The organism is Devosia sp. BK (assembly GCF_032907385.1).
Lineage (GTDB): Bacteria > Pseudomonadota > Alphaproteobacteria > Rhizobiales > Devosiaceae > Devosia.
In genome coordinates this window covers 1,311,137-1,365,987 of sequence record NZ_JAIMBX010000001.1, presented here as the reverse complement: position 1 = coordinate 1,365,987, position 54,851 = coordinate 1,311,137, and the positions used below count along the sequence as shown (strand labels likewise).

The 54,851-nt window shown below is 59.5% G+C and carries 63 protein-coding genes and 3 tRNA genes (2 of these 66 running past the window's edge); 53 read left to right on the top strand and 13 right to left on the bottom strand.

What is annotated here, in order from left to right:
* Positions 1-777 carry the 5' portion of a MurR/RpiR family transcriptional regulator gene (locus DevBK_RS06745; RefSeq protein ID WP_317184879.1) on the bottom strand. The gene continues 75 nt to the left of window position 1, outside the view, so the window shows 777 of its 852 coding nt (coding positions 1-777); its start codon is at positions 775-777; its stop codon lies beyond the left edge, outside the window.
* 204 nt (positions 778-981) lie between these two features.
* Here DevBK_RS06745 and murQ point away from each other — a divergent pair, with 204 nt between their 5' ends.
* From murQ to DevBK_RS06700, 9 genes are all read left to right on the top strand, one after another.
* Positions 982-1,917 (top strand): N-acetylmuramic acid 6-phosphate etherase, encoded by a 936-nt coding sequence (gene murQ, locus DevBK_RS06740; protein ID WP_317184878.1) that lies wholly within the window; start codon positions 982-984, stop codon positions 1,915-1,917.
* A gap of 11 nt (positions 1,918-1,928) precedes the next feature.
* Complete coding sequence (locus DevBK_RS06735; RefSeq protein ID WP_317184877.1) at positions 1,929-2,948, top strand: glycoside hydrolase family 3 N-terminal domain-containing protein; 1,020 nt, start codon at positions 1,929-1,931, stop codon at positions 2,946-2,948.
* Positions 2,949-2,978: 30 nt separating this feature from the next.
* Entirely contained in the window at positions 2,979-4,646 is a 1,668-nt protein-coding gene (locus DevBK_RS06730; protein WP_317184876.1) for an ABC transporter substrate-binding protein, read from the top strand.
* Between the two features lie 147 nt (positions 4,647-4,793).
* The gene (locus DevBK_RS06725; protein WP_062631229.1) at positions 4,794-5,771 is read left to right on the top strand and encodes an ABC transporter permease; all 978 of its coding nucleotides are present in this window, start codon (positions 4,794-4,796) and stop codon (positions 5,769-5,771) included.
* A 13-nt stretch (positions 5,772-5,784) separates the two neighbouring features.
* Entirely contained in the window at positions 5,785-6,663 is an 879-nt protein-coding gene (locus tag DevBK_RS06720) for an ABC transporter permease (protein ID WP_317185599.1), read from the top strand.
* Positions 6,660-7,478 (top strand): ABC transporter ATP-binding protein, encoded by an 819-nt coding sequence (locus tag DevBK_RS06715; protein ID WP_317184875.1) that lies wholly within the window; start codon positions 6,660-6,662, stop codon positions 7,476-7,478. The genes DevBK_RS06720 and DevBK_RS06715 overlap by 4 nt, the downstream gene beginning before the upstream one ends.
* Positions 7,475-8,383, top strand: coding sequence for an ABC transporter ATP-binding protein (locus tag DevBK_RS06710; protein WP_317184874.1), 909 nt, complete (start codon positions 7,475-7,477; stop codon positions 8,381-8,383). The genes DevBK_RS06715 and DevBK_RS06710 overlap by 4 nt, the downstream gene beginning before the upstream one ends.
* Before the next feature lie 9 nt (positions 8,384-8,392).
* The gene (locus DevBK_RS06705; protein WP_317184873.1) at positions 8,393-9,385 is read left to right on the top strand and encodes a serine hydrolase domain-containing protein; all 993 of its coding nucleotides are present in this window, start codon (positions 8,393-8,395) and stop codon (positions 9,383-9,385) included.
* Between the two features lie 10 nt (positions 9,386-9,395).
* Positions 9,396-10,529 carry an anhydro-N-acetylmuramic acid kinase gene (locus DevBK_RS06700; RefSeq protein ID WP_317184872.1) on the top strand — a complete coding sequence of 378 codons (1,134 nt, stop codon included), beginning with the start codon at positions 9,396-9,398 and terminating at the stop codon, positions 10,527-10,529.
* 31 nt (positions 10,530-10,560) lie between these two features.
* On the opposite strand, the gene DevBK_RS06695 is transcribed toward DevBK_RS06700, so the two are convergent.
* The 3 genes from DevBK_RS06695 to DevBK_RS06685 all read right to left on the bottom strand — a co-directional run bounded on the left by DevBK_RS06695 (position 10,561) and on the right by DevBK_RS06685 (position 14,248).
* Positions 10,561-11,961 carry an FAD-containing oxidoreductase gene (locus tag DevBK_RS06695; RefSeq protein ID WP_317184871.1) on the bottom strand — a complete coding sequence of 467 codons (1,401 nt, stop codon included), beginning with the start codon at positions 11,959-11,961 and terminating at the stop codon, positions 10,561-10,563.
* A gap of 174 nt (positions 11,962-12,135) precedes the next feature.
* A complete protein-coding gene (locus DevBK_RS06690) occupies positions 12,136-13,365 on the bottom strand; it encodes a PQQ-dependent sugar dehydrogenase (protein WP_410494044.1) in 1,230 nt (409 codons plus the stop codon).
* Between the two features lie 187 nt (positions 13,366-13,552).
* Complete coding sequence (locus DevBK_RS06685; protein WP_317184870.1) at positions 13,553-14,248, bottom strand: superoxide dismutase; 696 nt, start codon at positions 14,246-14,248, stop codon at positions 13,553-13,555.
* A gap of 357 nt (positions 14,249-14,605) precedes the next feature.
* Here DevBK_RS06685 and DevBK_RS06680 point away from each other — a divergent pair, with 357 nt between their 5' ends.
* The 3 genes from DevBK_RS06680 (at position 14,606) to DevBK_RS06670 (ending at position 17,163) form a co-directional block, all read left to right on the top strand.
* Positions 14,606-15,109, top strand: coding sequence for a TerB family tellurite resistance protein (locus DevBK_RS06680; protein WP_317184869.1), 504 nt, complete (start codon positions 14,606-14,608; stop codon positions 15,107-15,109).
* 2 nt (positions 15,110-15,111) lie between these two features.
* Positions 15,112-16,080 (top strand): TerC family protein, encoded by a 969-nt coding sequence (locus DevBK_RS06675; protein ID WP_317184868.1) that lies wholly within the window; start codon positions 15,112-15,114, stop codon positions 16,078-16,080.
* 108 nt (positions 16,081-16,188) lie between these two features.
* Positions 16,189-17,163 carry a hypothetical protein gene (locus DevBK_RS06670; RefSeq protein ID WP_317184867.1) on the top strand — a complete coding sequence of 325 codons (975 nt, stop codon included), beginning with the start codon at positions 16,189-16,191 and terminating at the stop codon, positions 17,161-17,163.
* 182 nt (positions 17,164-17,345) lie between these two features.
* On the opposite strand, the gene DevBK_RS06665 is transcribed toward DevBK_RS06670, so the two are convergent.
* The 3 genes from DevBK_RS06665 to DevBK_RS06655 all read right to left on the bottom strand — a co-directional run bounded on the left by DevBK_RS06665 (position 17,346) and on the right by DevBK_RS06655 (position 18,699).
* Positions 17,346-17,735, bottom strand: coding sequence for a hypothetical protein (locus DevBK_RS06665; protein ID WP_317184866.1), 390 nt, complete (start codon positions 17,733-17,735; stop codon positions 17,346-17,348).
* Positions 17,732-18,487 carry a 23S rRNA (guanosine(2251)-2'-O)-methyltransferase RlmB gene (rlmB, locus tag DevBK_RS06660; RefSeq protein ID WP_061906856.1) on the bottom strand — a complete coding sequence of 252 codons (756 nt, stop codon included), beginning with the start codon at positions 18,485-18,487 and terminating at the stop codon, positions 17,732-17,734. Before rlmB ends, DevBK_RS06665 begins: the two co-directional genes overlap by 4 nt.
* A 138-nt stretch (positions 18,488-18,625) precedes the next feature.
* A tRNA-Gly gene (locus DevBK_RS06655) sits at positions 18,626-18,699 on the bottom strand.
* 198 nt (positions 18,700-18,897) lie between these two features.
* Between DevBK_RS06655 and DevBK_RS06650 the strand changes: the two genes are divergently transcribed.
* A tRNA-Tyr gene (locus tag DevBK_RS06650) sits at positions 18,898-18,982 on the top strand.
* Between the two features lie 67 nt (positions 18,983-19,049).
* Here the strand turns inward: DevBK_RS06650 and DevBK_RS06645 are convergent.
* The 4 genes from DevBK_RS06645 to DevBK_RS06630 all read right to left on the bottom strand — a co-directional run bounded on the left by DevBK_RS06645 (position 19,050) and on the right by DevBK_RS06630 (position 20,554).
* Positions 19,050-19,253 carry a hypothetical protein gene (locus tag DevBK_RS06645; protein ID WP_062631239.1) on the bottom strand — a complete coding sequence of 68 codons (204 nt, stop codon included), beginning with the start codon at positions 19,251-19,253 and terminating at the stop codon, positions 19,050-19,052.
* A gap of 120 nt (positions 19,254-19,373) precedes the next feature.
* Entirely contained in the window at positions 19,374-20,009 is a 636-nt protein-coding gene (locus tag DevBK_RS06640; RefSeq protein WP_317184865.1) for a hypothetical protein, read from the bottom strand.
* Positions 20,010-20,131: 122 nt separating this feature from the next.
* Positions 20,132-20,207 (bottom strand) — tRNA-Trp (locus DevBK_RS06635).
* Between the two features lie 80 nt (positions 20,208-20,287).
* Entirely contained in the window at positions 20,288-20,554 is a 267-nt protein-coding gene (locus DevBK_RS06630; RefSeq protein WP_317184864.1) for a hypothetical protein, read from the bottom strand.
* A gap of 259 nt (positions 20,555-20,813) precedes the next feature.
* Here DevBK_RS06630 and secE point away from each other — a divergent pair, with 259 nt between their 5' ends.
* The 9 genes from secE (at position 20,814) to DevBK_RS06585 (ending at position 33,984) form a co-directional block, all read left to right on the top strand.
* Positions 20,814-21,008, top strand: coding sequence for a preprotein translocase subunit SecE (gene secE / locus DevBK_RS06625; protein WP_061906852.1), 195 nt, complete (start codon positions 20,814-20,816; stop codon positions 21,006-21,008).
* 36 nt (positions 21,009-21,044) lie between these two features.
* The gene (nusG, locus tag DevBK_RS06620) at positions 21,045-21,575 is read left to right on the top strand and encodes a transcription termination/antitermination protein NusG (protein WP_035080778.1); all 531 of its coding nucleotides are present in this window, start codon (positions 21,045-21,047) and stop codon (positions 21,573-21,575) included.
* 236 nt (positions 21,576-21,811) lie between these two features.
* Positions 21,812-22,240: a 50S ribosomal protein L11 gene (gene rplK, locus DevBK_RS06615; RefSeq protein WP_061906851.1), complete on the top strand. Its 429-nt coding sequence runs from the start codon at positions 21,812-21,814 to the stop codon at positions 22,238-22,240.
* A 5-nt stretch (positions 22,241-22,245) separates the two neighbouring features.
* Complete coding sequence (gene rplA / locus DevBK_RS06610; RefSeq protein ID WP_061906850.1) at positions 22,246-22,938, top strand: 50S ribosomal protein L1; 693 nt, start codon at positions 22,246-22,248, stop codon at positions 22,936-22,938.
* Between the two features lie 308 nt (positions 22,939-23,246).
* Positions 23,247-23,765 carry a 50S ribosomal protein L10 gene (gene rplJ, locus DevBK_RS06605; protein WP_061906849.1) on the top strand — a complete coding sequence of 173 codons (519 nt, stop codon included), beginning with the start codon at positions 23,247-23,249 and terminating at the stop codon, positions 23,763-23,765.
* A gap of 57 nt (positions 23,766-23,822) precedes the next feature.
* Positions 23,823-24,197, top strand: coding sequence for a 50S ribosomal protein L7/L12 (rplL, locus tag DevBK_RS06600; protein WP_061906848.1), 375 nt, complete (start codon positions 23,823-23,825; stop codon positions 24,195-24,197).
* Positions 24,198-24,652: 455 nt separating this feature from the next.
* Complete coding sequence (gene rpoB / locus DevBK_RS06595; protein ID WP_317184863.1) at positions 24,653-28,786, top strand: DNA-directed RNA polymerase subunit beta; 4,134 nt, start codon at positions 24,653-24,655, stop codon at positions 28,784-28,786.
* A gap of 79 nt (positions 28,787-28,865) precedes the next feature.
* On the top strand, positions 28,866-33,050 hold the full coding sequence (gene rpoC / locus DevBK_RS06590) for a DNA-directed RNA polymerase subunit beta' (RefSeq protein ID WP_061906846.1): 4,185 nt from the start codon (positions 28,866-28,868) through the stop codon (positions 33,048-33,050).
* Positions 33,051-33,177: 127 nt separating this feature from the next.
* The gene (locus DevBK_RS06585; RefSeq protein ID WP_317184862.1) at positions 33,178-33,984 is read left to right on the top strand and encodes a GGDEF domain-containing protein; all 807 of its coding nucleotides are present in this window, start codon (positions 33,178-33,180) and stop codon (positions 33,982-33,984) included.
* 8 nt (positions 33,985-33,992) lie between these two features.
* Here the strand turns inward: DevBK_RS06585 and DevBK_RS06580 are convergent, their stop codons facing one another.
* Together DevBK_RS06580 and DevBK_RS06575 are read right to left on the bottom strand one after the other, a co-directional pair.
* A complete protein-coding gene (locus tag DevBK_RS06580) occupies positions 33,993-34,835 on the bottom strand; it encodes an aldo/keto reductase (RefSeq protein ID WP_317184861.1) in 843 nt (280 codons plus the stop codon).
* Between the two features lie 65 nt (positions 34,836-34,900).
* A complete protein-coding gene (locus DevBK_RS06575; RefSeq protein ID WP_317184860.1) occupies positions 34,901-35,995 on the bottom strand; it encodes an NAD(P)-binding domain-containing protein in 1,095 nt (364 codons plus the stop codon).
* A gap of 473 nt (positions 35,996-36,468) precedes the next feature.
* On the opposite strand from DevBK_RS06575, the gene rpsL reads away from it, so the two are divergent.
* The 31 genes from rpsL to rplQ form a co-directional block, all read left to right on the top strand.
* Positions 36,469-36,840, top strand: a complete 372-nt coding sequence (gene rpsL / locus DevBK_RS06570; protein ID WP_035080811.1) for a 30S ribosomal protein S12 — start codon at positions 36,469-36,471, stop codon at positions 36,838-36,840.
* 12 nt (positions 36,841-36,852) lie between these two features.
* Complete coding sequence (rpsG, locus tag DevBK_RS06565) at positions 36,853-37,323, top strand: 30S ribosomal protein S7 (protein WP_061906842.1); 471 nt, start codon at positions 36,853-36,855, stop codon at positions 37,321-37,323.
* A 12-nt stretch (positions 37,324-37,335) separates the two neighbouring features.
* Positions 37,336-39,426 carry an elongation factor G gene (gene fusA, locus DevBK_RS06560; RefSeq protein WP_061906841.1) on the top strand — a complete coding sequence of 697 codons (2,091 nt, stop codon included), beginning with the start codon at positions 37,336-37,338 and terminating at the stop codon, positions 39,424-39,426.
* 70 nt (positions 39,427-39,496) lie between these two features.
* The gene (gene tuf, locus DevBK_RS06555) at positions 39,497-40,687 is read left to right on the top strand and encodes an elongation factor Tu (RefSeq protein ID WP_061906840.1); all 1,191 of its coding nucleotides are present in this window, start codon (positions 39,497-39,499) and stop codon (positions 40,685-40,687) included.
* A 68-nt stretch (positions 40,688-40,755) separates the two neighbouring features.
* Complete coding sequence (gene rpsJ / locus DevBK_RS06550; RefSeq protein WP_035080820.1) at positions 40,756-41,064, top strand: 30S ribosomal protein S10; 309 nt, start codon at positions 40,756-40,758, stop codon at positions 41,062-41,064.
* A gap of 87 nt (positions 41,065-41,151) precedes the next feature.
* Entirely contained in the window at positions 41,152-41,847 is a 696-nt protein-coding gene (rplC, locus tag DevBK_RS06545) for a 50S ribosomal protein L3 (RefSeq protein ID WP_061906839.1), read from the top strand.
* Positions 41,848-42,468, top strand: coding sequence for a 50S ribosomal protein L4 (rplD, locus tag DevBK_RS06540; RefSeq protein ID WP_061906838.1), 621 nt, complete (start codon positions 41,848-41,850; stop codon positions 42,466-42,468).
* Positions 42,465-42,758 (top strand): 50S ribosomal protein L23, encoded by a 294-nt coding sequence (locus DevBK_RS06535; RefSeq protein ID WP_061906837.1) that lies wholly within the window; start codon positions 42,465-42,467, stop codon positions 42,756-42,758. The genes rplD and DevBK_RS06535 overlap by 4 nt, the downstream gene beginning before the upstream one ends.
* An 18-nt stretch (positions 42,759-42,776) precedes the next feature.
* A complete protein-coding gene (rplB, locus tag DevBK_RS06530; RefSeq protein WP_061906836.1) occupies positions 42,777-43,616 on the top strand; it encodes a 50S ribosomal protein L2 in 840 nt (279 codons plus the stop codon).
* A 3-nt stretch (positions 43,617-43,619) separates the two neighbouring features.
* On the top strand, positions 43,620-43,898 hold the full coding sequence (rpsS, locus tag DevBK_RS06525; RefSeq protein WP_061906835.1) for a 30S ribosomal protein S19: 279 nt from the start codon (positions 43,620-43,622) through the stop codon (positions 43,896-43,898).
* Between the two features lies 1 nt (position 43,899).
* Positions 43,900-44,280 (top strand): 50S ribosomal protein L22, encoded by a 381-nt coding sequence (rplV, locus tag DevBK_RS06520; protein WP_056308259.1) that lies wholly within the window; start codon positions 43,900-43,902, stop codon positions 44,278-44,280.
* Positions 44,280-45,017, top strand: a complete 738-nt coding sequence (gene rpsC, locus DevBK_RS06515; RefSeq protein WP_061906834.1) for a 30S ribosomal protein S3 — start codon at positions 44,280-44,282, stop codon at positions 45,015-45,017. The genes rplV and rpsC overlap by 1 nt, the downstream gene beginning before the upstream one ends.
* Before the next feature lie 15 nt (positions 45,018-45,032).
* Positions 45,033-45,446, top strand: a complete 414-nt coding sequence (rplP, locus tag DevBK_RS06510) for a 50S ribosomal protein L16 (protein ID WP_061906833.1) — start codon at positions 45,033-45,035, stop codon at positions 45,444-45,446.
* Positions 45,447-45,456: 10 nt separating this feature from the next.
* The gene (rpmC, locus tag DevBK_RS06505) at positions 45,457-45,651 is read left to right on the top strand and encodes a 50S ribosomal protein L29 (RefSeq protein WP_061906832.1); all 195 of its coding nucleotides are present in this window, start codon (positions 45,457-45,459) and stop codon (positions 45,649-45,651) included.
* A 12-nt stretch (positions 45,652-45,663) separates the two neighbouring features.
* Complete coding sequence (gene rpsQ / locus DevBK_RS06500; RefSeq protein ID WP_061906831.1) at positions 45,664-45,897, top strand: 30S ribosomal protein S17; 234 nt, start codon at positions 45,664-45,666, stop codon at positions 45,895-45,897.
* 66 nt (positions 45,898-45,963) lie between these two features.
* Positions 45,964-46,332: a 50S ribosomal protein L14 gene (rplN, locus tag DevBK_RS06495; protein WP_035080843.1), complete on the top strand. Its 369-nt coding sequence runs from the start codon at positions 45,964-45,966 to the stop codon at positions 46,330-46,332.
* Positions 46,332-46,643, top strand: coding sequence for a 50S ribosomal protein L24 (rplX, locus tag DevBK_RS06490; protein WP_317184859.1), 312 nt, complete (start codon positions 46,332-46,334; stop codon positions 46,641-46,643). The genes rplN and rplX overlap by 1 nt, the downstream gene beginning before the upstream one ends.
* On the top strand, positions 46,636-47,193 hold the full coding sequence (rplE, locus tag DevBK_RS06485) for a 50S ribosomal protein L5 (protein ID WP_061906829.1): 558 nt from the start codon (positions 46,636-46,638) through the stop codon (positions 47,191-47,193). Before rplX ends, rplE begins: the two co-directional genes overlap by 8 nt.
* Before the next feature lie 30 nt (positions 47,194-47,223).
* Complete coding sequence (gene rpsN / locus DevBK_RS06480; protein WP_061906828.1) at positions 47,224-47,529, top strand: 30S ribosomal protein S14; 306 nt, start codon at positions 47,224-47,226, stop codon at positions 47,527-47,529.
* 12 nt (positions 47,530-47,541) lie between these two features.
* The gene (gene rpsH / locus DevBK_RS06475; protein WP_061906827.1) at positions 47,542-47,940 is read left to right on the top strand and encodes a 30S ribosomal protein S8; all 399 of its coding nucleotides are present in this window, start codon (positions 47,542-47,544) and stop codon (positions 47,938-47,940) included.
* Between the two features lie 184 nt (positions 47,941-48,124).
* Positions 48,125-48,658, top strand: coding sequence for a 50S ribosomal protein L6 (rplF, locus tag DevBK_RS06470; protein ID WP_061906826.1), 534 nt, complete (start codon positions 48,125-48,127; stop codon positions 48,656-48,658).
* Positions 48,659-48,670: 12 nt separating this feature from the next.
* Positions 48,671-49,033 (top strand): 50S ribosomal protein L18, encoded by a 363-nt coding sequence (rplR, locus tag DevBK_RS06465; RefSeq protein ID WP_061906825.1) that lies wholly within the window; start codon positions 48,671-48,673, stop codon positions 49,031-49,033.
* Between the two features lie 20 nt (positions 49,034-49,053).
* Positions 49,054-49,587 carry a 30S ribosomal protein S5 gene (gene rpsE / locus DevBK_RS06460; protein ID WP_035080856.1) on the top strand — a complete coding sequence of 178 codons (534 nt, stop codon included), beginning with the start codon at positions 49,054-49,056 and terminating at the stop codon, positions 49,585-49,587.
* 24 nt (positions 49,588-49,611) lie between these two features.
* Positions 49,612-49,800, top strand: coding sequence for a 50S ribosomal protein L30 (gene rpmD, locus DevBK_RS06455; RefSeq protein WP_061906824.1), 189 nt, complete (start codon positions 49,612-49,614; stop codon positions 49,798-49,800).
* A 17-nt stretch (positions 49,801-49,817) separates the two neighbouring features.
* Entirely contained in the window at positions 49,818-50,321 is a 504-nt protein-coding gene (gene rplO / locus DevBK_RS06450) for a 50S ribosomal protein L15 (protein ID WP_062631247.1), read from the top strand.
* 228 nt (positions 50,322-50,549) lie between these two features.
* A complete protein-coding gene (gene secY / locus DevBK_RS06445; RefSeq protein WP_061906822.1) occupies positions 50,550-51,887 on the top strand; it encodes a preprotein translocase subunit SecY in 1,338 nt (445 codons plus the stop codon).
* The gene (locus tag DevBK_RS06440) at positions 51,884-52,447 is read left to right on the top strand and encodes an adenylate kinase (RefSeq protein ID WP_061906821.1); all 564 of its coding nucleotides are present in this window, start codon (positions 51,884-51,886) and stop codon (positions 52,445-52,447) included. The genes secY and DevBK_RS06440 overlap by 4 nt, the downstream gene beginning before the upstream one ends.
* 175 nt (positions 52,448-52,622) lie before the next feature.
* Positions 52,623-52,991 (top strand): 30S ribosomal protein S13, encoded by a 369-nt coding sequence (gene rpsM / locus DevBK_RS06435; protein WP_061906820.1) that lies wholly within the window; start codon positions 52,623-52,625, stop codon positions 52,989-52,991.
* A gap of 154 nt (positions 52,992-53,145) precedes the next feature.
* Positions 53,146-53,538 (top strand): 30S ribosomal protein S11, encoded by a 393-nt coding sequence (gene rpsK, locus DevBK_RS06430; RefSeq protein WP_061906819.1) that lies wholly within the window; start codon positions 53,146-53,148, stop codon positions 53,536-53,538.
* 99 nt (positions 53,539-53,637) lie between these two features.
* Positions 53,638-54,657, top strand: coding sequence for a DNA-directed RNA polymerase subunit alpha (locus DevBK_RS06425; protein ID WP_061906818.1), 1,020 nt, complete (start codon positions 53,638-53,640; stop codon positions 54,655-54,657).
* Positions 54,658-54,688: 31 nt separating this feature from the next.
* On the top strand, positions 54,689-54,851 hold the 5' end (the start) of the coding sequence (gene rplQ / locus DevBK_RS06420) for a 50S ribosomal protein L17 (RefSeq protein WP_061906817.1). Its footprint extends 260 nt past the window's final position; only the first 163 of its 423 coding nucleotides appear in the window; its start codon is at positions 54,689-54,691; its stop codon lies off the right edge, out of view.

Here is a 54,851-nt window from a genome sequence, read left to right as displayed (position 1 = left end):
CATCAGGATGAACAGCATGTCCATCAGCATGAGCTGCGCATCGCGCGAGGTGATGGCGGAAGAGCGGACACGTTCTTCGTCGGCGACGGTGAAGAGGTGGATGTCGGCAAGGTCGAGCAGGGGATTGGGCTGCAGCCCTGTCATTGAAATGACTTTCGCGCCGCGCTGCTTGGCGATCTCGGCAATGCGCAGGGTTTCCATGCTGCGGCCGGAATAAGAGAGCGCCAGCAAGACATCCGCTTCATTCAGCGCCGAAGCGTTGGAAATTTGAATGTGGCTATCGCTGTCGATCAGCGCGACCCGGCCTAATTTCAGCAGTTTATAGGAAAAATCCTTGGCAACCAGAGAGGATGCGCCGACCCCGGCAAGCTGGATCTTTCGAGCGCCAACCAGCGCCTCATGCGCAGAATCGATGGTTTTCTCGTTATTGGCCGCCAGCGTTTCGCGCATCGAAAGCAGCTTCGAGCCGATCAGCTTTTGCAAAATGGTGACGTAGCTATCGGCCGCTTCGATCGTGCCGTGGATGACGCCGCCCGGCGTGTGCCACTCCATGGCCTTGGCTTTGTTCACGGCAAGCTTGAGCTGCTGATAGCCGCCATAGCCGAGTTTCTGGCTGAACTTGACGACGCTCGATTGACTGCGCCCCGTTGCCTCCGCCAGCGCTGCGGAGGAGAGCGTCAGCATCTTTTCGGGATTGTCGATGATGAATTGGGCGATCTGCCGATCGGCCTGGGTCATGCTGTCGAGTTGGGCGGTCAACACTTTGAGAACAGACATGCGACTTCCCTCGAACCGGCGCCGACCGTGGTCCCCGCCGGGGAGGACTAAAGCCGAGACGTTTCAAAATGCAACTGGCATTGCAGCGGCTTATCGCGCTGCCAGCCTGTGGAACAATCCATTGATGGAATACAATATTCCACATGGAATTGACAGTCGGAATAATCGCTTCTAGCCTTGCCGGTGAACGAGAGCATTGAGCACATGGCAAGAACCACGCTGATGGCTGAGCTGGAACAGCTCGTTTCCGAAGCGCGCAATCCCGAGACGATGCAGATCGACCTTATGAGCTCGATCGAGATCGTCGGCGCGATGAATCGCGAGGACCATCATGTAGCCGACGCCGTGCAAAAGGTGCTGCCGCAGGTTGCCGCCACCGTCGATCATGTGGTCGAGGCATTCCGCCATGGCGGGCGTCTCATCTATATGGGCGCCGGCACCAGCGGGCGCCTCGGCGTTCTCGATGCCTCCGAATGTCCCCCAACCTTTGGCGTGCCCGAAGGCATGGTTATCGGACTGATCGCCGGCGGCGATCGAGCCCTCCGTCACCCGATCGAAGGCGCAGAAGACTCGCGCGACGAGGGGCGGCGCGATCTTGAAAAAATCGGTGTGACCAAACGGGACGTGGTCGTCGGCATCGCCGTCAGCGGTCGCACCCCCTATGTCATCGGCGGTCTCGACCATGCCAAAAGCGTCGGCGCGGTCACGGTGGCGCTATCGTGCAATCCGGATTCAGTGATCGCGGCGATGGCCGATATCGCGATCTCGCCCGTCGTCGGTCCTGAGGCCCTGACTGGCTCGACCCGGCTAAAGTCAGGCACGGCGCAAAAGCTGGTGCTCAACATGCTGACCACGGCCAGCATGATCCGGATCGGCAAATCCTACGAAAACCTGATGGTCGATCTTTCGGTCAGCAATGAAAAGCTGCTCGCCCGCGCCAGCCGCATCCTGATCGATGCCACCGGTTGTTCAAGCGAGGCAGCCGAACAATTCCTCAAGTCGGCCAAAAACAACGTCAAGCTCGCCATCCTCATGGCGCTGACCGGAATGAACGCGGCTGAGGGCGAGGCAGCGCTCATTCATGCCGACGGCTTCCTGCGCCGGGCCGCCGCGCAGCAATTGCCACGCGCGGCTGGGTGAGGTCGCTGAAAATGTCGACACCACTCGCCCTTTTCGTCGGTATGCCCGGGCTTGAACTCTCATCCTCGGAAGTCGCCTTCTTTCGTGACGCAAATCCCTTTGGTCTCTTCCTCTTCAAGCGCAATCTCGACAATCCCGAGCAAATCCGGCGCCTCGTCGGTCAGTTCCGGGACGCCGTCGGCCGGGAAGATGCGCCTGTTTATATCGATCAGGAAGGTGGCCGCGTGCAGCGGCTCGACAACGGCAATTGGCCGCTCTTCCGCCCCATCGGTCACTTCGGCGCTCTGGCCAAGAAGGATCTGGACCTTGCCAAACATGCGCTGCGCCAGTCCACTCTCGCGATGGGGTCGATGATGACCGAACTCGGGATCGGCAGCGGCGCGACGCCGGTTGTCGATCTCGCGCGCGCCGGCACGCATGACATCATCTCGTCCCGCTCTTTCAGCGCCGATCCCAATCTAGTTGCCGAACTCGGCCGCGTGGTGGTCGAGGCTTTGCTCGAAGTGGGCTCCATGCCGATAATCAAGCACATTCCCGGTTATGGCCGTGTTGATGTCGACCCGCACCACGATCTGCCCGTGGTTCACGCGAGCGTTGACGAGATGATGGACAGCGATTTCCTGCCCTTCATCCGGCTCAAGGACAGCCCCTGGGCCATGGTCGCGCATCTGATCTTTTCAAAGATCGATCCAGATTTGCCGGCCTCGATCTCGCCGCGCGTGTGCAACCTCATTCGCACAGTGCTCGACTATGACGGCGTGCTGATCACCGATTGCCTGACCATGGATGCTCTTTCGGGCAGTTGGTCCGATCGCGTCCGCGCGGCGCTCGATGCCGGTTACGATATCGCCCTCCACAGCCAAGGCGATCTTGCGGCGAGCGAAGCTGCCGCCAAAGCCGCCCGTGTCATGTCGCATGCCACCTCGGCGCGTGTCGCCCGTGCGGAACAGCGGCTCGGCAACCGGCGCGCCGACACCAAAGCCCTCCACGCCGAGGTGGAGAAAATTTTCGAGGAGAACGGCTTCGCCTGAGGCGGCGTTGCTGAGCAAGGAGAGACCCCGATGCGTAAATTGAGTTTTATTGCGACGACATCATTGGCCGTGCTTGCCCTGGCAACACCGGTCTATGCGCAGGATAGCGGCAAGGTGCTTACCCTGGCGTCCGAACAGGTCACGACCTTCGTGCGCAATTTCAACCCGTTCAGCCAGACGTCGGCGCGCTACACGACGCAGGATTTCCTTTACGAGCCGCTGGTCGTCTTCAATCGCCTGCAGGGCAACGAACCGAACTACCGGCTTGCCGAAAGTTTTGAGCTGGCCGACGATCTGATGTCGATCACGTTCACGCTGCGCGATGGCCTGAAATGGTCCGACGGCGAGGATTTCACCGCCGACGACGTGCTCTTTACCTACGACTACATCAAGAAATTCCCGGCGCTCGACTTCATCTCGATCACGCCGCAGATCGCATCGGTCGAAAAGGTCGACGATCGCACCGTGCGCTTCAATCTGACCGAAGCCAATTCGCTCATTGCCAATACCATTGTGGGCATGCCGATCGTGCCTGAGCACATCTGGTCCGAAGTGGCTGATCCGGTCACCTTCGCCAATGAAAACCCGGTTGGCTCGGGCCCGATGACGGAGATCACCCGCTTCACCCCGCAGGTCTACGAGCAGTGCCGCAATCCAAACTATTGGGACGCCGACAATCTGGCCGTCGATTGCCTCCGCATGCCGCAGCTTGCGGATAATCCGCAGGTGCTCGCCGCTTTGGCCGACGGCAGTCTCGATTGGGGTACGAGCTTCATTCCCGACATCGACAACACCTTCGTCGCGAAGGATCCCGAGCACCACAAATATTGGTTCACGCCCTCGAGCCTCGTGTCGATGCAGATGTCGCAGGTTTCGCCGGACGAAAACGCGCGCAAAGCGTTCAACGATGTGACCTTCCGCCGAGCCCTCAGTATGCTGGTCGATCGCCAGGCGATCGTCGACATTGCAGGCTATGGCTATCCGCTCCTCAACGAAGACCCGTCCGGTCTCGGCGAGCTCTATGCCGCTTTCGCCAATCCGGAAGTCGAAACGCAGTTCGGCCAATATGGCAAGTTCGACCTCGAAGCCGGCATGGCGCTGCTTGATGAAGCCGGTTATGTCGATGCCGATGGCGACGGTTTCCGCGACAATCCCGATGGCACGCCGCTCGAACTCGATTTCAAGGTGCCCAATGGCTGGACCGACTGGATCGACGCGGTGCAGATCGCCATGGAAACGCTCCAGGAAGCGGGCATCAACGTGTCGCTCTCGACCCCGGAAGCAGCCGTGTGGACGTCCGATCTGATCGCGGGCAATTTCGAGTTGACGCTCAACTCGCTGGCGGCGGCATCGAACCCCTATCTGCCCTATATTCGTTCGTTTAACCCTGCTGATTTCGGCAAGAGCCGCTTCACCGCGCCGCATTGGGAAAATGCTGAAGTGGTCGAGCTTCTTAAGAAATATACGACGATCAAGGATCCGGCTGAGCAGAAGGCGATCATGGATCAGGTCCAGCTTCTGGTCGCCGAGGCCCTGCCGATCATCCCACTCTACAACAGCCCGTCCTTCTTCCAGTACAACACGACCCGTTGGACCGGTTGGGCCAGTGCAGAAGATCCGAAATACGCGCCGGCCGTCTCGGTGACGAACCCAGCGCGCCTCTTGCAACTGCTCGATCTCGAACCGGTCGCCCAGTAAGGTTTTCGGCTTTCACACCTCATCTCTTTGATGAGCGAAACTAGGGGAGGGGCGGCGTTGAGGCGCTGACCCACCCCAATCCTCCCTCACGGGGAGGAATTTCGTCAGCGCCCGGTCGACACAGCGGCCAGAAAGGAACACCACAGCATGGCCTTCTTGTTGCGGCGATTGGCGTTCTATCTCGCAGCATTTCTGGTTGCTGCGACCATCAATTTCTTTCTACCGCGCCTGATGCCCGGTGATCCCATCGAGATCATGTTCGCAAGCGCTGGCGCCGAGCTATCGCTCGAAAATCTCAATGCGCTGAAGCTGACCTTTGGTTTTATCGACGCGCCGCTCCACGAGCAGTATTTTGCCTATCTGCAGAGTGTGTTCACCGGCGATCTCGGCCGTTCGATCAAGTACTTCCCGCTGCCTGTCACCGAGCTCTTGGGCCGTGCGCTTCTTTGGACGCTCGGGCTCATGGGGATCGCGACCATCATCAGCTTCACCCTTGGCAGTTTCCTCGGCATCTTTGCCGCCTGGCGCCGCGGACGGCTCGTCGACTCCGTCATCTCGCTCGGCGCGATCTTTTCGAGCTCGGTGCCGGCGGTGGTCGTTTCGCTGATCATGCTCTTCATCTTCGGCTATACGCTGCGCTGGTTTCCCAACGGCTATGCCGCCAACCCCCTGATCGATCCCGCCTGGAACTGGACCTATATTTCAAGCGTGCTCTATCACGGCACACTGCCCATGCTGACGCTGGTCTTCGTGCTCACCGGCGGCTTCGCCGTGACCATGCGCAACAACATGATCAACTTGCTGGGCGAAGACTATATCGTCATGGCCCGTGCCAAGGGGCTCTCCGATAACAATGTCATGCTCTGGTATGCGGCGCGCAACGCGCTTCTGCCCACGGTGTCGAGCCTTGCCATCGCCATCGGCACGATCCTGGGCGGTTCGCTCGTGACCGAGGTGGTGTTCAACTATCCCGGGCTTGGCAACACGCTTTATCAGGCGATTATCGCGCGCGATTATCCGGTAATTCAGGGCCAGCTCCTGATCATGACTGCCGCGATGCTCATATCAAATTTCGTGGTCGATCTCAGCTATGTGCTGCTCGATCCGCGCCTCAAGAAGGCCTGACGCCATGAAGCTCCTGAGGCAGTTGCTCAATAACAAGAAGGCCCTGGTTGGCCTCATCATCCTCACGATCATCGTGCTGGTAGCGATCTTCGCGCCGCTCCTGACCGAATATAGCCCCACCCGCCGCGTTGGCAGGCCGCATCAGGCGCCAAGCTGGGATCACTGGATGGGCACGACCCGTCTTGGGCACGACGTCTTCTCGCGCCTCGTCCATGGTGCACGCGTGTCGCTCGCCGTCGGGTTCGGGGCAGGGCTCCTCATCACCGTCATCGGCACCGTGCTCGGCATCATCGCGGGCTATAAGGGTGGCGTCATCGACGAAGTCATCAACTTCTTCACCAATATGGTGCTGGTCATCCCGAACCTGCCGCTGCTGCTCGTCCTCGCCGCCTTTATCGGGCAGGCAAGCCCTATGGTGATCGCCATCATCCTCGGCTTCACCTCCTGGGCTTGGGGCGTGCGCGTGACGCGGTCCGAAACACTCTCGATCCGGCAGCGCGACTTCGTCAAATCGGCCGAAATGCTGGGCGAACCGAGTTGGCGCATCATGCTGTTCGAGATTTTCCCTAACCTGATTTCCATCGTCGGCATCAACTTCATCGGCTCGGTCATTTTCGCCGTCATCACCGAAGCGACGCTCGAATTCCTTGGCCTCGGCGATCCGAACACCGTTTCCTGGGGTATCATGCTCTATAATGCGCAGAACTCAGCCGCGCTTTCGGTCGGCGCCTGGTGGGATATTCTCGCGCCATGCTTTGCCCTCGCCTTCCTCGGGCTTGGCCTGGCGCTCCTCAACTTCGCGATCGACGAAATCGCCAATCCGCGGCTGCGGACAGGCGGCATGCTCAATCGCTGGACCCGCATGGTCCGCATCGGGGAGGGCAAGCTATGAGCGATCCCGTCCTCTCCGTCCGCAACCTCAACATCGACTATGTCGGCGCCGAAACCAATTTTCACGCCGTCAAGAATGTCAGCTTTGACATCGCCCCCGGCGAGTTCTTTGGGCTTGCCGGTGAATCCGGCTGCGGTAAATCGACTATCGCCTTCGCGGTCAGCCGTCTCCATCGGCCACCGGCCCTGATCCGCACAGGCAGTGAGATCCTGGTGTCCGGGCGCGACGTTCTCAGTCTCAACGATGCGGATTTAAGAAAATTCCGCTGGCGGGAGGTCGCTATGGTGTTCCAGAGCGCCATGAACTCGCTCAATCCGGTCCTGACCATTGAGGCGCAGTTTTACGATGTGCTGCGTGCCCATGGTCCGATCAGCCGCGCCGAAGCCCGCGCTCGCGCAAGCGAACTCTTGAAGCTCGTCGATATCGCGCCCGAACGGCTCGACAATTATCCACACCAGTGTTCGGGCGGCATGCGCCAGCGCATCGTCATTGCCATTTGCCTGGCGCTCAACCCCAAGCTTCTGATCATGGACGAGCCGACGACCGCACTCGACGTTGTGGTGCAGCGCGAAATCCTGCAGCGCATTGACGTGCTGCGCAAAAAGCTCGGCTTTTCGGTGCTGTTCATCACCCATGATCTCGGCCTGATGGTGCAGGTCAGCGACCGCATCGGCATCATGCTCGAAGGCGAACTGGTCGAGGTCAACGACGCCCAGACCATCTATCGCCACCCGCAGCATCCCTATACGCAGCGGCTCTGGGCTTCGATGCCCAAACTCCATGGCGAGCAGACGCGCCGGGAGCCAGTGCTATGAGCGACGCCATCCTGACGCTCGATAACGTCACCAAGGTTTTCGGCCGCGCCGACAAGCCCGTCTATGCCGCGCGCGCCGTCAGCTTCGCGCTCCATCCCGGCCGCACCCTGGCGCTGGTCGGAGAATCGGGTTCCGGCAAGACCACGGCCGCTCGCCTGATCATGCGCGAATATGCCCCAGACGAAGGGCGCCTGCTTTTCCGCGGCGTGCCCCTCGGTAAGAGCGACGCCAAGGCGCAGCGCGACTATCGATCCTCGGTGCAGATGGTGTTTCAGGATCCATTTGCCTCGCTCAATCCGACGCATACGATCCGCTATCATCTTGAGCGCCCGCTCAAGCTGCATCAAAAGGGGCTGACTGCGGCACAGCGGCAGGCAGCGATCGTCGAACTGCTTGAGCGCGTAAAACTCGACCCGCAGCTCATTATGCCGAAATTTCCGCACGAGCTTTCTGGCGGCCAGCGCCAGCGCATCTCCATCGCCCGGGCGCTCGCCGTGAACCCTCAGGTCATCGTTGCCGATGAGCCGACCTCGATGCTCGACGTCTCGGTGCGCCAGGGCATTCTCAATCTCCTCAACGACATGAAGGCAGAGCTCAAGCTCGCTCTTCTTTATATCACCCACGACATCGCTACGGCGCGCTATGTCGCCGATGATATCATGGTCATGTATGCCGGCCAGATCGTCGAATGGGGTGCGGTCGATAGGGTTCTGGACGATCCCCGGCACCCCTATACGCGCCTGCTGCTCTCCGCCGTTCCCGACCCCGATCGACGCTTCGACGATGTCCGGTTTGCCGACGAACTCGGGCGGGTTGAGGAAATCCGGACGCTCTCCGCTCGGCCGCAGCCGGAAACCGCGCAGGCCGGCGACAACCACTTCTATCGTCCTTTTCCAGCGGTTTAGACGGTACGCATGACCTCAGTGGCGACAAAACTCGACAGCGCATTCGTGCATCTCGAAGCCTCCGTTCAAAGCGGTCGCATTCCCGGCGGCGTGCTGGGCATCGTCGATAGCAGCGGCAATCGCGCCGTGCGCGCGATAGGTCAGGCTCAGACGACGCCGACCGCTCGCCCCATGACCGAAGAGACCTGGTTCGACCTCGCCTCGCTGACCAAGGTCATCTTCACCACCGAGCGCATCCTGGCGCTGGCAGAGGTAGGGCGCATCGATCTCGACGCACCACTTACGAGCATCATCCCCGATTATCGGCACTACAATCTCGACAATTGGGAGCGGAAGATCAACTTTCGCCAGTGCCTTGGTCACCAGACGCCTTACCCTGCGGTCTTCCCACTCTATACCTATGGGCGCGACCCAGATCTCCTTCGCACCTTTTTGCTGCAGCATGAATTCTCGGCGGGTCCGGCGGTCTATTCCGATATCAACTTCATCCTCCTCGGCATCGCGCTCGAACGCATCGCAGGAAAATGGATCCGCGACATGGATCCAGGGCCGGGATTCGCCTGGTCTGCCGACCTGATGACAGCCGCCGCGACGGAAGACTGTTATTGGCGCCACCGGGTGCTTGTCGGCGAAGTACATGACGACAATTGCTCAGCGCTCCAGGGGGCGGGCAATGCCGGCCTTTTCGGCACCGTGTCGAGCGTGCTCGATTTCGCCTTCGGCAAGCTGATCACGGCAGAGTCTGAGGCGCTGATCCGAACCCCGCTTTCGAGTAGACGCACCCATGGCTGGGAGCGGCCCTATGAGGGTTGGTCCGGTGGCGAACTCAATTCCAGAGAGACCATCGGGCACACCGGCTTTACCGGCACGGGCATCTGGATCGATTTCGAGCGCGGCCACGCCTGGACGCTGCTGACCAACCGCGTGCATCCGACGCGCCATTTCGATAGCGGCATCCTGACGCTGCGGCGTGCCGTGGGCGACGCGATCAACGCCTTTTAGAGAGACGCGAATGGAACCGATCTGGGCCGTGGGTCTGATGACCGGCACTGTGCTCGATGGCAATATCGACGTTGCGCTGCTGCGCACCGATGGCGAAACCATCGCGGAATTTGGCGCCTATACGCTGGCGCCTTATCCCCGATGGATCTGCGACCTGCTTGCCGAAACTCTGGCACAGGCGCGGCAGTGGAATTTTTCCGGCGCTGACCCCGCCATCTTTGCTGAAGCCGAAGAGGCGCTGACCGGGGCACAATCGGCAGCAGTGCTGGACCTTTTGGCTCAAACCGGCCTTAGCCATTCCGACGTCGGGATCATCGGTTTTCACGGTCAGTCGGTCCTTCATCGCGCGCCGCAACCGGGCCGGATCGGCGCAACCCGACAGCTCGGCAATGGCGCGCTCATGCATGAGCTGACGGGGATCAAGGTCGCTTATGATTTCCGCTCCGCTGATGTGCGCGCAGGCGGGCAGGGCGCCCCGCTGGCGGCGCTCTATCATCAAGCCCTTTTACGCAAGATCGGCGCCACGGACGGCAAGACCGCCGTGCTCAATCTCGGTGGTGTCGCCAATGTGACCTATTGGGATGGCGCCCATACGCTCATCGCCTTTGATACCGGCCCGGCTAATGCGCCGATCAACGATTTCATCAAAAGTCTTGGGCTGGGCGAGATGGACGTCGATGGCACCATGGCTTTGCGGGGCAAAGTCGACGAAGACCGGCTCGCGCAGCTCCTGACCCATCCCTACATGTCGGCGCCCTACCCAAAGTCGCTTGATCGCTTCGATTTTCTGGCCTCGATGGCCGAAGGCCTCAACGCCGAAGGCCTCAACGCCGAAGACGGCGCCGCGACCCTGACCGCCTTCACCACCGGCGCTGTCGGCAAAGCACTCGACCTCCTGCCCCAGCGCCCCGAGCGCCTTATCGTTGCGGGCGGCGGGCGTCATAACCCCGCAATCATGTCCATGCTCAAATCACGCGCACAAGTCGACGCAGTCCCTGCAGAAGCGGTAGGCTGGCGCGGCGACGCCGTCGAAGCGGAATGTTTCGCCCTCCTGGCTGTTCGCGTCCTGCGCGGCCTGCCGATCAGCTTTCCCATGACCACCGGAGCGCCCCGGCCTATGACCGGCGGCGTGCTGGCCGGCTAGTAGCTCAGACGCTTCAGGTGTCCGGAGCCCGTCACTTCGGAGCAAGTTCCAGCAGCAAGGTTGGAACTAGTTCCGAAACAGTCGGATGGATAGGCACTGCCCACCGAAGCACATCCACGGGTTGATCTGCATTCATCATGTCGAGAATGCCGTGAATGGCTTCGTCGCCCCCGGTGCCGAGGATAGCTGCGCCGAGGATCCGGTTCGTTTCAGCGTCGGAAACAACCTTCATAAATCCCTGTGTTTCGCCTTTCTCGACAGCTCGGCCGACGCGGGTCATCGGACGCTTGGAATAGAGCAGCCGGCGGCCCGTTTTTTCCGCCTCTACATCGGTCATGCCCACTCTGCCCAGCGGAGGGTCGATATAAAGGGCATAGCCAAGGAGGCGGTCGCTCACACGGCGATCCTCCCCGTCGAGCAGATTGGCGGCGACGATCTCGAAGTCGTTGTAGGCTGTGTGCGTAAAGGCGCCCTTGCCGTTGCAGTCCCCCAAGGCCCAGATCCCCGGAACATTGGTCTCGAGCCGATCGTCGACAGCGATGTAGCCACGCTCGTTAACCGTGACGCCGGCCTTGTCGAGACCGAGATCATCCGTGTTCGGGCTGCGGCCGACCGCCACCAATACGTGGCTGCCGACGATTGGTGCCGAATTGGTTTGGCATTCGATCGAAACTGCGACATCCGCATCGTGCTTGCTAAAGGCGATGCAATTCACGCCAGTGCGCACCGTTATACCCTCGGCTTCGAGGATCTCTTGAACGGCTTCGGAGACGTCCTTGTCTTCCCGAGAAATCAACCGGTCGGAGCGCTCGATGATCGTTACCTCCGCGCCAAAGCGACGATACATCTGCGCAAATTCAAGCCCGATATAGCTGCCGCCCACGACGACGAGATGCCTGGGCAGTTCGTCGAGCGCGATGATCTCCGAATTGGTGAGATACGGAACGTTCTCAATGCCGGGCATATCCGGAATAAAGGCCCGGGCTCCAACATTGAGGAAGATTTTTGGCGCAGTCAGGCGCGTGCCGCCAACGGTGATGGTTTTGGGTCCGTCAAACCGCGCATGCCCCCTGATCAGTTCGACATTCGGCATGCTCGAGAGCCAGTCTTCGTTGCTTTGACGCGAGTCCATAATGACTTTTCGCGCCCGGGCGGCGACCGCGGGCATGTCGATCGTAACGTCGCTTCGAGAAAAACCGTAATCCCCGCCACGACGTGCCTGATGGGCAGCATAGGCGCTGGCGACTAGGGTCTTGGTCGGTTTGCAGCCTGTGTTGACGCAGGTGCCGCCAACGAGGTCGCGTTCGATGATCGCGACCTTCATCCCTGAATCATTGAGGCGTCCAGCGAGAGAGGGCCCAGCCTGACCAGCGCCGACGATAATCGCGTCGAAGCTTCGCATATTTTCAGACTGGTGTTCGGTGCTCGACATGACGCGTTCCCTGATCGCTCGTATGTTTTGAGCCTAAGCCAAATCTGCTTCGGTCGAAAGTTGGCTTGGCATCGGTCGTGTCTCACCGAAGGAACGGGCCGGAATCGCGAGCTAATCGGCGGTAATGGCGAGAAGAAAGTGGCGAGGCGCGGACGCCTCGCCAGAGTGTCTCATTTAGGAAGTAGCTTTGCTCAAGCGTAGGATTGAGGACGTCCCGGCGTCAGGGTTCTCGGTCACCGCATAGACGGCGCCATCCGAGCCGACTCTGACGTCGCGCACGCGGGCTTCAAGCGGCACCCGCTCTTCCGAGGCTACCTGATCGCCATCGAGATGCACGATAACGACGCCCTTGGTTACAAGACCACCGATCAGGAAGGCGCCATTCCATTCCGGAAATTCAGCGCCGTCATAATAGGCCATGCCGGACGGGGCGATCACCGGGTCCCAATAATAGACCGGCTGTGTCGTATCCTCGGTTGCAGTAATACCCTCGCCGATTGGCGCACCGCTATAGTCGATGCCATAGGTCACTTCAGGCCAGCCATAATTGACGCCGGCTTCCGGCCGATTGAGCTCATCGCCGCCCTTGGGGCCATGTTCGACGGTCCAGAGACGTCCCTCGCCATCAAGGGCCGCTGACTGCATGTTGCGGTGGCCCAGACTCCAGATTTCGGGCAGCGCGCCTTCCGTCTCGATGAAGGGATTGTCCGGAAGAGCCGCGCCTTCCGCATCGATGCGGAAGACCTTGCCGAGACCGCTGCCGATATCCTGCGCCTGGTTGCGCGTTTCTACGTCGGAGCGCTCGCCAACTGTAACGAACAGGGCGCCATCCGGCGCAAAGACCAGCCGCGAACCGAAATGCTTGTCGCCATCGTAGGTAGGCATCTGCTGGAAGATGACTTTCACATCCTCGAGTGCGCCGCCATTGGCGTCATCGGGCGTCAAGACGGCATGCGCAACACTCGTGCCATTGCCCCCTTCGCGCGGCTCGGAGAACGAGAAGTAGATCCGGCCTGATGTTTCATAGTCCGGCGCCAGCGCTACATCGAGCAGTCCGCCCTGGCCGCGCGCATCGACTTCAGGCACGCCGGAAATAGGCTCGCCAGCTTCGCCTTCGGCGGTAACGATATGCATGTCGCCCGCCTTGGTGGTCACGAGCATTCGGCCATCGGGAAGGAATTCCATGGCCCAGAGTTGCGGCAAGTTCTCCGCGATGACCGTCGTCTCGACTTCGGGCCTTTCCGCTGGCTGCGGCGCGCGGGTCTGGCCGTCAAAGGCCGGCTGCTGATTTGCGGCATTGGGCGCCTGGGTCTCGACCGAGCCGCTGTCCTGGCCCATGGCCAAGGCTGGCATCAATGACGCACAAAGCGCGGTACTCGCGAGCAATAGGGGTATCGGGCGCATCGGTATCTCCTATGACGGCTGGTGATCGAGCATCAGGAACAGCGACGCTCGAATTGAATTGGGCAAAGTCGCCTGTGACTAGACGGATTCACCACGGCCTGCGTTGCAGTGTAGGGGATCACATGCCGGTGTAGTCGGCACGCAAAGCGAGCGAGGGCGCGTCAACACCCTCGCATGGTCAGCGATGTTATTGCGCCAAGGCGTCCTGGTAGCGCTCGGACACCTCGGACCAGTTCACCACATCCCACCAAGCACTGAGATATTCGGCCCGGCGGTTGTTGTATGTGAGGTAATAGGCGTGCTCCCAAACATCGTTGCCCAGGATCGGAGTGCCCTTGACCTCGGCAACATCCATCAAAGGATTATCCTGGTTGGGCGTCGAGGTAATTTCGAGTTGGCCTGCCTCGGTGACGATCAGCCAGACCCAGCCTGAACCAAACTGGGCCGCGCCCTTGGCTTCGAATTCGGTCTTGAAATCGTCCATCGAGCCGTAGACGGTTTCGATGGCGGCAGTCAGGTCGGCACTGGCCTCGCCCACGGCATCCGCTGGTGCCATGGTCTCCCAGAAGAAAGTGTGGTTCCAGTGCCCGCCGGCATTGTTGCGGATAGCGGGGGGATAGGTACCTGCCGCGCCTACCAATTCCTCAAGCGTCGCCGTTGCCGGCGCGTCTCCGCCCTCGATGGCTTCGTTGAGCTTATCCACATAGGTCTGATGGTGCTTTCCATGATGCAACTCCATGGTTTCAGTGCTGATTGCCGGCTCCAGCGCGCCATATTCATAGGGCAGATCCGGCAAGGTAAACGGCGAAGTCGTCTGTGCCAAAGCCGGTAATGGCGCAAAAGCAATAGCCGCGACGGTCAGCGAACGGGTCAAAACCTGCATTATTTCACTCCTCTTGAACCCTTGGGCAACGGGAGGAGCGGATCGATGTTCCGGGCGGCGTGGACGTCTCAGCGCACAATCGTGTCAGACAAGATCCACACTAAGAATCTATCCCCGACTGACGTTGTAGATCGCGTGGATGCTCAGACACCGCTAAGTGGCACTTGAACTTTTGAAATAGCGTTCCGATCTCCTTTGCCGTGACCGGGCCCCTCTGGCGCTGGCAGCGATGCTGCCCCGCGATGTCGGATCACCTTGGCGGAACCTGAGGGTACCGCGTCAGGTGCCCGATCGTTCAAGCCGGTGTTCCGACGCACTCCCCTCAGTCCCCGAGTGGCACTTTGAGAGGAGTTTTTGATGTCTAAAGTAAAATTTCGCGACGACGACCTGTTTCCGCGTGGCCAGCAGTTGCGCGCACGCCATGAGCAATCCAATCGTCTGATAAAGTATGAGGCCGACCGTGCTCGTTCTGGCGCTTATCTCGAAGCGTTGGTGGCTGCGTCAGCGATCAACGCGCACGCCGATGGCCGTATTGACCTTCGGGAGCGTCGAAAGCTTGTAGAGGCTTTTCTCGCCAGTCCGGCGTTTGAAGGTTTCTCCGTGGCCGAGCTGGCAGAAGAGCTGGCGGACCACGCGAGAGCCTACAGTTACCCCCCCCATCTGGCGCAAGATCGGGCGCTTGAAACGCTGAAAGCTCTCGAGCTGACAGCGGCCGAAAAACAGTCCATCCGCAACATTTGCCACAAGGTGATCATCGCGGATGGCTTGGTTCATCCGGTCGAGCTTGGCGCTTTGCACCGTATCGAGCTGGCGTTCGGATTTGACCGCCTTAGCGGTGGTGTAGAGGGCGAGGAGCGCTAATCATGGAGCTTTTTACCCTAGTCTTCCTCGGCCAGCCCATGTGGATGTGGCTCGGCTTTATCGGCCTTGTCGCACTTCTTCTCGCCTTCGATCTTGGCGTCCTTCATCGCGATGGCCATGAGATCGAAGTGCGCGAAAGTCTTCTGCTGTCCGGCTTCTACATCACCCTCGGTTTAGCGTTTGGTGGCTTTGTCTGGTGGCAATTGGGCGCGCAACCCGGCGTCGAATACCTGACCGCGTTTGTCGTCGAGAAGAGTCTCGCGATGGACAATGTTTTCGTTATCGCCATGATTTTTGGCTATCTCGCCATTCCCCGCCATCTACAGCACCGCGTGCTGTTCTGGGGCATTCTTGGCGTGATCGTCCTGCGTGCCGTCATGATCGGCTTCGGCGCCACGCTTGTGTCCGAATTCGGCTGGCTGCTTTACGTTTTTGCCGCGTTTCTCATCTTCACCGGTGTTCGCATGCTGATGGGCGGTCACGGCGAAACGGACTTGAGCAAGAATCCCGTGCTCAATTTCATGAAGAAGCGCTTTCGCGTAAGCGAGCAGCTGCATGGTGATCGGTTCTTCGTGCAGCAGGCCGACCCCAAGACCGGCCGTATCCATCGCTACATGACGCCGCTGTTTCTGGCGCTCGTCATGATCGAGATTGCGGACGTGATCTTTGCCGTAGACTCTGTGCCGGCGGTCTTTGCCATTACCACTGATCCATACATCGTCTACACCTCGAACATCTTTGCGATCCTGGGTCTTCGCGCCCTCTATTTCGCCTTGGCCGCCGTCATCCACCGCTTCGCCTACCTCAAGCATGCTCTTGCTGTGCTGCTGGTGTTCATCGGCTCGAAGATATTCGTCTCCGACCTAATGGGATGGGACAAATTCCCAGCCGAATGGTCGCTTGGTGTGACGTTTGCCATTCTTGCCGCTGGTATCGGCTACTCTCTGTGGCGAACCGTCGAGAAAAACTGAACATTGAAGGCGCGCTAAGGCGCGCCTTTCGTCGGCTCTAGAGACCGGTCGCTTTTAGGATGCTGATGGGAAAGTCGCGACCTTGGTAATGACACACCGCTGTTCTTGATGACCGAGGCGCTCGATGAGATAGGTCGGCCTGTTCGCTCCGATCGTCTCCAATTCGATCAGTCTGAGGAGGAGCATGTGCCTAAAGTTGAGCTTGTCGCTGGCGCGCTGTTCTTTGCCCTCGCGGGTGCCACGACGGTCATGCTCAGGCAACCGCTTGATGCCGTCGGGTGGATCGTGCTCGTGGCTTGCGTGGCATTCGTCGCGCTTGCAGTTTTTGGAATGGTCAAGCCAGCTGGGTTCGCGAGGGGAATGCCTTCGAGGGTCGCACGCGGGCCTACCAGTCGATTTGAGACCGGTGGACATGACGATATCTCGCCCACAGGGGAGCCGACGGCATCGTTCGCAAGCGGAATGCCTTCTGGGACCTCGCGCGAGCCGCCCGTCGAGCCGACGACATCGGAACTGCAAGTTCTTGCCGCTACGATCGCCGCGCTCGAGGCCGTCGACGGGCTCAGTCCGGGCGAAGTCGATGCGATGTCTCTCTGGAACGCCATTCAGGAGATAGACCCAGGACAGGCCATCGGCCTTTATGAAGCCATTGGCTCTTTTTCGATGCTGCACGATCTTGGTCGCACTCGCATCGGCCGCATGACCTTTGTCCCGGCGCACACCGAATACGATGCATCACTTCTGGCAGACATCACCGCCTCGGTGCTGACCTCACTCGGTCATCCGGTGCGATCTGAGGATGTCGTCGTCACGCTACCGGCAGACGGAGGACAGGGGACCGCGACTATCGCGTTCTCGATTGCAGGTCGAACCGAGACAATCGAGTGCTCCTACCTTTGGAAATACCCGCCCGCCGACCTTTGCGCCAATTTGAAGCGCTTTGCGAAAAGCGACGATCCCCGTCAACTGGTCTGCGCCGATCCGGGCGACCAGACGCTGCTTTACGTTGCCATCCGTGAAGGATCGATCGGGGAGCTAAATGAGCTCCTGCCGGCTGAAATCGATCAGTTCTACGAGGCTTGATATATCCGTCCAGGACAGGAGCAGAATCGCCGCGCTCAGCGTTGCGAAAGACGATTCGCATGCATGGTTTGACCATGCACGCGACTACCGAGCTAACGCGAAAAATAATCAGGCAAGGAAGTGGTTAGCGAGCCGGTCTAAAAAAACAATCGGGAAATCCGACCCACTCGCTAAACTAGCACCTACTCTTCGTCGTCCTCGACATCCGTCAGGTAGACCGAAAATTCCAGATCGACCCCGTGCTGCGCGATGGCTGCAGCGGCATGGGCCGGCAGGCGGGCGGACATGGCTTCGCCTTCCGCTGGGTAATCGAAGGCTATGTCGAGCACGGCGCGGCCGAGGCGACGGTCGCCGAGCATGGTTTCGATCGCCAAGCCGGACCGTTCTGCAAGCTCGAGAATCGCGCGGACGGCGTTGTCCGTCGCCACTTCTACCTGCCCGTAGAAGCTGCCTTCAACATCCTCGGGTTCATAGCGAACCAGAAGCTGCTTGAGTGAGGTTTCTGCATCGAGCTGGCTGACAGTCAGACCGGACAGGCGTAGCGCAATGGCGAAGGGTTCGAACGCGCTCATGCCTGACGCCCCGCGGTTGCGGCGAAAAGGGCGATAGCGGCCGCATTCGACACGTTAAGCGATTTGATCGGGCCAGGCATGTCGAGCCGCACCATCTCGTCGCAGAGTTCGCGCGTCCGCTGGCGGAGACCCTTGCCTTCCGCGCCAAGCACAACGGCCATCGGCGCGTCGTCCGTGCGCGCCTTGATCGGGGCAGGGGCCTCGGAATCAAAGCCCAAGACGGTCAAACCGCGTTCCTTGAGGGTTTCGAGGGCGTCAGCCAGGTTGCGCACTTCGATCATCGGCACGAGATCCAGCGCGCCTGACGCGGCCTTTGCCATGACGCCCGTTTCGCGCGGCGAATGGCGCGCGGTGGTGATGACGGCGTCGGCGCCGAATGCGCAGGCGGTGCGGAGGATCGCCCCGACATTGTGCGGATCGGTCAACTGATCGAGCACCACGACGAGCCGCAACTGCTTGATATCGGAAAGGCCGAACCGGCTCACCGGATCGACTTCGAGCGCCACGCCCTGGTGCACCGCTTCGCCGCCGAGCAGCCGATCGAGATCCTTCGGCGTCGTTTCCTTGACGGAAACCTTGCCGATTTCGCCAGTCTCCTTGAGACGGTTAAGCGCATTCGGCGTTGCCAACAGCTCTTTCTTCAGCCGCAGCGGATTGTCGAGCGCCGCGCGCACCGTATGCAGGCCATAGAGATAAACTGGGCCGGTATCGGGATCATATTTGGGTTTTGGCGGGAATTTGTTGCGGCTCATAGCAAGCGCCTAACGCCTCCGGGCATGTCCCCTAAACGCGGAGATCGGTTTGAGGAAAAAGACATGCGAAAAACAAGAACTCAAGCGGCCCTGGCGCAAATCGCCACGCGCTCGAGTGCGAAGCCGAATGGCGGCTTCTGGAGCGGGTAGCGGGAATCGAACCCGCGTATTCAGCTTGGAAGGCTGCTGCTCTACCATTGAGCTATACCCGCTTGGGCCCTGAGGCGGAAAATGGATTAGCGCGAACCCGGCGAACAAGGCAAGGCTGGGCATGAAGATAGGGCCAGTTTTTTCATCTATCACAAGATTTCTGCACATCGCGTTCGGAAGGGTGTTGACACCTTTGCGACAGCCAACCATAAACCGCCCCGACGAAACGCCAAGGCGCTTCGGTTCTCACCCGAGAATGTGGAGGGGTGGGAGAGTGGTTAAATCCGGCAGACTGTAAATCTGCTCGCTTAGCGTACACTGGTTCGAATCCAGTCCCCTCCACCACCGGCTGAAAAGTTCAGCCACTGCACGGCCTTAGGGATATAGCCCTTCTCGGCGAAATAACACCAAATCAATCTTTCTGATGCGCCTTTGCCTGCAGGGCAGCGACCATGCGATCGACGTCCTCGTCATTCGGCGGTGGCTCATATTTACGCTTGGGCGGGGTCACAAAGGGCTCGCTTTTGTGCCCAAGGCTGCGCAGCAGCACCCAGACGAGGCAGGCCAAACCCGACGCGCCCAAAACCAGCATGATGACTGGCAATGCCGTTTCCATGGTGCTGCCAACTCCGTTGGAGGAGATGCAATGATAGCCGCACGGTTGCGCTCGTCTATCGGCCCCTTAAATCGCGCTTAAGCAACAAGGTTAAGATCGTCCCAAACTGGTGCGGTCCGGTCAGCGCAGAAAGCCTTCGCGAAGGAATTCTGCGAGGCCGCGTAACTCACCAGCAGCCGCATCCTCCGGGCTATCTGCCGGCGAGGGCTTGGCTGAAGATGCCTTGGGGCGTCGCGTCAGCGCCCGCATTTCGCTCGCCCGCCGCCGATTCTCTGCTTTGGTTTCGATGTCATCCTCGCGCCAGGTGGTCACGAGGTCATCGTTGAGTACGGCCTCGACAAAGCGCGGGTCGAAGACATGAAACGTAATTTTTCGAGCTCGCCCGCGCAGCTTTACCGTCCGCGTGCCGGCGCTTTGCAGCCGGCCATCCTTCAGCCACCGATGCCGCTCGCTGGTCTTGATGGTGAGGATATCCTCGATTTCGCGCGGGATGACCTGAAGGTCTTCGATGCCGTCGAGCGTGCGCGTCACGATGGCCGACGTCGCCTTGAACTGCTGCCGCTCGTTTTCCGGCACCGTCAGCACCAAAACATTGCCGCGCACATCGATCGATTTCTTTGCCGCCGATGGAAGTTTAGCGCGCACCTCGAGCAGGATGCCTTTGGCCCGTACGGACGATCCGAGCGTCGCCGCAGCGGGCAGGGGCCATTCCGCTGTCAGGACGGGACCGTCATAGGGCTTTTTCTTCGCGGGCATGGGCTTGAGATAAGGTTTTGGATGCGCAGTTCAACGCAACGCACGAAAACGACATTCGTTTTCGCAAGAATTTCAGCGATGTGTTGGAAGTATCGGGTTCGGCAATGTCCGAACTGAGTGCCTGGCAGGGGCTGGGGGACTCGAACCCACGACCCTCGGTTTTGGAGACCGATGCTCTACCAACTGAGCTAAACCCCTTCAGGCGAGGGTGTGTCTAACGGCAAACGGTGTGTTGTGCAAGTGGGTCGGGCCAACTTGCACAGGCTTGAATAGGTCTTCTATTCAGCCGCTGCGGGCAGCCGCTGTTGGTGCCGGACTTTGAGCTTGTTGAGTTGTCGCGCCGCATGGGCGAGGAGGGCGTGGCGCACGGCTTCGGAGCTGACGGCGCCCACATCCGCCTTGACCTTGAGATCGAGCGTATAATTGGTGAACGTGCCCAGAAACTCTTCGGCGATCTTGACGCGGACGACGCCCACAATGCGGCCAGCAATGGTCCTGTGAGGGCCAAAGTGCATAAGCTGGCAGTTTTTGATCTCGAACGACATTGATCCGCCTCTCCTCAGGCGTCACGTTTTGGCCGCAATTCGATCCAAATCCAACCAGCTTGGGGAAGCAAGAAGATTCCACAGTTTTCTGCTGATATGCTTTACACAATTGATGAGCCGGCTGGGTCCGGCAAAGGTGGAAGCTCCGTTAATGACGGTTGCATTTGCCGCCAAGATTGACTAGATAGCCCCGATCCGGCCGTGCGGGAGTCCTGCGCGGCCTTTGGTTTTGCACCAAGACAACCGGAATCGACTGCCTATGGCCCGCACCAATCCGATCACCTTCTTCCAGCAGGTTCGCACGGAAGTATCGAAGGTCACTTGGCCGAGCCGCAACGAGGTTGTCATCTCGACCATCATGGTCCTGGTACTGGTGATCTTCGCGAGCCTCTTCTTCCTGGCCGCCGATCAGATCATTTCGTGGCTGGTGTCTTTGATGCTTTCGATCCGCTAAGCGGATCAGGCGACTAACGAGGAGCGGCGAGGCGGTATGGCCAAGCGCTGGTACATTGTTCAGGCGTACTCGAACTTCGAGCGCAAGGTTGCGGACGCGATCAAGGAAAAGGTCGCCCAGACCAAGCTCGAGCATCTGTTCGACGACGTCATCGTGCCGACCGAAAAGGTCGTTGAGATCCGTCGCGGCCGTAAGGTCGATACGGAGCGCAAGTTCTTCCCCGGCTATGTGCTGGTGAAGATGGACCTGACCGATCAGACCTTCCATCTGATCAAGAATACTCCAAAGGTGACCGGCTTCCTTGGCGCTGATAACAAGCCCATGCCGATCTCCGAAAAGGAAGCCATGTCGATCCTGCAGCAGGTGCAGGAAGGCGTCGAGCATCCAAAGCCTTCCGTCAGCTTCGAGGTTGGCGAAAGCGTTCGCGTATCCGATGGTCCCTTTGCCAGCTTCAATGGCATCGTGGAAGAAGTCGACGAAGAGCGCTCCCGCCTCAAGGTGGAAGTTTCGATTTTCGGGCGCCCCACTCCGGTGGAGCTCGAATACGGTCAGGTCGAAAAGGTCTGATCTCAGCGTTTTTGGCGTCAGCCAAAAGTCGCCCCAGCCTTTTGGCGTGAGCCAAAATGGCACCAGCGTTTTTGGCGTCAGCCAAAAATCGCGTCAGCGTTTCGGCTCAAGCCGAAATCGCACCAGTGTTCAGCGCAAGCTGAGTGCTGAAACCCGTGGAAGGGGATGGCGCTTTGCCGGCGTCAGGAAACCGCACCACGGCTCAACTGCCGGTTTCGGCATTAAGAGGATAGAAAATGGCAAAGAAAGTCGTTGGCTACGTAAAGCTGCAGGTTGCCGCTGGTTCGGCAACCCCATCTCCGCCGATCGGCCCTGCGCTCGGTCAGCGCGGCCTGAACATCATGGAATTCTGCAAGGCCTTCAATGCGGCCACGCAGGAGATCGAAAAGGGTGCTCCGATTCCGGTCGTGATCACCGCTTATGCCGACAAGAGCTTCACCTTCGTGATGAAGCAGCCGCCGGTAACCTACTTCATCAAGAAGGCCGTAAACCTCAAGTCCGGCTCCAAGCTTCCGGGCAAGGATTCTGCTGGCACGATCACGACGGCTCAGCTGCGTGAAATCGCCGAGAAGAAGATGGTTGATCTCAACGCCGACAACGTCGAGGCCGCAATCTCGATGATCGCCGGCTCCGCCCGTTCCATGGGCATCCAGGTCGAGGGCTGATAGTTATGGCAAAGATCGCAAAGAAGGTCGCCGCTGGTCGTGAAGGCCTGGACCGCACCAAGCTCTACTCGCTCGAAGAAGCGGTAAAGTTCGTCAAGTCGAAGGCTTCGGCCAAGTTCGACGAAACCGTCGAAATCGCGATGAACCTGGGCGTCGACCCGCGTCACGCCGATCAGATGGTTCGTGGCGTTGTTTCCCTGCCAAACGGCACCGGCAAGACCGTTCGCGTCGCCGTGTTCGCCCGTGGCGCCAAGGCTGACGAAGCCAAGGCCGCTGGCGCCGACATCGTTGGTGCAGAAGACCTGCTCGAGACCATCCAGTCCGGCAAGCTCGATTTCGATCGCTGCATTGCCACCCCGGACATGATGCCGCTCGTCGGCCGTCTCGGTAAGATCCTCGGGCCACGCAACCTGATGCCGAACCCCAAGGTCGGCACCGTGACTATGGACGTCAAGGGTGCGATCGGTGCAGCCAAGGGCGGCGCTGTTGAATACCGCGTCGAAAAGGCCGGCATCATCCACGCTGGTATCGGTAAGGTTTCGTTCTCGGAAGAAGCACTTCTCCAGAACATCAAGGCTTTCACCGACGCTGTCGTGAAGTCCAAGCCTGCTGGCGCCAAGGGCACCTACGTCAAGAAGGTCGCCGTCTCTTCGACCATGGGCGCTGGCGTCCATGTCGAGCCCGGTACCGCGCTCTAAGTTTTAGAGCATTCAAGAATTCCGGGCGGTTTAGGCCGCCCGGTGTCGCCTCTCGAATAGAGTGGCAGAAGTCCTGTCCGAGACTGCCGGTCGCCCCTCGGGTCGATAATTCCATCTGGAGCCAGCAATAGACGGGGTGAGACACCGAAATTTCGGTTTCGGTTCGAACCTAGACCATAGTCCACCGTGACTCCTGGTTGGCAGGCACTAACCGTTGCTCTTCGAACCTGAAAAGGGGAGGGGGCAGCAATTGGCAATGGTCCCTGCATGCCCTCGGGCATACTGGGCCTAGTCTAGTGGAGACTAGCATGGAAAAAGCGGAAAAGCGCGAAGTCGTCTCTTCGCTCCAGGAAGCCCTCGCGGGCGCTGGATCGATCGTCGTCGCGCAGAACGTTGGTCTTTCCGTTGCTGCGTTCACTGATCTGCGCGTGCAGGTCAAGAAGGCAGGCGGCAAGGTCAAGGTCGCCAAGAACCGCCTTGCCAAGCTCGCTCTTAAGGAAGTCGATGTCGCGGACATCTCGGGTCTGTTCACAGGCCCGACCGTGATTGCCTATGCGGAAGATCCCATCGTTGCGCCGAAAATCGCAGCAGCTTTCGCCGAGAAGAACCAAAAGTTCGTCATTCTCGGTGGTGCAATGGGTGCGACCGCTCTTGATGTCGATGGCGTCAAGACTCTGGCAACTCTTCCGTCTCTCGACGAACTGCGCGCCAAGCTCGCAGGTCTCGTCAAGCAGCCGGCGACCAACATTGCTTCCATTCTCGTGCAGCCAGGTGCCGGCATCGCCCGTGTGCTCAAGGCTCACGCCGAAAAGAGCGAAGCGGCATAAGCCGTTCCGACAAACACTATCTGTTCGAACTGAAACACATTCTGGAAAGAGTAAAAAATGGCCGATCTCGCCAAGCTCGTTGATGATCTCTCTGCCCTGACCGTTCTGGAAGCTTCCGAACTGTCCAAGATGCTGGAAGAAAAGTGGGGCGTTTCCGCCGCCGCTCCAGTTGCTGTTGCCGCTGCTGGCGGTGGCGCTGCTGCTCCGGCCGCTGAAGAAAAGACTGAATTCGACGTGATCCTCGCCTCGTTCGGCGACAACAAGATCAACGTCATCAAGGAAGTCCGTGCCATCACCGGCCTGGGTCTCGGCGAAGCCAAGGCTCTGGTTGAAGGCGCTCCGAAGGCTGTCAAGGAAGGCGCCACCAAGGCCGAAGCCGAAGACATCAAGAAGAAGCTGGAAGACGCTGGCGCCAAGGTCGAACTCAAGTAAGTTCGCTTTAGCACTTGATTTGAGCGAGGTGGCGCTATATGTGCCATCTCGCTTTCCCGTTTTCTACGGGGCGATTCGCCGGGCCGATTGGATGGGTCTGGCGCCAATTTGCGGAAATATATGACGATTTTTGATGTCGCGGGCCTCGTGGAGCCTCTGTTGACCTCGCTTTGGGCCGTTCCCAAATCGGGTCTATAGCTGTTTCTCACGAAGCTGTGATCGATCTGGCTGGGTCTGCCGGGTCGCTTGAATGCGATATCGACCGGGCCTGACTAAACCGTCTTGGTGGGAAACTGGTTCCCGCAATGACGTCGCTGCAAAATGACTACCAGGCATATATCCCGAGCGCCGACGGCTGATAGTCGGGTCTTTGGATATCTGCCTCCGAGACAAAGCAAAAAAGTGGAGCGCTGAGCCTGAAAGGGCAGGGCGCGAAACCAGAAACAGGAGCTTTCATGGCTACCACGTTCAACGGCCGCCGCAAGGTACGCAAGTCCTTCGGTTCCATCCACGAAGTCACGGAGATGCCCAACCTGATCGAAGTCCAAAAGGCTTCGTATGATCAGTTCCTCATGGTCGACGAGCCCAAGGGCGGTCGCGGTGATGAAGGGCTTCAGTCCGTCTTCCGTTCGGTCTTTCCGATCACCGACTTTTCGAACACCGCATCGCTCGAATTCGTGCGCTACGAATTCGAACAGCCCAAGTATGACATCGACGAGTGCCGTGCGCGCGATATCACCTTCGCTGCCCCGCTCAAGGTCACGCTGCGCCTGATCGTGTTCGAAGTGGACGAAGAAACCGGCGCGCGCTCGGTCAAGGACATCAAGGAGCAGGACGTCTATATGGGCGACATGCCCTTCATGACGTCGAACGGCACCTTTATCGTCAACGGCACCGAGCGCGTCATCGTTTCGCAGATGCACCGTTCGCCTGGCGTGTTCTTCGATCACGACAAGGGCAAGACCCACTCCTCGGGCAAGCTGCTTTTCGCTGGCCGCATCATCCCGTACCGCGGTTCCTGGCTCGATATCGAATACGACGCCAAGGATATCGTTTATGCGCGTATCGATCGTCGCCGCAAGATCCCGGTCACCTCGCTGCTCAAGGCGTTGGGCATGGATGCCGAGGAAATCCTCGACACCTATTACACCACTCTGAACTACGAAAAGACCGACAATGGCTGGCGCGTGCCTTACGACGCCGAGAAGTGGAAGGGCGCGAAGCCAAGCCACGATCTCATCGACGCCAAGACTGGCGACGTCGTGCATGAAGGCGGCAAGAAGCTTTCGGCCCGTCAGGCCAAGAAGCTGGCTGAAAACGGCCTGACCCACCTCCTCGCGACCGATGCCGATCTTTTTGGCGCCTACATTGCCCAGGACATCGTCAACCTCAAGACCGGTGAAATCTACGCTGAAGCCGGCGACGAGCTCGACGAAAAGCTGCTGACCAAGCTTGTCGACCTCGGCTTTGACGAGCTTCCGATCCTCGACATCGACCACATCACCATTGGGCCATACCTGCGCAACACGCTGGCCGTGGACAAGAACGAGAGCCGTGAAGACGCGCTCTTCGATATCTATCGCGTCATGCGTCCGGGTGAACCGCCGACCGTCGACACCGCCGAAGCGATGTTCCAGTCGCTGTTCTTTGATGCCGAACGCTACGACCTTTCGGCCGTTGGTCGCGTCAAGATGAACATGCGTCTCGAGCTCGATGCTCCGGACACCATGCGCATTCTGCGCAAGGAAGACATCGTCGAAGTCGTTCGCACCCTCGTCAATCTGCGCGATGGCCGTGGCGAAATCGATGACATCGACAACCTCGGCAACCGCCGCGTTCGCTCCGTCGGCGAACTCATGGAAAACTCCTATCGTCTTGGCCTGCTCCGCATGGAACGTGCCATCAAGGAGCGCATGAGCTCAGTCGAAATCGACACGGTCATGCCCCAGGACCTGATCAACGCCAAGCCGGCTGCCGCCGCTGTGCGCGAGTTCTTCGGCTCGTCCCAGCTGTCTCAGTTCATGGACCAGACCAATCCGCTCTCCGAAATCACCCACAAGCGCCGTCTTTCGGCTCTTGGACCTGGTGGTCTTACCCGTGAGCGCGCTGGCTTCGAAGTCCGCGACGTGCACCCGACGCACTATGGCCGTATCTGCCCGATCGAAACGCCGGAAGGCCCGAATATCGGTCTGATCAACTCGCTCTCGACCTTTGCGCGCGTCAACAAGTACGGTTTCATCGAAACCCCGTACCGCAAGATCGTCGATGGCAAGGTCACCGACGACGTCGTCTACCTCTCCGCCATGGAAGAGGCCAAGCACTACGTCGCTCAGGCCAACGTCAAGGTGAATGCCGATGGCACGCTGTCCGATGACCTGGTCGTGGCTCGCCACGCCGGTGACAACGGCCTGACGCCCAAGGAAAACGTCGACCTTATGGACGTTTCCCCCAAGCAGATGGTGTCGGTTGCTGCCTCGCTGATCCCGTTCCTTGAGAACGACGACGCTAACCGGGCTCTCATGGGCTCGAACATGCAGCGTCAGGCTGTGCCGCTGCTGCGCGCCGAAGCCCCATTCGTGGGCACCGGCATGGAGCCAGTGGTTGCCCGTGACTCCGGCGCCGCCATCGTTGCCAAGCGCAAGGGTGTCGTCGATCAGGTGGACGCAACCCGTATCGTTATTCGCGCAACGGAAGAAACCGATGCGTCGAAGTCGGGCGTCGACATCTACAACCTGATGAAGTTCCAGCGTTCGAACCAGTCGACCTGTATCAATCAGCGTCCGCTGGTCGTCGTCGGCGATCACGTCAACCAGGGCGACATCATCGCCGATGGTCCATCGACCGAACTGGGCGATCTCGCTCTCGGCCGCAACGTGCTCGTCGCCTTCATGCCCTGGAATGGCTACAACTTCGAAGACTCCATTCTGCTGAGCGAAAAGATCGCGATGCAGGACGTCTTCACCTCGATCCACATCGAGGAATATGAAGTCATGGCCCGCGACACCAAGCTTGGTCCTGAAGAAATCACGCGCGACATTCCGAACGTGTCGGAAGAAGCGCTGAAGAACCTCGACGAAGCCGGTATCGTTCACATCGGTGCTGAAGTTCAGCCGGGCGACATCCTCGTCGGCAAGATCACCCCCAAGGGCGAAAGCCCGATGACGCCGGAAGAAAAGCTCCTCCGCGCCATCTTCGGTGAAAAGGCCTCGGACGTTCGCGATACCTCGCTCCGCGTTCCGCCGGGCGATGCTGGTACTGTCGTTGAAGTGCGCGTGTTCAATCGCCACGGCATCGACAAGGACGAGCGCGCCATGGCTATCGAGCGCGAAGAAATCGAGCGTCTCGCCAAGGACCGTGACGACGAACAGTCGATCCTCGACCGTAACGTCTATGCACGTCTCAAGGAAATGCTGTTCGGCAAGGCCGCAACTGCAGGTCCGAAGGGTTATGTCGTCGGCACCAAGCTCAATGACTCGATCTTTGAAGCGCAGCCGCGTTCGAAGTGGTGGCAGTTCGCCATCGAAGACGACAAGGTCATGACTGAAATGGAAGCTCTCCATGCTCAGTATGAGGAAAGCCGTCGTCTTCTCGAGCAGCGCTTCATCGACAAGGTCGACAAGCTCCAGCGTGGTGATGAACTTCCGCCGGGCGTCATGAAGATGGTGAAAGTCTTCATCGCGACCAAGCGCAAGATCCAGCCAGGCGACAAGATGGCCGGCCGTCACGGCAATAAGGGTGTGGTTTCCCGCATCGTTCCTGTCGAAGACATGCCGTACCTCGAAGACGGTACCTCGGTTGATATCGTGCTGAACCCGCTCGGCGTGCCTTCGCGCATGAACGTCGGCCAGATCCTTGAAACCCACTTGGGTTGGGCCTGCGCCGGCATGGGCAAGAAGATCGACCAGATGGTCCGCGCCTATCAGCGCAATGGCGACTTGAAGCCGCTGCGTACTGAAGTTCAGGAGCTCTTTGCTGGCGATACCGCCATCACCGATCTCGATGATGATGGCATGGTCCGTCTCGGCGAGCACCTCTCCAAGGGTGTTCCGATCGCGACGCCGGTTTTCGACGGTGCCAAGGAAGCCGACATCGTGGTTCTGCTCGAAAAGGCAGGCCTCAAGGCTTCGGGTCAGTCGACCGTCTATGACGGCCGTTCGGGTGAACAGTTCGATCGTCAGGTGACGGTTGGCTACATCTACATGCTCAAGCTCGACCACCTCGTGGACAACAAGATCCACGCGCGTTCGATTGGTCCTTACTCGCTCGTCACCCAGCAGCCGCTTGGTGGTAAGGCGCAGTTCGGCGGTCAGCGTTTCGGCGAGATGGAAGTGTGGGCCCTCGAAGCGTATGGCGCTGCTTATACGCTGCAGGAAATGCTCACCATCAAGTCGGACGACGTTGCTGGTCGTACCAAGGTCTACGAAGCGATCGTCCGTGGCGACGACACCTTCGAGGCGGGCATCCCCGAGAGCTTCAACGTGCTGGTCAAGGAAATCCGGTCACTCGGTCTCAATGTCGAACTCGACATGCGCGAAGTGATCGATCCGAACCAGCCGGAGCTCGCACCTCCTCAGGAAGCGGCGGAATAATCCGGCACTTCCACCCCCATTCACCTTCCAACCCGACCGTCAGCCTGGCTGCGGTCGGGGCGGATAGAGGAGAGAATTGATGAACCATCATTCCCACGTCATGGACCCGTTCAACCCGGCCGTCCCGGTGCAGACCTTCGATCAGATGAAGATCTCCATCGCCTCCCCGGAAAAGATCCTTTCCTGGTCCTATGGCGAGATCAAGAAGCCCGAGACCATCAACTACCGTACGTTCAAGCCTGAGCGTGACGGTCTATTCTGCGCGCGTATCTTTGGCCCCGTGAAGGACTACGAATGTCTTTGCGGCAAGTACAAGCGTATGAAGTTCAAGGGCGTCATCTGCGAAAAGTGCGGTGTTGAAGTCACCCTGAGCCGCGTCCGTCGCGAGCGCATGGGCCATATCGAACTGGCCGCTCCTGTTGCCCACATCTGGTTCCTGAAGTCCCTGCCGAGCCGCATCGCACTGCTGCTCGACATGACGCTCAAGGATATCGAACGCATCCTTTACTTCGAGAACTATGTCGTTCTCGATGCCGGCCTCACCCCGTTCACCCAGAACGAACTTCTGACCGAAGAACAGTATCTGGATGCGCAGGACGAGTATGGTGCCGACAGCTTCACCGCCAAGATCGGCGCCGAAGCGATCCGCGATATCCTCCTCAACCTCGATCTCGAAAAGATCGCGGCTGATCTGCGCGTCGAAATCGCTGAATCGACCACCGAGCTGAAGCCAAAGAAGCTGGCCAAGCGCCTCAAGATCGTCGAGCAGTTCATCGTTTCGGGCAACAAGCCCGAGTGGATGATCATGACCATCGTTCCGGTCATTCCGCCCGAACTCCGCCCGCTCGTCCCGCTGGACGGCGGCCGCTTCGCCACGTCCGATCTCAACGACCTCTATCGTCGTGTGATCAACCGCAACAACCGCCTGAAGCGACTGATCGAGCTCCGTGCCCCGGACATCATCATCCGCAACGAAAAGCGCATGCTGCAGGAGGCTGTGGACGCGCTGTTCGACAACGGCCGCCGTGGCCGCACCATCACCGGTGCGAACAAGCGTCCGCTCAAGTCGCTGTCCGATATGCTCAAGGGCAAGCAGGGCCGCTTCCGCCAGAACCTTCTCGGCAAGCGCGTCGACTATTCCGGCCGTTCGGTCATCACCGTTGGTCCATACCTGAAGCTCCACCAGTGCGGTCTTCCCAAGAAGATGGCGCTCGAGCTCTTCAAGCCGTTCATCTACTCGCGTCTTGAAGCCAAGGGTCTGTCCTCGACCGTCAAGCAAGCCAAGAAGCTGGTTGAGAAGGAAAAGCCCGAAGTCTGGGATATCCTCGACGAGGTCATCCGCGAGCACCCGGTTCTCCTGAACCGTGCGCCGACGCTCCACCGTCTTGGCATCCAGGCCTTCGAACCGATCCTGATCGAAGGCAAGGCTATCCGTCTGCACCCGCTCGTCTGCTCGGCTTTCAACGCAGACTTCGACGGCGACCAGATGGCTGTGCACGTTCCGCTTTCGCTGGAAGCCCAGCTCGAAGCGCGCGTTCTCATGATGTCGACCAACAACATCCTGCATCCCGCGAATGGTCAGCCGATCATCGTGCCGAGCCAGGACATTGTTCTCGGTCTCTACTATCTGTCGATCATTGCAGATGGTGAGCCGGGCGAAGGCATGGCGTTCGGCTCCTATGCCGAACTCGAACACGCGCTCGACAACAAGGTCGTCACGCTCCACACCAAGATTAAGGCCCGCGTGCCCTCTTGGGATGAGAATGGCAACCAGATCACCGAGATCGTGGAAACGACCCCGGGCCGCATGCTCATCGGTCAGATCCTGCCAAAGCACCCGGCTGTGCCGTTTGCCACGGCAAACCAGCTCATGACCAAGAAGATGATCTCCAAGATGATCGACACCGTCTATCGCGGTTGCGGTCAGAAGGAGACGGTCATTTTCTGTGACCGCGTCATGCAGCTTGGCTTCAAGAACGCTTGCGACGCCGGCATCTCGTTCGGCAAGGATGACATGGTCATCCCGCAGTCCAAGTACACCATCGTCGAAGAGACCCGTAAGCTGGTCGAGGAATTCGAACAGCAGTACAATGACGGCCTGATCACTCAGGGCGAAAAGTACAATAAGGTCGTCGACGCCTGGGCCAAGTGCGGTGACAAGATCGCCGAAGAAATGATGAAGGGCATCGCTGCCGTTCAGTTCGACAAGGAAACGGGTCGTCAGAAGCCGATCAACTCGGTTTACATGATGAGCCACTCCGGTGCTCGTGGTTCACCGGCGCAGATGAAGCAGCTCGCCGGCATGCGCGGCCTTATGGCCAAGCCCGACGGCTCCATCATCGAAACGCCGATCACCGCGAACTTCAAGGAAGGCCTCAACGTTCTCGAGTACTTCAACTCGACCCACGGTGCCCGTAAGGGTCTGGCTGATACCGCTCTGAAGACCGCAAACTCGGGTTACCTGACCCGTCGTCTCGTTGACGTGGCACAGGATGCCATCATCATCGAGGTGGATTGCGGTACCGAACGCGGCCTCACCATGGAGCCGATCGTTGACGCAGGTCAGATCGTGGCTTCGCTCGGTCAGCGCGTTCTTGGCCGCACCACGGCCGACGACGTGTTCCACCCATTGACGGGTGACCTGATCGCGCCGAAGGGCACGCTGCTCGAAGAAAAGCATGTCGACGTCATCGAAGAGGCTCGCATCCAGTCGATCCGCATTCGTTCGCCGCTGACCTGCGATCTCCGCCAGGGCTGCTGCGCTGCGTGCTATGGTCGTGACCTTGCTCGCGGTACCCCGGTCAATATCGGTGAAGCTGTCGGCGTTATCGCCGCGCAGTCCATCGGTGAACCCGGCACCCAGCTTACCATGCGTACCTTCCACATCGGTGGTACGGCTCAGGTGGTCGACTCTTCGTTCCTCGAAGCCGGCGCTGAAGGCACGATCGAAGTTCGCAACCCGAACCTCGCCAATGTCGAAGGCGGCAAGCAGGTCGTCATGGCCCGTAACGTCTCCCTCGCCATCCTCGATGGCGAAGGCAAGGAACGTGCGACCCACAAGGTGACCTACGGCTCCAAGCTCCTCGTCAAGGCAGGCGACACGGTTCGCCGTGGCCAGCGTCTGGCTGAATGGGATCCGTACACCCGTCCGATCCTGGCCGAAGTCGAAGGCGAGGTCCTGTTTGAGGATCTGGTCGACGGTGCTTCCGTTGCGGAAAACACCGACGAAGCCACCGGCTTCACCAAGCGCGTGGTCATCGACTGGCGCGGCAACCAGCGTGGTGAGGGCCTCAAGCCCGCACTCGCCATTGCCCGCGGCGGTTCGGTTGCCAAGGTCGACCGTGGTGGCGACGCCCGTTACCTGCTCTCCGTTGACGCGGTTATCGCCGTCGAGCCGGGTGAAAAGGTCGCTCCGGGTGACGTCCTAGCCCGTATTCCTCTGGAATCGGCCAAGACCAAGGACATCACCGGCGGTCTGCCGCGCGTTGCTGAACTCTTCGAAGCGCGTCGTCCGAAGGATCACGCCATCATCGCTGAGATCGATGGTACCATCCGCTTCGGCCGCGACTACAAGAACAAGCGTCGAGTCATTATCGAGCCGACCGAGGCCGGTGGCGATCCGGTTGAATACCTGATCCCGAAGGGCAAGCCGTTCCACCTCCAGGAAGGCGACACCATCGAAAAGGGCGAATACATCCTGGACGGCAATCCCGCTCCGCACGACATCCTTGCCATCAAGGGCGTCGAGGAACTGGCACGCTATCTCGTCAACGAGATTCAGGAAGTCTATCGTTTGCAGGGCGTGTTGATTAACGACAAGCACATCGAGGTGATCGTTCGCCAGATGCTGCAGAAGGTCGAGATCGTATTGCCGGGTGACTCGGGTCTGCTCAAGGACGAGCAGCTCGACAAGCTCGACTTCGACGAACTCAACGATGCGCTCATCGCCGAAGGCAAGAAGCCGGCAACCGCTAATCCGGTTCTGCTCGGCATCACCAAGGCGTCGCTGCAGACTCGCTCCTTCGTGTCCGCGGCTTCCTTCCAGGAAACCACGCGCGTCCTCACCGAAGCTGCCGTTTCCGGCAAGGCCGACCTTCTCGAAGGCCTCAAGGAAAACGTCATCGTCGGCCGTCTCATCCCGGCCGGTACCGGCGCGGGCCAGACCAAGGCCAAGCTTATCGCCGCCAAGCGCGACGACCTCATTCTCGAGGAACGCCGCCGTCAGGCAGAGAGCGTCAAGCTCTCGGCGCCTGCCGCCGAATAAGCTAAGCCTAAGACCAATACGTAAGGGGCCCTCCGGGGCCCCTTTTTTTGTTGGATGACAGGGACATCCGTAAAGGTTTATCTATTCTGTCAGGGTTCTGTTCAGGCTTGGCAGGGATGATCGGCCCATGGAGATTCTCGTCGCTATCGGAATCGTCTTTTTGGCCCTCTCGTTGTGGCCGATCAGGCGGATCATTCAACTGGTGCGCGGCGGTTCGCTCCGCCGCCAATGGATTGCGCTCGGCGTTCTGATCGTCGGCTTCATCATCGGCTATGCCGCGTTTCTCGCCGTGCGGCCGTCAGGCGGCCCGACGCTCATCACGCTGATCGTTGAAACCATTCTCTTCGGCGGTAGCATCTTCGTCTTCATCGTCACGCGGCTGTCTCTGACAACCACAACCGATGTCGTCCGCATCGCCTCGCTCGAACGGGACGCCCTCGTCGATCCTCTGACCGGGGTCTTCAATCGGCGCTACCTCACCATGAAGCTCGACGAGGAAGTGTCCCGCGCTCGGCGTGAGGGTCATCCGCTCGCAACGCTCATGTTTGACGTCGATCACTTCAAGCACGTCAACGACGTCTATGGCCACGCGATCGGCGATCTCGTCCTGCGCCACATCTCGTCGTTGCTGGTCCAGAAGGCGCGCCTCTCCGATACGGTAATCCGGTATGGGGGGGAGGAGTTCGTCATCATCGCCCCCAATTCCTCCGAGGCCGAAGCGGCCGCCCTTGGCATGCGCCTCATCGAGGAGATCGCGATGGCGCCCGTGTCGTTACCGGATGGCGAGACGCTTTCCGTCACCGCCAGTGGCGGTGCTGCAGCGCTCCCGACGCAGGGAACCGCCGAAATGATGCTGCGCGATGCCGATCACGCGCTTTATCGCGCCAAAAGAGAAGGCCGCAATCGTCTCCTCGCGGCCTCCCAACTGTCTTGATGTAAATCCTAGAATAGCTGGTTGTTCTCGTCAGGCTGCGGCAGGGTTTTCCCGTCAGGCCGATCAAGCGCATCGATCTTGGCGATGTCATCGCCGGACAATACGAAGTCCCAAACGTCGAAATTGTCCTTGGCCCGCTCCGGCTTGCTGCTCTTTGGCAGGACGATGAGGTTCTGCTGCAAATGCCAGCGGATGATCACCTGCGCTGTCGATTTCCCATGCGCATCGGCGATTCCCTTGATCGTCTCGTCTTCGAGCAGCTTGCTCTCCTGGCCGCCCAGCGGGCTATAGCACTCGATCTGGATATCCTTATCGCGGTGCCATTCGCGAATATCGCGCTGCTGATAGGCCGGATGCAGTTCCAACTGGTTGACCGCAGGCACGACGCCGGTTTCATCGATGATGCGCTGGATGTGCTCGGGCAGGAAGTTGGAGACGCCGATCGAACGCACCTTGCCCTGCTTCCGCGCCTCGACGAGCGCCCGCCAGGTGTCGGCATAGCGATCATGCTCCGGCGCCGGCCAATGGATCAGGAAGAGGTCGAGATAGTCGAGCTTCAGCCGCCCGAGTGACTCGTCGAGCGAGCGCAGCGCGCTGTCATAACCCTGATGGCCGTTGCGTAGCTTTGAGGTTACGAAAAGCTGGTCGCGCGCCACCGAGGCTTGGGCAATAGCTTCGCCCACGCCAGCCTCATTGTCATAGCCTTGTGCAGTGTCGATATGCCGGTAGCCCGCGTCGATTGCGGCGCCGACAACCTTTGGTGCATCGGCCTCCTCGAGGCGCCAAACGCCGAAGCCAAGTTGAGGAATGCTGTTGCCATCATTGAGTGGCAGGGCAGGGGTGTCTGTCATTCTGAGTAGCTCCTTGCAAACGCTTGCCTAACGGTTCAAAGCGCGCCGAAGCTCCCTCGATCAGTTTAAGTCACCATTCCAAGGTACGTGGTGAGCTCCCGCGCCGCCGCCGATCCCGCTCGATTTGCGCCGATCGTCGAGGCCGACGGACCATACCCGACCAGATGCACCCGCGGATCGCGCGCAACCTGCGTTGCCAACCGTCCGGTCATGGTTATCCCGCCGCTCTCTTCCCGCAATTGCAGCGGCGCCAGATGATCGAGCGCGCTCCGAAAGCCCGTGCACCAGAGGATGACGTCGACATCGAGCGTGGCGCCATCCTCCCAGCGCACCCCCGTCGACGTGATCTCGGAAAACATCGGCCGACGCTCGAGAGCGCCGCGCTCCCGCATGCTGGTAATGGCCGGCGTCACCGGCAACCCCGTCACCGAAACAACCGCTTTGGGCGGCAGGCCGGCTCGGACCCGCTCCTCGACCATGGCGACCGCGGCACGCCCAGCCTCCTCGTCGAACGGCCGCTCGCGCCAACGCGGCGGCGTCCGCGTAACCCAGGTCGTTTCCGTCACCTTGGATATCTCGTCGAGCAACTGGATTGCCGAAATACCGCCACCGACAATCAGGACGTGCTTGCCTTTGAAAGCCTCAGCGACCGTGTAGTCGCGCGTATGCAATTGCGCTCCCTTGAAGAGCGCCGCCCCCGGATAGTCAGGAATATAGGGTTTCTCCCAAGTCCCCGTGGCATTGATGATTCCCCGCGCCGAGAACAGTCCGCGATCGCTTTCGACGCGCAGCCGGTCGCCGCGGTCGCAGACCACGGTGACATTAGCCGGTCGCACGACTCGCAGGTCGTACCGCTCCTCGTAGGCCGCAAAGTAGTGCGGCACGGCGACGGAGGCCCTGACACTCTCGTCGCCACCGGCAAATTCGGCAAAACCCAGCCCGGGCAGATCATGCACACGATTGACCGTGCTCAAGGTCAGAGAGGGCCATCGATACTGCCAGGCGCCGCCCGCTTGCGCCGCGTGGTCAAGAACCAGAAAGTCCTTTTCCGGATTTAACCCGAGTGCCTTGAGGTGATAAGCCGCGCTCAAACCGGCCTGTCCCGCGCCGATCACCACGATATCCATCTTGAGTGCAGCGCGTAGGGCAGGGGTGGTCATGATGGGCTCCGGAGGTCGCGCTCACATCTAGGTGCCCACTATCCTCTCGGCAAGTTGACCGCTTTCGTGATAAGTCCCTGTTAACGATTGCCGAACGGAGTTTGGCCAATCCGTCCACCCCGCGATGAGCCGTCCGATGGGCTGAAGTGGCCGGAATGCATGGCTCTTGCGCGAAGTTTTCCGCGAAAGAATCCTTGACGGGGCGAGTCAACAGTTCTAAACAGCGCCTACCTTAGCGGTCGGTCGTGAATGTCACACCGGGTCCCTGCCACCTAGCGCGGGAATCCAGGACACTCAAACACACTGTCGGGTAACTAGACGAAGCAAATCCTTGTGCGCATGACTGTCCCATTTTGGTGGGGTGGTCCGCTGCAACTAAGGCGCCGCCGATTCCCGGAAGGGTTCGGATGAGCGCCAATTTGGTTTGCTTGTGTAGACCGAACTAAAATTTTTTGGACGATGGAAAGAGCGCAATGCCCACCATTAATCAGCTGATCCGCAAACCACGCGCCAGCAAGCCAAAGCGGAACAAGGTTCCCGCCATGGAGGCGAACCCGCAGAAGCGTGGCGTTTGCTCCCGTGTGTACACGACGACCCCAAAGAAGCCGAACTCGGCTCTGCGTAAGGTGGCCAAGGTTCGCCTGACCAACCAGCGCGAAGTGATCTCCTACATCCCCGGTGAAGGTCACAATCTGCAGGAGCACTCCGTTGTGCTCATCCGCGGCGGTCGCGTTCGCGATTTGCCGGGCGTTCGCTATCACGTGCTCCGTGGTGTCCTCGATACACAGAGCGTGAAGGACCGCAAGCAACGCCGTTCGAAGTACGGCGCGAAGCGTCCGAAGTAAGGAGATCGAGATATGTCCCGTCGTCACCGCGCAGAAAAACGCGACGTTATCCCGGACGCTAAGTTCGGCGATCTCGTTCTGACCAAGTTCATGAATTCCCTGATGAAGGACGGCAAGAAGTCTGCTGCCGAATCCATCGTCTACGGTGCTTTCGAAATCGTCGAGAGCAAGACCAAGCAGGACCCGATCACGGTGTTCCATGGCGCCCTGGACAATATTCGTCCGGCCGTCGAAGTGCGCTCGCGCCGCGTTGGTGGTGCGACGTACCAGGTTCCCGTTGAAGTCCGTACCGACCGTCAGCAGGCCCTGGCCATCCGTTGGCTGATCGAATCCGCTCGCAAGCGCGGTGAGAACACCATGCGTGAACGCCTCTCGGGCGAACTCATGGATGCCATGAATGGCCGCGGTCAGGCCGTCAAGAAGCGCGAAGATACGCACCGTATGGCTGATGCCAACCGTGCCTTCTCGCACTACCGCTGGTAGTAGGAGCGCCAAATGGCACGCGAATATCCTATTAATCTCTATCGTAACTTCGGCATCATGGCTCACATCGATGCTGGCAAGACGACCACGACCGAACGTATCCTTTACTACACCGGCAAGTCCCACAAGATCGGCGAAGTCCATGACGGCGCCGCGACCATGGACTGGATGGAGCAGGAACAGGAACGCGGCATCACCATTACGTCGGCCGCTACGACCACGTTCTGGAAGGACCGCAACGGTACCCAGCACCGCTTCAACATCATCGACACCCCCGGCCACGTGGACTTCACCATCGAAGTCGAACGTTCGCTGCGCGTGCTCGACGGTGCCGTCGCTCTGCTCGACGCCAATGCTGGCGTTGAACCGCAGACCGAAACCGTGTGGCGTCAGGCTGACAAGTACCACGTTCCGCGTCTCATCTTCGTCAACAAGATGGACAAGACCGGTGCCGACTTCTACCGCTGCGTAGAAATGATCGGTTCGCGTCTCGGCGCCCGTGCCGTTCCGGTTCAGCTGCCGATCGGCGCTGAAACCGAATTCAAGGGCGTTGTCGATCTCATCGAGATGAACGCTCTGGTCTGGCGTAACGAAGAGCTCGGTGCTCAGTGGGACGTCGTCGAGATCCCTGCCGATCTCAAGGACAAGGCCGTCAAGTACCGCGAAGCTATGGTCGAAGCCGCCGTCGAAATGGACGACGCTGCGATGGAAGCTTACCTCAACGGCGAAGTGCCGAACAACGACACCATCCGTCGTCTGCTTCGTCAGGGTGCCATCGGTGCCAAGTTCTTCCTCGTCTTCGCTGGCTCGGCGTTCAAGAACAAGGGCGTGCAGCCCCTGCTCGATGGCGTTATCGACTTCCTGCCGTCCCCGCTCGACGTTCCTGCTATCCAGGGCATCGACGCCAAGACCGAAGCGCCGATCGAACGTCACGCTGACGACTCCGAGCCGCTTTCGATGCTGGCATTCAAGATCGCCAACGACCCGCACATGGGTACGCTGACCTTCTGCCGCATCTATTCGGGTCACCTCGAAGCGGGCATCAGCCTGGAAAATACCGTGAAGGGCAAGCGCGAACGCGTTGGCCGCATGTTCCAGATGCACGCCAACAGCCGTGAGCAGATCACCGAAGCCTTTGCTGGTGACATCGTCGCCATCGTTGGCCTCAAGGACACCACCACGGGTGACACGCTGGCTCCGACCAACTCGCAGGTTATCCTCGAGCGCATGATCTTCCCGGATCCGGTTATCGACATCTCCGTCGAGCCGAAGTCCAAGGCCGACCAGGAAAAGATGGGCCTCGCCCTCAACCGCCTGGCTGCTGAAGATCCGTCGTTCCGCGTCAAGACCGACGAAGAATCCGGCCAGACCATCATCTCGGGCATGGGCGAACTTCACCTCGATATTCTCGTCGACCGTATGCGTCGCGAGTTCAAGGTCGAAGCCAATATCGGCCAGCCGCAGGTTGCTTACCGTGAGACGATCACGCGTAAGACTGAAAAGGACTACACCCACAAGAAGCAGTCGGGTGGTTCGGGTCAGTTCGCGCGCATCAAGATCACGGTTGAGCCGGGTGAAGTCGGCAAGGGCCTCGAATTCGTCAATGCCATCGTTGGCGGCGCTGTTCCTCGTGAATACGTCCCAGGTGTGTCGAAGGGTGTCGAATCGGTGATGGGCGCAGGCCCGCTGATCGGCTTCCCGGTCGTCGACGTTAAGGTCACTCTGACCGACGGCGCCTACCACGATGTCGACTCTTCGGTACTCGCCTTCGAAATCGCCGGCCGTGCAGGCTTCCGTGAGGCTCTTCGTGAAGCCGGTCCGAAAATTCTCGAACCGATCATGAAGGTTGAAGTTGTCACGCCAGAAGACTACATGGGCGACGTCATCGGCGATCTCAACTCCCGTCGTGGGCAGATCCAGGGCACTGAAAGCCGTGGTGTTGTCCAGGTCGTGAATGCGTTCGTGCCGCTTGCTAACATGTTCGGGTATGTGAACTCGCTGCGCTCCATGAGCCAGGGTCGTGCACAGTATTCCATGGTGTTCGATCACTACGAACAGGTTCCGCAGGCTGTCGCTGACGAAGTCCAGGCCAAGTACGCCTAAAACCAGCGCAAGCTAGTCAAGAAACTCAACTGTATGTCGGCGATTGCGCTGACAAATTTGGAGAAAAGCTATGGCGAAGGAAAAGTTTTCCCGCTCCAAGCCGCACTGCAACATCGGCACCATCGGTCACGTTGACCATGGCAAGACCTCGCTGACCGCAGCGATCACCAAGATCCTGGCTGAGACCGGCGGCGCGACCTTCAAGGCGTACGATCAGATCGACGCGGCCCCAGAAGAAAAGGCCCGCGGCATCACCATCAACACCGCCCACGTCGAGTATGAGACGACCAATCGTCACTACGCTCACGTCGACTGCCCAGGCCACGCTGACTATGTGAAGAACATGATCACCGGTGCTGCCCAGATGGACGGCGCGATCCTCGTTGTGTCGGCTGCTGACGGCCCGATGCCCCAGACCCGTGAGCACATCCTGCTCGCTCGTCAGGTTGGCGTTCCTGCTCTCGTCGTCTTCCTCAACAAGTGCGACATGGTCGACGATGCCGAGCTCCTCGAGCTCGTCGAGCTCGAAGTTCGTGAACTTCTGTCCTCGTACGAATTCCCGGGCGACGATATCCCGATCATCAAGGGTTCGGCTCTCGCCGCTCTTGAAGATTCCGACAAGAAGCTCGGCCACGACGCCGTTCTCGAGCTGATGGCCGCTGTTGACTCGTACATTCCGCAGCCGGAACGTCCCGTCGACCAGCCGTTCCTCCTCCCGATCGAAGACGTGTTCTCGATCTCGGGTCGTGGTACCGTGGTCACCGGTCGCGTCGAACGCGGCATCGTCAAGGTTGGTGAAGAAGTCGAAATCGTCGGCATCAAGGCAACCCAGAAGACCACCGTCACCGGTGTCGAAATGTTCCGCAAGCTGCTCGACTCCGGTCAGGCTGGCGACAACGTCGGCGCGCTGATCCGTGGTATCGACCGCACTCAGGTTGAGCGCGGCCAGGTTCTCTGCAAGCCCGGTTCCGTGACCCCGCACACCGACTTCACGGCTGAGGTTTACATCCTCACCAAGGAAGAAGGCGGTCGTCACACTCCGTTCTTCGGCAACTACCGTCCCCAGTTCTACTTCCGTACCACGGACGTGACGGGTATCGTGACCCTTCCCGAAGGCACCGAAATGGTGATGCCGGGCGACAACCTGAACATCAACGTTCAGCTCATCGTTCCGATCGCCATGGAAGAAAAGCTCCGCTTCGCTATCCGCGAAGGTGGCCGTACGGTTGGTTCGGGCGTCGTCGCCACGATCCTGAAGTAAGCCTCATTGAGACATTCGCGGCGCGCGATTAAGCGCGCCGTGATCTTTTTCCGTCAGGATTTGAGAAGATGAACGGTCAGAATATCCGCATCCGCCTCAAGGCGTTTGACCATCGCGTGCTCGATACGTCGACCCGTGAGATCGTCAACACTGCCAAGCGCACGGGTGCCCAGGTTCGCGGTCCGATTCCGCTGCCGACCCGCATCGACAAGTTCACCGTCAACCGCTCGCCCCACATCGATAAGAAGGCGCGTGAGCAGTTCGAGATCCGGACCCACAAGCGTCTGCTTGACATTGTGGACCCGACCCCTCAGACGGTCGATGCACTGATGAAGCTCGATCTCGCCGCCGGCGTCGACGTCGAAATCAAGCTCTAAGACTATAAGAACAAAAATTCCGCGCCTGCCGCGAAAGGGTCCTCTGAAATCATGACCCGGCAGAGCGCCAACAAGAAGGTATAACCGATGCGTTCTGGATTGATCGCACAGAAGCTGGGGATGACCCGCATCTTCGCCGAGGACGGCTCGCACGTTCCGGTCACGGTGCTGGCCCTGCAGAACTGCCAGGTGGTGGCGCAGCGTACCGTCGAGAAAGACGGCTACGTGGCTCTCCAGCTCGGCGCAGGCCAGGCTAAGGCCAAGAACACCTCCAAGGCAGAACGCGGCCACTATGCCGTTGCCAAGGTGGAGCCGAAGCGTCACGTCGCGGAATTCCGCGTTGATGCTGAAAACCTCATCGAGGTTGGCGCAACCCTCAAGGCGGACCACTTCGCCGAGGGCCAGCTTGTCGACGTCACTGGTACGTCGATCGGTAAGGGTTTTGCCGGTGGTATGAAGCGCTGGAACTTCGGTGGTCTGCGCGCCTCCCACGGTGTTTCCGTTTCCCACCGTTCCATCGGTTCGACCGGTGGCCGTCAGGACCCGGGTAAGACCTTCAAGAACAAGAAGATGCCGGGCCACATGGGCGATCGTCGCATCACCACGCAGAACGTCAAGGTCGTCAAGACCGACGTGGAACGTGGCCTGCTCCTGATCCAGGGTTCGGTTCCGGGCGCCAAGGGCGCTTGGATCATGGTCAAGGATGCCGTCAAGAAGCCGGCTCCCGCGAATGTAGTCCTGCCGGGCTCTTTCGAGGCCGCTGCTGCGGGAGAAGCGAAGTAAATGGAACTCAAGGTAACCACACTCGACGGTAAGTCCGCCGGTACGATCGAACTCAAGGACGATGTCTTTGGTCTTGAAGTGCGCGCTGACATCCTACACCGCATGGTTCGCTACCAGCAGCTCAAGGCGATGTCCGGCACGCATGACGTGAAGAACCGCTCTGAAGGCGTGCGCACGGGCAAGAAGTTCGTGAAGCAGAAGGGTTCGGGCGGCGCCCGTCACGGCGATCGCAAGGCTCCCCAGTTCCGTGGTGGTGGCCGTGCATTCGGTCCGACCCCGCGTAGCCACGCGATCGATCTTCCCAAGAAGGTCCGCGTTCTCGCGCTCAAACATGCTCTTTCGTCCAAGGCCAAGGCTGGCTCGCTGATCGTCATCGACAGCGTCGCTCAGCAGGAAGCCAAGACGGCAGCGCTGCGCACCACCTTCGGCAAGCTCGAATGGGCAAGCGCGCTGATCATCGACGGCGCAAGCGTCGACCAGAACTTTGCTCTGGCCGCCCGCAATATCCCGAACATCGACGTGCTGCCGATCCAGGGGATCAACGTTGTTTCGATCCTCAAGCGCGACAAGCTCGTCCTGACCAAGGCAGCGCTCGAAGCGCTCGAAGCGAGGTTCGCATGAACAAGCTTGCCGCTTACGACATCGTCCGTAACCCCGTCGTGACTGAAAAGTCGACGATGGCTTCGGAATACAACCAGGTCGTTTTCGACGTGGCGATTGATGCCAGCAAGACCGAGATCAAGGCCGCCGTCGAGCAGCTTTTTTCGGTCAAGGTCAAGGCAGTGAACACCCTGGTCCGCAAGGGCAAGGTAAAGCGCTTCCGCGGCAAGACTGGCGTTCGCAATGACGTCAAGAAGGCCATCGTGACCCTCGTCGACGGCCAGTCGATCGATATTTCGACCGGCCTCTAAGGGACAAGAGACAGCAAAATGGCTCTAAAGACTTATAATCCGACCTCCGAAGGCCGTCGTACTCTCGTTACGACCGACCGTTCGGAACTGTGGAAGGGCAAGCCGGTCAAGGCTCTGACCGAAGGCCTCTCCAAGAGCGGCGGCCGTAACAATACTGGCCGCATCACTGCCTACCATCGTGGTGGCGGTCACAAGCGCTCTTACCGCATGATCGACTTCAAGCGCGTGAAGTTCGACGCAGTCGGGACGATCGAACGTCTCGAATACGATCCGAACCGCACCGCCTGGATCGCTCTGGTGAAGTACGAAGATGGCGAACAGGCCTACATCGTTGCTCCCCAGCGCCTGACTGCCGGCGACAAGGTCATCTCCTCGATGAACACTGTCGACGTGAAGCCAGGCAATGCAATGCCGCTCGAGCGCATGCCGGTCGGCACCATCGTGCACAACGTCGAACTCAAGCCCCGCAAGGGCGGCCAGGTCGCTCGTTCCGCCGGTGCCTATGCTCAGTATGTCGGCCGTGACTCCGGTTGGGCGATCCTTCGCCTCAACTCGGGCGAACAGCGCCGCGTACACGGTACGTGCCTCGCCACCGTCGGTGCCGTGTCCAACCAGGATCACGCCAACACCTCGCTCGGCAAGGCTGGTCGCAACCGCTGGCTCGGCAAGAAGCCGGTCAACCGCGGCGTGACCATGAACCCGGTCGACCACCCCCATGGTGGTGGTGAAGGCCGTACGTCTGGTGGCCGTCACCCGGTTTCTCCGTGGGGCAAGCCGACCAAGGGCAAGCGCACACGTTCAAATAAGGCCACGGATCAGTTTATCGTCCGCAGCCGCCACGTGAAGAAGGGCAGGTAAGTCATGACCCGTTCAGTTTGGAAGGGGCCGTTCGTCGACGGCTATATGCTCAAGAAGGCCGAGAAGGCCCAGAGCTCTGGCCGCAACGATGTGGTCAAGATCTGGTCGCGTCGGTCGACCATCCTGCCGCAGTTCGTCGGCATCACGTTCGGTGTGCACAACGGCCAGAAGCATGTTCCGGTGAATGTCACCGAAGACATGATCGGTCACAAGTTTGGCGAGTTCGCCCCGACCCGTACCTATTACGGTCACGCGGCCGACAAGAAGGCCAAGAGGAAGTAAGATGAGCAAGCCAAAGACTGAGCGCGCTCTCAAAGACAACGAGGCTAAGGCTGTCCTGCGCATGCTGCGCATCAGCCCTCAGAAGCTGAACCTCGTCGCGCAGTTGATCCGTGGCAAGAAGGTTGAGAAGGCCCTGGCCGATCTCGAATTCAGCCACAAGCGCATCTCCGGCCAGGTGAAGAAGGTGCTCGAGAGCGCCATCGCCAATGCCGAAAACAACCATGGCCTCGATACCGACGCGCTCGTCGTTGCCGAAGCCTTTGTGGGCAACTCGCTCGTCATGAAGCGTTTCATGGCTCGTGGCCGCGGCAAGTCGTCGCAGATCCAGAAGCCTTTCTCGCATCTGACGATCATCGTCCGGCAAGTTGAGGAGGCCGCATAATGGGTCAGAAAATCAATCCAATCGGCTTCCGTCTGGGCATCAATCGCACCTGGGATAGCCGCTGGTACGCCAACAAGGGCGAATATGGCACGCTTCTTCAGGAAGACCTGAAGATCCGCACCACCCTGATGAAGGATCTCAAGGCCGCTGCGGTCTCCAAGATCGTCATCGAGCGTCCGCACCGCAAGTGCCGCGTGTCGATCCACACTGCTCGTCCGGGCATCGTGATCGGCAAGAAGGGCGCTGACATCGACAAGATCCGCGCCAAGGTGAAGAAGTTCACCGACAGCGAAGTGCACATCAACATCGTTGAAGTGCGCAAGCCGGAAACCGATGCGACCCTTGTTGCTCAGGGCATTGCCCAGCAGCTCGAACGCCGCGTTGCCTTCCGTCGTGCCATGAAGCGTGCAGTGCAGACTGCAATCCGCATGGGCGCCGGTGGTATCCGCGTCAACGTTGGTGGTCGTCTTGGTGGCGCCGACATCGCTCGTACCGAATGGTACCGCGAAGGCCGCGTGCCGCTGCACACCCTGCGCGCCGATATCGACTACGGTACGGCTGAAGCCGAAACCACGTACGGCATCATCGGCATCAAGGTTTGGATCTTCAAGGGCGAAGTCCTTGAGCACGATCCGTCCGCCCACGAGCGTCGCGCTACCGAAGGTAGCGAAGGTGGCCAACGTTCTGAGCGCGAACCGCGCCGTGAGCGTGGCGATCGCGACCGCGAACGCGCATAAGAAGGTTGAACAATTATGCTGCAACCGAAGCGTACTAAGTTCCGCAAGGCCCACAAGGGCCGCATCCATGGTCTTGCCAAGGGTGGCACCGAGCTGGCTTTCGGCTCCTATGCCCTCAAGGCGACCGAACCCGAACGCGTTACCGCGCGTCAGATCGAAGCAGCCCGTCGCGCTATCACTCGTGAGATGAAGCGCCAGGGCCGCGTGTGGATCCGTATTTTCCCGGATCTGCCGGTTTCCAAGAAGCCTACCGAAGTCCGTATGGGTAAGGGTAAGGGCTCCGTTGAATACTGGGCAGCACGCGTAAAGCCGGGCCGCATCGTTTTTGAGATTGACGGCGTACCCGAAGACGTTGCAAAGGAGGCGCTTCGCCTCGGAGCAATGAAGTTGCCGATCACCACGCGCATTGTTACGCGCATTGTCGACTAAGGACACGAGCATGAAAGCCAGTGATGTGCGGAGCAAAACCGCAGACGAACTGAAAGATCAGCTCGTCGACCTTAAGAAAGAACAGTTCAACCTGCGTTTCCAGCGCGCTACCCAGCAGCTGGAAAAGCCCGCCCAGGTCAAGTTGGTCCGCCGCGATATCGCGCGGATCAAGACGATCCTCGGCGAAAAGAACGCAGCTAAGTAAGGAATAAAACCCATGCCAAAGCGCGTTTTGCAGGGGACTGTCGTCTCCGACGCTAACGAGAAGACCATTGTGGTCCGGGTCGAGCGCCGTTTTACGCACCCCCTTCTGAAGAAGACAGTGCGTCGTTCCAAGAAGTATCACGCTCACGATGAAGCTAATGTGGCAAAAGTCGGTGATATCGTGTGGATCGAAGAAACCGCACCGATCAGCAAGAACAAGCGCTGGACGCTTGTCCCTGCGGCGTAAGAGAATTTCAATTAGGTCGGCGCGCCGGGTGACGGTGCTGCCGATTCAACTAGAAGGCATCCAGTTATGATCCAGATGCAATCAAATCTCGACGTCGCGGACAATTCCGGCGCTCGTCGTGTCATGTGCATCAAGGTGCTGGGCGGTTCGCATCGTAAATACGCCTCGGTCGGCGACATTATTGTCGTTTCGGTCAAGGACGCTATTCCGCGCGGCCGTGTAAAGAAGGGCCAGGTTATGAAGGCTGTGGTCGTTCGCACCGCAACCGACATCCGTCGCCCCGATGGCACCGTCATCCGTTTTGACAAGAACGCCGCGGTTCTGATCAACAATCAGAAAGAGCCGATCGGCACCCGTATCTTCGGACCTGTTCCGCGCGAACTCCGCGCCCGGAACCACATGAAGATCATCTCGCTCGCTCCAGAGGTGCTGTAATGGCCTCCAAGATCAAAAAGGGCGATAAAGTCGTCGTCCTGGCTGGCAAGGACAAGGGCAAGACCGGTCAGGTCTTGTCGGTCATTCCCACCGAAACCAAAGCGCTTGTCCAGGGTATCAACCTTGTTCGCAAGCACCAGAAGCAGACTGCCTCGCAGGACGCCGGTATCTTCACCAGGGAAGCGCCGATCCACCTGTCGAACCTGGCCGTCGCCGACGCCAATGGCAAGCCCACCCGCGTCGGGTTCCAGATCAAGGACGGCGTGAAGACTCGCGTCGCCAAGACGACCGGAGGCCAGATCGATGGCTGAGACCGTTTACGTTCCGCGCCTGCGGACCTACTACGACGAAACCATCAAGGCCGAGCTGACCAAGCAGTTCGAGTACAAGAACGTCATGGAGCTGCCAAAGCTCGACAAGATTGTTCTGAACATGGGCGTCGGTGAAGCTGTCAACGACACCAAGAAGGTGAAGTCGGCTGCTGCGGAACTGGAAAAGATTGCTGGTCAGAAGCCGGTCATCACCCATGCCCGCAAGTCGATCGCAGGCTTCAAGGTCCGCGAAGAGATGCCGCTCGGTGTCAAGGTGACGCTGCGCAAGACCCGCATGTACGAGTTCCTGGATCGTCTGGTGAACATCGCACTCCCGCGCGTCCGCGACTTCCGCGGTCTCAATCCGAACTCCTTCGACGGCCGTGGCAACTATGCCATGGGCATCAAGGAACACATCATTTTCCCCGAGATCAACTATGATCAGATCGATCAGGTCTGGGGTATGGATATCGTGATTGCCACGACGGCCAAGACGGATGATGAAGCTCGGGCTCTGCTGCGCGCTTTCAACTTCCCGTTCCGCCAGTAAGCGGGCAGGGAAGGGATAAAGGATCAGAACATGGCAAAGACCAGTTCCATCGAAAAGAACAACAAGCGCGCCAAGCTCGCCAAGCAGTATGCTGAGAAGCGTTCTGCCCTCAAGGCGACCGTCAAGGATCAGACCTTGTCGATCGAAGAGCGTTTCAAGGCCACCCTCAAGCTGGCTGAATTGCCGCGCAACTCGGCAAAGGTTCGCGTTCGCAACCGTTGCGAAGTTTCGGGCCGTCCACGCGCTTACTACCGTAAGCTCAAGATGAGCCGTATCGCCCTGCGTCAGTTGGGCAACCTGGGTCAGATCCCGGGTCTCGTGAAGTCGAGCTGGTAAGGAGAGACATAAATGAGCTTTTCTGACCCAATCGGCGACATGCTGACCCGTATCCGCAACGCTCAAGAGCGTCGCCGGAACACCGTTTCGACCCCAGCCTCGACCCTTCGTGGTCGCGTGCTGGACGTTCTCCAGTCCGAGGGTTTCATCCGCGGCTACTCCGAGACCAAGTTCGAAAACGGCGCTGCCGAATACGAAATCGAACTCAAGTATTCGGACAATGAAGGCGTGATCCGCACCATCGAGCGCGTTTCCCGTCCCGGCCGCCGCGTGTATGCGTCGGTCAAGAATATTCCGCAGGTGGCGAATGGCCTCGGCGTGTCGATCCTCTCCACCCCCAAGGGTGTGATGGCCGACCACGAAGCCAAGGCTGCCAACGTTGGTGGCGAGGTACTCTGCCGCGTCTTCTAATGCGTGTGGGCCCGAAGTCCATTGATGCACTTTGAGGAGAAGTGGATTCCACTTTTCCTGTTGTAAGTGCGGCAAAAACTGATACGAGCGCGATCAACGTTTCTCGGAAACGCTGATCGGCTCTGTTTTCGGGCACCTTCACGCGCATTGGATGCGCGACAAGACGATTACTCAAGGATATAGAATGTCACGTACTGGCAAGAAACCGGTGGCCCCGGTTAATGGCGTTACGGTTACGGTCAATGATCGCACCGTCTCCGCCAAGGGCCCGAAGGGCGAGCTGAGCCTCCCGCTCATGGATATCGTCAATGTCGAGCAGGGTTCCGATGGCGTTGTCATCACCCCGGCTAACGACACCCGCGAAGCACGTGCTGCCTGGGGCACCACGCGCGCGCTGATCCAGAACATGGTCACTGGTGTGAGCGCCGGTTTCGAAAAGAAGCTGGCAATCCAGGGCGTTGGCTACCGCGCCGCCATGCAGGGCAAGGACGTCAAGCTCTCGCTCGGTTTCAGCCACGAAGTGATCTACAAGGCCCCGCAGGGTATTACCCTGGCGGTTCCTGCGCCGACCGAGATCGTCATCACTGGCATCGACAAGCAGCAGGTTGGTCAGGTTGCGGCAGAGATCCGCGGCTGGCGTCCCCCCGAGCCCTACAAGGGCAAGGGCGTGCGCTACGCCGGCGAGCAGGTCTTCCGCAAAGAAGGCAAGAAGAAGTAAGGAGCGCCACCTATGGCAATTTCTGCAAAAGGTGCGGCACGTCGCAAGGCTCGTGTCCGCAAGGCGCTCAAGGCTCGTGCCTTTGGTCGCGCCCGTCTCAGCGTTTTCCGCTCGGACAAGAACATCTACGCCCAGATCATCGACGACGCGAATGGTCGTACGCTGGCAGCGGCTTCCACCCTCGAAAAGGATCTGCGCGGCTCGCTCAAGAGCGGCGGCACCTCCGAGGCAGCTGCCGTCGTTGGCAAGCTGATCGCCGAGCGCGGTGTGAAGGCTGGCGTTGCCGAAGTGATCTTTGATCGCGGCGCTTACATTTATCACGGCCGCGTTAAGGCCCTTGCAGATGCTGCCCGTGAGGGCGGTCTGCAGTTCTAACAGCGGCGAGGAAAAACATTATGAGCAGAGACGTTCAAGAGCGCGAAAGCGAGTTCGTCGATCGCCTGGTCCACATCAACCGTGTGGCCAAGGTTGTGAAGGGCGGCAAGCGCTTCGGTTTTGCAGCCCTCGTCGTTGTTGGTGACCAGAAGGGTCGCGTCGGTTTCGGTCACGGTAAGGCCCGTGAAGTTCCCGAAGCAATCCGCAAGGCAACGGAACAGGCCAAGCGCCAGATGATCCGCGTGCCGCTGCGTGATGCCCGTACGCTTCACCACGACATCACCGGCCGCCATGGCGCCGGCAAGGTCGTGCTGCGTGCAGCCGTTCCGGGTACCGGCATCATCGCCGGTGGTCCGATGCGCGCCGTCTTCGAAACCCTCGGGATCAACGACATCGTCGCCAAGTCCACGGGTACCTCGAACCCTTACAACATGGTCCGCGCGACTTTCGACGCTCTCAAGCGCGTTGATAGCCCCCGCGCCGTGGCTGCCCGCCGCGGCCTCAAGGTCTCCGAACTGCAAGCTCGCCGCGGCGAGACTGCTGTCGAAGCCTGAGCCCCGTAGGAACGGAGAAGCACAATGGCTGACAAGAAGATGATCACCGTGAAGCAGGTCGGTTCGCCGATCCGCCGCGAAAAGAGCCAGCGCGCGACCCTGATCGGTCTCGGGCTGAACAAGATGAACAAAGAGCGCGAGCTGATTGATACGCCCGAAGTCCGTGGCATGATCAACAAGGTCCCGCACCTCGTCCGTGTAATCGGCGAGTAAGAGGGAAGGCTCGACAAATGACTCGTTTGAACGAACTTCGCGACAACGACGGCGCTAACAAGGTCCGCGTTCGCGTGGGCCGTGGTATCGGCTCCGGCGTTGGCAAGACCGGTGGTCGTGGTGGCAAGGGCCAGACGGCCCGCGCCGGTGTCGCGATCAACGGCTTCGAAGGCGGCCAGATGCCCCTTCACATGCGTATGCCGAAGCGTGGCTTCAATGCTTGGAACCCCAAGGATTGGAATCAGGTTCGCGTTGACCGCATCCAGGCTTATATCGACTCGGGCAAGCTCGATGCAAAGGGCGTCATCGACGCTGCTGCGCTCGTTGCTGCCGGCGTGATCCGTCGCGCCAAGGACGGTGTCCGTCTCATTGGTTCGGAAGGCTTCACCGCCTCCAAGGTCACCTTCAAGGTGGACTATGCGACCAAGGGTGCTACCGCTGCCATCGAAGGCGCCGGCGGCAAGGTTGACTTGATCCCGGTCAAGGAAACCTGGAAGAAGACCCCATACGCCGCCAAGTAATTTGGTGATTACGCACCCGGCCTCGCGGTCGGGTGCGTTTTTTGGTTTGTTGCGCCGGGGTTGCTGTCCTATATGCTCCTTGGGCGCTCCAAGCGCCTCTGGCTTTCGGCCATAGGGCAGGGCGCGGGAAATATGCGCAGCGGTTTTCCGTACGAGCCTTGCGACAACAAAGTTTTAGGGCATCCGATTTGATCCCGTCGAATCGCACACGGCTCTAGGGAGCGAAGTATGGCGTCCGCAGCCGAGCAACTTGCTCGCAATCTCAGTTTCTCGACCTTTTCCAAGGCGAAAGCCCTTCAGCAGCGCATCTGGTTCACACTGGGCGCGCTGCTTGTCTATCGTTTGGGCACCTTCATTCCTGTTCCGGGCATTGATCCCGATGCGTTCCGCGCGACTTTCGAGCAGAGCCAGCAGGGCATCATCGGCATGTTCAATATGTTCTCCGGCGGTGCCGTGGAACGTATGGCCATCTTTGCGCTTAACCTGATTCCCTACATCACGGCCTCGATCGTCGTGCAGGTGATCGCGACCGCTTCGCCAAAGCTTGAAGCTCTCAAGAAAGAGGGTGAAGCCGGGCGCCGCAAGATGAACCAGTACACCCGCTATCTGGCGGTCGTGTTCTGCGCCGTTCAGGCCTATGGCATTGCGGTCGGTCTCGAGGGCAGCCAGGGTGTCGTGCTCAATCCGGGCTGGTTCTTCCGCCTCTCGACCGTGGTCACCCTTGTGGGCGGCACCATGTTCCTGATGTGGCTCGGCGAGCAGATCACATCGCGTGGCGTCGGCAACGGCATCTCGCTGATCATTTTCGCCGGTATCGTCGCCAATCTTCCCTCGACCGTCGCCCAGACGCTCGAATTAAGCCGCACTGGCGCAATTCCTGCCTTTGCTGCGGTCGGCATGATTGTCTTGGCGCTGATCGTCATCGCCATCATCGTCTTCTTCGAGCGTGCGCAGCGCCGGCTTCTGATCCAGTATCCGAAGCGTCAGGTGGGCAATAAGCTCTTCCAGGGTGATACCTCGCATCTGCCGCTCAAGCTGAACACTTCGGGCGTTATCCCGGTGATCTTCGGCTCCTCGTTGCTGCTGCTACCGGCAACGATCGCGTCCTTCGCAGCCCAGGGCAATGCCCCGAGCTGGCTGACGACGGTCACGGCGCTCCTCGGCCGCGGTCAGCCGCTGCACCTGGCGCTCTTTGCCTTCTTCATCATTTTCTTTGCCTTCTTCTACACGGCCATTGTCTTCAATCCGACCGAGACGGCAGACAATCTCAAGCGCTCTGGCGGCTTCATTCCGGGCATTCGTCCGGGTGAGCGCACCGCGCAGCACATCGATTATGTGTTGACGCGCATCACCGTTGTCGGTGCCCTTTACCTCACGGTGATCGCGCTGATTCCGGAACTGATGTTCAGCCAGCTTGCGGTTGCCCAGTTCATCGGTGGCACATCGCTGCTGATCATGGTGACGGTGACCCTCGATACGGTCAGCCAGATCCAGAGCCATCTCGTGGCCCAGCAATATGAGGGGCTGCTGAAGAAATCCCGCCTTGGAGGAGGCAAGCGTCGATGAGACTGATCCTGTTGGGACCGCCAGGGGCGGGCAAGGGCACGCAGGCCAAGATTCTGGTTGAAGCCTACGGCATCCCGCAATTGTCCACTGGTGACATCCTGCGGGCCGCTATTGCCGATCAAACGCCGCTTGGGCTCGAAGCCAAGGCGATCATGGATCGGGGCGATCTCGTCTCGGATACTATTGTCAACGGTATCGTCTCCGAACGAATCGATGCCGAAGACTGCAAGCCTGGTTTCATCCTCGATGGTTTCCCGCGCACCATTGCGCAGGCTCAGGCCCTCGATTCCATGCTTGCGAACAAAGGTCTCAAGCTTGACGCCGTCATCGAGCTCACGGCAGATGCCGACGAGCTCGTGCGCCGGGTGATTCAGCGCTCCAAGGATAGCAATCGTCCGGATGACAATCCGGACGTCATCCGCAAGCGTCTGGATGTCTACACCACCAGCACCGCCCCATTGGTCGATTACTACGGTCAACAGGGTCTGGTGAAGACGGTGGACGGCATGGAGCCGGTCGAGAATGTCACTGGAGCCATCAAGAAGGCTCTAGACAAGTAAGTTCGTAGGGCGGGGACTGTTGACTTCGCCTTTTCGAATCCTTAAAGAACCGCACCAGTCTCATGGATTATTGGGCTGGGTTCGGTTCCTCACATTGGTTGGGGGTCGAAATCCGGTCCCTTGTTGTTTAAAGACACCCGCCGCGATGGCGCGTGTTGAATGAAGGAGAGCAGACGTGGCTCGTATTGCTGGCGTCAATATCCCGACGAACAAGCGCGTGGTTATCGCGCTGCAGTATATTCACGGGATCGGCGAAAAGTTCGCCAATGATATCACGACCAAGGTCGGTATTCCGGCCGAGCGCCGCGTCAATGAACTGACCGACGCCGAAGTTATCCAGATCCGTGAAGCGATCGACCGCGACTACGTCGTGGAAGGCGATCTTCGCCGTAACGTTGCTATGAACATCAAGCGTTTGATGGACCTCGGCAACTATCGCGGTCTGCGTCACCGCCGTGGCCTTCCGGTCCGCGGTCAGCGTACGCATACCAATGCTCGTACCCGCAAGGGTCCGGCTAAGCCGATCGCCGGCAAGAAGAAGTAAGAGCTGGCCCGCACAAGCGGGTTGGTAATGTGAATTGGAAGGGCGGATGCAGGGTAGGTTGGTCTCCGGCAAGGAGATCGCTGAAATCCTGATCCGCTTCTTCCGTGGTGGAGCTGCTGGTACTACGGCAGCGCCGATACCCCAGAGGAATTGAATGGCAAAGACTGACACGACGCGCGTCCGCCGCAAGGAGCGCAAGAATATCACTTCGGGCGTTGCACACGTAAACGCCTCCTTCAACAACACCATGATCACCATCGCCGACATGCAGGGCAACACGATTTCGTGGTCCTCCTCGGGCGTTATGGGTTTCAAGGGCTCGCGCAAGTCGACCCCATATGCTGCCCAGGTTGCCGCTGAAGATGCTGCAAAGAAGGCTCAGGAACACGGCATGAAGACCCTTGAGGTCGAAGTTCGTGGTCCAGGTTCAGGCCGTGAATCGGCGCTCCGCGCGCTGCAGGCAGCCGGCTTCAACGTCACCTCGATCCGCGATGTCACCACCATCCCGCACAATGGTTGCCGTCCGCGCAAGCGGCGCCGCGTCTAACGAATAGACCACTTGGTAAACTCCCGGCTTTTGGCCGGGAGTCCTATTGTGTTTGCGGCGGTGCGGCCTTCCGGGCCGCGATTTTGAAAGGACAATACCGTGACGATCCAGAGGAACTGGCAGGAACTCATCAAGCCGACCAAGCTGGAGATTGTTTCGGATAGTGCCGATGCGCGTCAGGCTTCGGTTATTGCCGAACCGCTTGAGCGCGGCTACGGCCTTACCCTGGGCAACGCCCTGCGTCGCGTCTTGCTGTCTTCGCTTCAGGGCGCAGCAGTAACCGCTATCCAGATCGATGGCATTCTGCACGAATTTTCGTCGCTTCCCGGCGTGCGTGAGGACATCACTGACCTTGTGCTCAACGTCAAGGAAATCGCCATCAAGATGGGTGGCGAGGGCCCGAAGCGTCTTACTCTCTCCAAGCAGGGTCCGGGTGCCGTGACCGCTGGTGACATCAAGGTCTCCGGCGATATCGAAGTCCTGAACCCCGAACTCGTGATCTGCCACCTCGACGATGGCGCCGAGATCAACATCGAGTTCACCGTCAATTCCGGCAAGGGCTATGTCCCGGCCGACAAGAACCGTCCGGAAGATGCCCCGATCGGGTACATTCCCGTCGATGCGCTGTTCTCGCCTGTGCGCCGTGTCAGCTATAAGGTTGATGCGACCCGTGCCGGTGAAAGCCTCGACAAGGACAAGCTGACGCTGTCAGTCGAAACCAATGGCGGCGTGTCGCCGGAAGATGCCGTGGCTTATGCCGCTCGCATTCTCCAGGACCAGCTGTCGGTTTTCGTCAACTTCGAAGAGCCCACCAAGGAAAAGGCCCAGGACTCCGTCCCGGAACTCGCCTTCAACCCGGCGCTGCTCAAGAAGGTCGACGAGCTCGAACTGTCTGTCCGTTCGGCCAACTGCCTCAAGAACGACAACATCGTCTACATCGGCGACCTTATCCAGAAGACGGAAGCCGAGATGCTGCGGACCCCGAACTTCGGCCGCAAGTCGCTTAATGAAATCAAGGAAGTCCTGGCACAGATGGGGCTTCATCTCGGGATGGACGTGGCCAATTGGCCCCCTGAGAATATCGATGACCTCGCTAAGCGCTACGAAGATCATTACTGATCCGGCGCTGCCAAGATTTTAGGAGATACCCATGCGACACGGTAATCGCGGCCGCAAACTCAGCCGTACCGCTTCTCACCGCAAGGCCATGTTTGCCAACATGTCCGCTGCCCTGATCAAGCACGAACAGATCGTCACTACCCTCCCCAAGGCCAAGGACCTCCGTCCGATCGTCGAGAAGCTCATCACCCTTG

Coding starts and splice junctions, on each gene's coding strand:
- DevBK_RS06690 (WP_410494044.1), bottom strand. CDS start 13,365: ATGCGCCCGATACCCCTATTGCTCGCGAGTACCGCGCTTTGTGCGTCA.
- DevBK_RS06665 (WP_317184866.1), bottom strand. CDS start 17,735: ATGAGCGCGTTCGAACCCTTCGCCATTGCGCTACGCCTGTCCGGTCTG.
- rplR (WP_061906825.1), top strand. CDS start 48,671: ATGGCAATTTCTGCAAAAGGTGCGGCACGTCGCAAGGCTCGTGTCCGC.
- fusA (WP_061906841.1), top strand. CDS start 37,336: ATGGCACGCGAATATCCTATTAATCTCTATCGTAACTTCGGCATCATG.
- rplV (WP_056308259.1), top strand. CDS start 43,900: ATGAGCAAGCCAAAGACTGAGCGCGCTCTCAAAGACAACGAGGCTAAG.
- rplO (WP_062631247.1), top strand. CDS start 49,818: ATGACTCGTTTGAACGAACTTCGCGACAACGACGGCGCTAACAAGGTC.
- rplK (WP_061906851.1), top strand. CDS start 21,812: ATGGCAAAGAAAGTCGTTGGCTACGTAAAGCTGCAGGTTGCCGCTGGT.
- rplX (WP_317184859.1), top strand. CDS start 46,332: ATGGCCTCCAAGATCAAAAAGGGCGATAAAGTCGTCGTCCTGGCTGGC.
- rlmB (WP_061906856.1), bottom strand. CDS start 18,487: ATGAGCCGCAACAAATTCCCGCCAAAACCCAAATATGATCCCGATACC.
- rplN (WP_035080843.1), top strand. CDS start 45,964: ATGATCCAGATGCAATCAAATCTCGACGTCGCGGACAATTCCGGCGCT.
- rpsL (WP_035080811.1), top strand. CDS start 36,469: ATGCCCACCATTAATCAGCTGATCCGCAAACCACGCGCCAGCAAGCCA.
- rplC (WP_061906839.1), top strand. CDS start 41,152: ATGCGTTCTGGATTGATCGCACAGAAGCTGGGGATGACCCGCATCTTC.
- secE (WP_061906852.1), top strand. CDS start 20,814: ATGGCCCGCACCAATCCGATCACCTTCTTCCAGCAGGTTCGCACGGAA.
- rplD (WP_061906838.1), top strand. CDS start 41,848: ATGGAACTCAAGGTAACCACACTCGACGGTAAGTCCGCCGGTACGATC.
- secY (WP_061906822.1), top strand. CDS start 50,550: ATGGCGTCCGCAGCCGAGCAACTTGCTCGCAATCTCAGTTTCTCGACC.
- DevBK_RS06680 (WP_317184869.1), top strand. CDS start 14,606: ATGTCTAAAGTAAAATTTCGCGACGACGACCTGTTTCCGCGTGGCCAG.
- rpsS (WP_061906835.1), top strand. CDS start 43,620: ATGACCCGTTCAGTTTGGAAGGGGCCGTTCGTCGACGGCTATATGCTC.
- DevBK_RS06695 (WP_317184871.1), bottom strand. CDS start 11,961: ATGTCGAGCACCGAACACCAGTCTGAAAATATGCGAAGCTTCGACGCG.
- rpsJ (WP_035080820.1), top strand. CDS start 40,756: ATGAACGGTCAGAATATCCGCATCCGCCTCAAGGCGTTTGACCATCGC.
- DevBK_RS06535 (WP_061906837.1), top strand. CDS start 42,465: ATGAACAAGCTTGCCGCTTACGACATCGTCCGTAACCCCGTCGTGACT.
- DevBK_RS06705 (WP_317184873.1), top strand. CDS start 8,393: ATGACCTCAGTGGCGACAAAACTCGACAGCGCATTCGTGCATCTCGAA.
- rplA (WP_061906850.1), top strand. CDS start 22,246: ATGGCAAAGATCGCAAAGAAGGTCGCCGCTGGTCGTGAAGGCCTGGAC.
- DevBK_RS06710 (WP_317184874.1), top strand. CDS start 7,475: ATGAGCGACGCCATCCTGACGCTCGATAACGTCACCAAGGTTTTCGGC.
- DevBK_RS06730 (WP_317184876.1), top strand. CDS start 2,979: ATGCGTAAATTGAGTTTTATTGCGACGACATCATTGGCCGTGCTTGCC.
- nusG (WP_035080778.1), top strand. CDS start 21,045: ATGGCCAAGCGCTGGTACATTGTTCAGGCGTACTCGAACTTCGAGCGC.
- DevBK_RS06725 (WP_062631229.1), top strand. CDS start 4,794: ATGGCCTTCTTGTTGCGGCGATTGGCGTTCTATCTCGCAGCATTTCTG.
- rpoC (WP_061906846.1), top strand. CDS start 28,866: ATGAACCATCATTCCCACGTCATGGACCCGTTCAACCCGGCCGTCCCG.
- DevBK_RS06630 (WP_317184864.1), bottom strand. CDS start 20,554: ATGTCGTTCGAGATCAAAAACTGCCAGCTTATGCACTTTGGCCCTCAC.
- tuf (WP_061906840.1), top strand. CDS start 39,497: ATGGCGAAGGAAAAGTTTTCCCGCTCCAAGCCGCACTGCAACATCGGC.
- DevBK_RS06645 (WP_062631239.1), bottom strand. CDS start 19,253: ATGGAAACGGCATTGCCAGTCATCATGCTGGTTTTGGGCGCGTCGGGT.
- rpsG (WP_061906842.1), top strand. CDS start 36,853: ATGTCCCGTCGTCACCGCGCAGAAAAACGCGACGTTATCCCGGACGCT.
- rpsC (WP_061906834.1), top strand. CDS start 44,280: ATGGGTCAGAAAATCAATCCAATCGGCTTCCGTCTGGGCATCAATCGC.
- DevBK_RS06675 (WP_317184868.1), top strand. CDS start 15,112: ATGGAGCTTTTTACCCTAGTCTTCCTCGGCCAGCCCATGTGGATGTGG.
- DevBK_RS06580 (WP_317184861.1), bottom strand. CDS start 34,835: ATGACAGACACCCCTGCCCTGCCACTCAATGATGGCAACAGCATTCCT.
- DevBK_RS06440 (WP_061906821.1), top strand. CDS start 51,884: ATGAGACTGATCCTGTTGGGACCGCCAGGGGCGGGCAAGGGCACGCAG.
- rplE (WP_061906829.1), top strand. CDS start 46,636: ATGGCTGAGACCGTTTACGTTCCGCGCCTGCGGACCTACTACGACGAA.
- DevBK_RS06585 (WP_317184862.1), top strand. CDS start 33,178: ATGGAGATTCTCGTCGCTATCGGAATCGTCTTTTTGGCCCTCTCGTTG.
- rpmD (WP_061906824.1), top strand. CDS start 49,612: ATGGCTGACAAGAAGATGATCACCGTGAAGCAGGTCGGTTCGCCGATC.
- DevBK_RS06640 (WP_317184865.1), bottom strand. CDS start 20,009: ATGCCCGCGAAGAAAAAGCCCTATGACGGTCCCGTCCTGACAGCGGAA.
- rpsQ (WP_061906831.1), top strand. CDS start 45,664: ATGCCAAAGCGCGTTTTGCAGGGGACTGTCGTCTCCGACGCTAACGAG.
- DevBK_RS06685 (WP_317184870.1), bottom strand. CDS start 14,248: ATGCAGGTTTTGACCCGTTCGCTGACCGTCGCGGCTATTGCTTTTGCG.
- rplP (WP_061906833.1), top strand. CDS start 45,033: ATGCTGCAACCGAAGCGTACTAAGTTCCGCAAGGCCCACAAGGGCCGC.
- DevBK_RS06735 (WP_317184877.1), top strand. CDS start 1,929: ATGTCGACACCACTCGCCCTTTTCGTCGGTATGCCCGGGCTTGAACTC.
- DevBK_RS06715 (WP_317184875.1), top strand. CDS start 6,660: ATGAGCGATCCCGTCCTCTCCGTCCGCAACCTCAACATCGACTATGTC.
- DevBK_RS06670 (WP_317184867.1), top strand. CDS start 16,189: ATGACCGAGGCGCTCGATGAGATAGGTCGGCCTGTTCGCTCCGATCGT.
- rpsK (WP_061906819.1), top strand. CDS start 53,146: ATGGCAAAGACTGACACGACGCGCGTCCGCCGCAAGGAGCGCAAGAAT.
- DevBK_RS06575 (WP_317184860.1), bottom strand. CDS start 35,995: ATGACCACCCCTGCCCTACGCGCTGCACTCAAGATGGATATCGTGGTG.
- rplF (WP_061906826.1), top strand. CDS start 48,125: ATGTCACGTACTGGCAAGAAACCGGTGGCCCCGGTTAATGGCGTTACG.
- rpmC (WP_061906832.1), top strand. CDS start 45,457: ATGAAAGCCAGTGATGTGCGGAGCAAAACCGCAGACGAACTGAAAGAT.
- rpsN (WP_061906828.1), top strand. CDS start 47,224: ATGGCAAAGACCAGTTCCATCGAAAAGAACAACAAGCGCGCCAAGCTC.
- rpoB (WP_317184863.1), top strand. CDS start 24,653: ATGGCTACCACGTTCAACGGCCGCCGCAAGGTACGCAAGTCCTTCGGT.
- DevBK_RS06700 (WP_317184872.1), top strand. CDS start 9,396: ATGGAACCGATCTGGGCCGTGGGTCTGATGACCGGCACTGTGCTCGAT.
- rplB (WP_061906836.1), top strand. CDS start 42,777: ATGGCTCTAAAGACTTATAATCCGACCTCCGAAGGCCGTCGTACTCTC.
- rplL (WP_061906848.1), top strand. CDS start 23,823: ATGGCCGATCTCGCCAAGCTCGTTGATGATCTCTCTGCCCTGACCGTT.
- rplJ (WP_061906849.1), top strand. CDS start 23,247: ATGGAAAAAGCGGAAAAGCGCGAAGTCGTCTCTTCGCTCCAGGAAGCC.
- rpsH (WP_061906827.1), top strand. CDS start 47,542: ATGAGCTTTTCTGACCCAATCGGCGACATGCTGACCCGTATCCGCAAC.
- rpsE (WP_035080856.1), top strand. CDS start 49,054: ATGAGCAGAGACGTTCAAGAGCGCGAAAGCGAGTTCGTCGATCGCCTG.
- murQ (WP_317184878.1), top strand. CDS start 982: ATGGCAAGAACCACGCTGATGGCTGAGCTGGAACAGCTCGTTTCCGAA.